Origin of the sequence: Streptomyces sp. NPDC053750, assembly GCF_044544295.1 — a bacterium.
GTDB lineage: Bacteria > Actinomycetota > Actinomycetes > Streptomycetales > Streptomycetaceae > Streptomyces.
Map to the genome: position 1 here is coordinate 171,767 of NZ_JBITXB010000011.1, position 54,771 is coordinate 226,537.

The following is a 54,771-nucleotide window of genomic DNA, read 5'->3' on the forward strand; positions in this document are numbered from 1 at the left end:
AGTCGGGCAGCGTGTAGGCGCCGGAGCGGCGCAGCGGGGCGGCGACGAAGAGCAGTAGGACCAGGTAGCCGGCGGTGTAGCCGACCGGGTACCAGAGCATGTCGGGGCCCTGGACGAGGACCAGGCCGGCGATGCCCAGGAAGGAAGCGGCGGAGAGGTACTCGCCGCTGATGGCGGCGGCGTTGAGGCGTGGGCCGACGGTGCGGGAGGCCACGTAGAAGTCGGAGGTGGTGCGGGAGATGCGCAGGCCGAAGGCGCCGACGAGGACGGTCGCCACGACGACCAGGGCGACGGCGGGTATGGCGTAGCTGGAGTTCATGGTGCCCTCACGGCCTCGTCCGGCAGGGTCATCGGTCCTCGACGAGGCGCACGAAGTCGCGTTCGTTGCGCTCGGCGCGGCGCACGTACCAGCGGGCGAGCAGGACGAGCGGGGCGTACAGGCCGAAGCCGAGGACGGCCCATTCCAGGCGGCGGGCGTCGGGCATCGCCGCGAACAGCAGCGGCAGCGGCGCGACGAGGAGCCCGAGGACCGCGAAGGCGGCGAGCCCGGCGCGCAGCTGGCTGCGCATCAGGGAGCGGACGTAGGTGTGGCCGAGGGTGGTCTGCTCGTCGATCTCGGTGCGCGGGCGGTAGTAGCCCGAGGCCCGTTTGGTGCGCCTGGGCGGGCCGGTGACGGTGACGCGGCGTTCGGTGGGGTCCTGGGGCACTTCTCACGGCCTCCGCATGAGCAGGTCCCGCAGCTCGCGGGCGTGGCGCCGGCTGACCTGGAGTTCCTCGGTGCCGACCAGGACGCTGACGGTGCCCGCGTCCAGGCGGAGTTCGCCGATGTGGCGCAGGGCGACGAGGTGGCGGCGGTGGATGCGGACGAAGCCGCGGGCGCGCCAGCGTTCCTCCAGGGTGGACAGGGGGATGCGGACGAGGTGGCTGCCCTTGTCGGTGTGCAGGCGGGCGTAGTCGCCCTGGGCCTCGACGTGGGTGATGTCGTCGACGGGGACGAAGCGGGTGACGCCGCCGAGTTCGACGGTGATGTGGTCGGGGTCGGGTTCGTGCACGGGGATGCGCGGCGAAGGGAGCGTCGCGGCGCGCTGTTCGACGGCGCGGCGGACCGCTTCGGCGAGGCGTTCCCTGCGGACGGGTTTGAGGACGTAGTCGACGGCGTCGAGGTCGAAGGCCTGGACGGCGAAGTCCTCGTGCGCGGTGACGAAGACGACCAGCGGCGGGCGGGCGAACCCGGTCAGCAGCCGGGCGAGGTCCAGTCCGTCGAGGCCGGGCATCTGGATGTCGAGGAAGACGACGTCGATGGCGTCCGGCCCGTCGGGGCCCGACTCCAGGGCGCGGTTGATGCGGCGCAGGGCCTCGGTCGCGTCGTTCGCGCCCTCCGCCGTGCCGATCCGGGGATCGGCGTTCAGGAGGTACACGAGTTCCTCGAGCGTGGGGCGTTCGTCGTCGACAGCCAGGGCGCGCAGCATGAGGCTGGAGTGTAGGAGCAATCCGTACCCCTGCACACGTGCCCGACGTGGACGTATCCGCTGGATACAGTGCCCGCATGAACAGCAGGCCCGCCTCTTTCGACGAACTCGACCGGAAGATCGTCACCGCGCTGATGGCGAACGCCAGGGCGTCCTTCGCCGAGATCGGCGCGGCGGTCGGGTTGTCGTCCACGGCGGTCAAGCGCCGGGTGGACCGGCTGCGCGAGACCGGCGTGATCACCGGCTTCACGGCGACCGTGCGGCCCTCCGCGCTGGGCTGGCGGACCGAGGCGTACGTGGAGGTGTACTGCGAGGGGGCGGCCCCGCCGAGGCGGCTCGCGGAGGCCGTGCGTGCCTATCCGGAGATCACGGCGGCGATGACGGTGACCGGCGGGGCGGATGCGCTGCTGCATGTGCGGGCGCGGGACGTGGAGCACTTCGAGGAGGTGCTGGAGCGGATCCGTGCCGAGCCGTTCATCCGGAAGACGATCAGTGTGATGGTGCTGTCCCATCTGATCCCGGACAGTCCGGAGGCAGGAACCGGCCTGCTCGCTCCGGAGGGCGCAGCGGACCTGCGCTGAGTCGGCGCACAACGCAGCGATCCTGCGGGAACACGCAGCTTTCGTTGCTTGTCGGGCTCGGCCGTCGCTTCCTACCGTGGTGTCAACCCTCAGTGACACACCGTGAAAAGCGGAGGTAGCCCTCTGTGTCCCAGTCCCGTGCGCCGCGTCGGCGGCGCTTCCTGGTGTGCGAGCCCAGACACTTCTCAGTGCAGTACGCGATCAACCCGTGGATGAGCACCGGCCGGCCCGTCGACGTCATCCGCGCCCTCGACCAGTGGCAGGCACTGGTCGCCGCCTACCGGGCCCACGGCCACACCGTCGACTCCGTCGCGCCGGTCCCGGGCCTGCCCGACATGGTCTTCGCCGCGAACTGCGCGGTCGTGGTCGAGGGCCGGGTCTTCGGTTCCCTCTTCCACGCGCCGGAGCGCCGGGGCGAGTCCGTGGCCTACGAGGCGTGGTTCAAGACGGAGGGCTTCGAGGTCCAGCATCCCGAGGCGGTCTGCGAGGGCGAGGGCGACCTGGTCCCGGCCGGCCGCTGGATCCTGGCGGGCACGGGGTTCCGCACGACCCCCGAGGCGCACCGCGAGGCGCAGGAGTTCTTCGGCGTGCCGGTGATCTCGCTGACGCTGGTGGACCCGTACTTCTACCACCTGGACACGGCGCTGTTCGTGCTCGACGACGGGACCGACGGCACCGGCGGGAACATCGCCTACTACCCCGGGGCCTTCTCGCCCGGCAGCCGTGAGGTGCTGGAGCGGCTCTACCCGGACGCGGTGATCGCCACCCGCGAGGACGCCATGGCGTTCGGGCTGAACTCCGTCTGCGACGGACGCAACGTGTTCATCTCGCCCGGCGCCGGGGAACTCGCCGACCGGCTCAGCGGCCGCGGCTACGTCCCCGTCCCCGTCGACCTGTCCGAGTTCCACAAGGCCGGTGGCGGCATCAAGTGCTGCACCCAGGAGATCCGGGAGACCCGCTCATGACCGCAACCGCACCCGTACCCGCCCGCACCCGCGGCTCCGAGGAGCTCATCCGCGCGGAGGAGCCCGTCCTCGCGCACAACTACCACCCGCTGCCGGTGGTCGTGGCCCGCGCGGAGGGCGCCTGGGTCGAGGACGTGGAGGGCCGCCGCTACCTGGACATGCTGGCCGGCTACTCGGCGCTCAACTTCGGGCACCGCCACCCGGCGCTGATCGAGGCCGCCCACCGCCAGCTGGACCGGCTCACCCTCACCTCGCGCGCCTTCCACAACGACCGGCTCGCGGGCTTCGCCGAGCGGCTGGCCGCGCTGACCGGCACGGACATGGTGCTGCCCATGAACACCGGTGCCGAGGCGGTGGAGAGCGGCATCAAGGTGGCCCGCAAGTGGGCCTACGACGTCAAGGGCGTCCCGGCCGACCGGGCGACGATCGTGGTCGCCGCCGACAACTTCCACGGCCGTACGACGACGATCGTGAGCTTCTCGACGGACGAGACGGCCCGCTCGGGTTTCGGCCCCTTCACGCCCGGCTTCCGGATCGTGCCGTACAACGACCTGGCGGCCATGGAGGCGGCGGTCGACGAGACGACGGCGGCGGTGCTGATCGAGCCGATCCAGGGAGAGGCGGGCGTGCTGATCCCCGACGACGGCTATCTGGCCGGCGTGCGGGAGCTGACCCGCCGGGCCGGATGCCTCTTCATCGCGGACGAGATCCAGTCGGGTCTCGGCCGCACGGGGCACACCCTCGCCGTCGAGCACGAGTCGGTCGTCCCGGACGTGGTGCTGCTCGGCAAGGCGCTGGGCGGCGGCATCGTGCCGGTGTCGGCGGTGGTCGGCAGCCGGGAGGTGCTCGGGGTGCTGCACCCGGGCGAGCACGGTTCGACGTTCGGCGGCAATCCGCTGGCCGCCGCGGTCGGCACGGCGGTGGTGGAGCTGCTGGAGACGGGCGCGTACCAGCGCCGGGCGGCGGAGCTGGGCGCGGTGCTGCGCAAGGGTCTGACCGCCCTGGTCGGCAAGGGCGTCGTCGGCTTCCGCGCGCGGGGGCTGTGGGCGGGCGTCGACGTCGATCCGGCGCTGGGCACCGGCCGCGAGGTCAGCGAGCGTCTGATGCGCGAGGGCATCCTCGTCAAGGACACGCACGGCTCCACGATCCGGCTGGCACCGCCGCTGACGGTCACGGGGGCGGAGCTGGAGGGCGCGCTCGGGACGCTGGAGAAGGTCCTGTCCGCCTGAGGGCGCGCGTGCTCGAGGCCTACCGGGCCTCAGGGAGCGGCTCGGCCCCGGTCGAGCCGCTCCACGTACGTCACATTGCCCCGGTCCTCGGCGTCCTCGCTGGGCCCGCCCGCGAACCAGGCGTCGAGGATCTCCCGCAGCAGCGGCTCCGACGTCAGCCGCAGGCCGAGGGCGAGCACATTGGCGTCGTTCCAGCGGCGGGCCCCGTCCGCGGTGTACGCGTCGGTGCACAGGGCCGCCCGTACGCCCGGCACCTTGTTCGCGGCGATCGACGCGCCCGTGCCGGTCCAGCAGCACACCACCGCCTGGTCGGCCGTGCCGTCGGCGACCTCGCGGGCGGCCCGCTCCGAGCACACCGCCCACTGCGGGTCCGCGCCCGGGCTCAGGGCGCCGTGCACCCGTACCTCGTGCCCCCGGGTGCGCAGCTCCTCGACGAGGAGGCGGGCCACGGGTTCGTCCATGTCGGAGGAGACGGCGATCCGCATGTGCGAAGCGTACTCACCCCGCCCGTTCGCCCCGCCACTCACCTCATCGGCGCAACCGCATGACCGACGTCACGGCCATACCCAGCATGATCGGGGGAACGGTACGACCCGAGAATCGTACGACCGAGCAGCACTCCCCCCCGGAGCGTCTGCGCGTGGAAAGGGAGGCCGCCACGTCCCCCACCGAGAACGGCCAGGAACCCGACACTGCGGCGATCCGCCGCCACCCGGCTCTGTTCCGGGCCATCAGACGTCGGCAGAACCCCCGGCTCCGCCGGTCGGACATCACCGTCACGGACGAGGCCGCGGTCAAGCGTGCCGTGAAGGCGGCCTCGCTCGGCAACGCCATGGAGTGGTTCGACTTCGGCATCTACGCCTATCTGGCGGGCACCATCGGCCGGGTGTTCTTCCCCTCCGGGAGCGACACCGCGCAGTTGCTCTCCTCGTTCGCCACGTTCGCCGTGGCGTTCCTGGTGCGCCCGCTCGGCGGCATGGTCTTCGGCCCGATGGGTGACAAGATCGGCCGCAAGAAGGTGCTGGCGCTGACGATGATCCTCATGGCGATCGGCACCGCCGCCATCGGGCTCATCCCCAGCTACGACTCGATCGGCTTCTGGGCCCCCGTCCTGCTGATCCTGTTCCGCCTGCTCCAGGGCTTCTCGACCGGCGGCGAGTACGGAGGTGCCTCCACCTTCATCGCCGAGTACGCGCCGGACAAGCGGCGCGGCTTCTTCGGCAGCTTCCTGGAGCTGGGGACGCTGGCCGGTTACACGGGCGCCGCCGGTCTCGTCACCGCCCTCACCGCGGTGCTCGGCAGCGACACCATGGACGCGTGGGGCTGGCGCATCCCCTTCCTGCTCGCGGCGCCGCTCGGCATCATCGGCATCTACCTGCGGATGAAGCTGGACGACACGCCCGCGTTCCTGAAGCTGGAGGACTCCAACGTCCACATCGCCGACGCGGCGACCGCGGTGGAGACCACCGCCCGGGGCGACCTGGCCAAGATCTTCCGTACGCACTGGCGGTCGCTGGTGCTGTGCATCGCGCTGGTCGGCGCGTACAACATCACGGACTACATGCTGCTGTCGTACATGCCCACGTATCTGTCGGACGAGCTCCACTACAGCGAGAGCCACGGGCTGCTGATCCTGGTGGCCACGATGGTGCTGCTGATGCTGATCATCAACCAGGTCGGCCGGCTCTCCGACCACTTCGGGCGCAAGCCCCTCCTGATGACCGGCATGATCGGCTTCTTCGTCCTGTCCGCCCCCGCCTTCGTGCTGGTGCAGAACGGCAGCCTGCTCGCCGTCTCGGCCGGCATGCTGATGCTCGGCCTGTCCCTGGTCTGTCTGCTCGGCACGATGTCGGCGGCGCTCCCGGCGATGTTCCCCACCAACGTCCGGTACGGGTCCCTCTCGGTCGGCTACAACCTGTCGACGTCCCTGTTCGGCGGCACCACGCCGCTGGTCATCACCGCCCTGATCAGCGTGACCGGCTCCGACATGATGCCCGCCTACTACTCGATGATCGCGGCCCTGGTCGGTGTCGTGGCCGTGGCCTGCATGAAGGAGACGGCCCAGCAGCCGCTCGCGGGTTCCCCGCCCTCGGTGCAGACCGAGGAGGAGGCGGCGGAGATGGTGGAGGCCCAGGCCCCGACGCCGAAGTTCTGACGGCGACGCGGCCTCGGGGCCGGGCCCGGCCGGTTCCGGACGGGCCCGGCCCGCACCTACACTGGCACCCCGGCTGACGCCGGTTGACCAGTGAGAACACGGCGAACGAGCCGTCCCGCCGGGGTGAGGAGCGACGCCTTGTTCTACTACGTCCTCAAGTACGTGCTGCTGGGCCCGCTGCTCAGGCTGGCGTTCCGCCCGCGGATCGAGGGCCTCGACCACGTGCCGGCGTCGGGTGCGGCCATCGTCGCGGGCAACCACCTCTCCTTCTCGGACCACTTCCTGATGCCCGCGGTGCTCCGACGCCGCATCACCTTCCTCGCCAAGGCCGAGTACTTCACCGGCCCGGGCCTCAAGGGCAGGCTGACCGCGTTCTTCTTCCGCAGTGCCGGCCAGATCCCGGTCGACCGCTCCGGCAAGGAGGCGGGGCAGGCCGCGATCCGCGAGGGACTGGGGGTGCTGGGCAAGGACGAGTTGCTCGGCATCTATCCGGAGGGCACGCGCTCGCACGACGGCCGGCTCTACAAGGGCAAGGTCGGGGTGGCGGTGATGGCGCTCAGGGCCGGGGTGCCGGTCGTGCCCTGCGCGATGATCGGCACCTTCGAGGCCCAGCCGCCGGGCCGGAAGATCCCGAAGCTGCACCCCGTGGTGATCCGCTTCGGCGAGCCCCTGGACTTCTCCCGCTACGCCGGCATGGAGGGCGAGAAGGCGGTGCTGCGCGCCGTCACCGACGAGATCATGTACGCGATCCTCACGCTGTCCGGGCAGGAGTACGTGGACCGGTACGCGGCCGACGTGAAGGCCGAGGAGGCTCAGAGGGCGGCGAAGGGGCGCAAGTTCCCCCGACTGCCGCACCGGTAGACCCTGTCCCGCCATCTGCCCTCGGCAGAAGGGTGTGTCGTGCGGGCGCCGCGGCGCCTACGGTCGCCGTATGACGCGTGCTGTGGTGGTCGGAGCGACGGGACAGATCGGACGGGTGGCCGTGGGGGCGCTGGCCCGGGACGGCTGGGAGGTGACGGCCGTCTCGCGGGGCGGCGAACGGGACGGGGGCTGGCCCGGGGACGTGCGCGTGGTGCGGGCCGACCGGGAGGACGACGCGGCCCTGTCGGCGGCCGTGGGCGACGGCTGTGACGTCCTGGTGGACATGGTGGCCTATGGCGCCGGGCACGCACGGCAGTTGGTCTCGCTCGCCGGACGGGTCGGCTCGGCGGTGGTGGTCTCCAGTGTGTCGGTGTACGAGGACGACAAGGGCCGCAACTTCGACACGCAGGCCGAACCCGGTGGCTTCCCCGAGTACCCGGTGCCGCTCACCGAGGAGCAGCGCACGGTCCAGCCGGGCGACACCTCGTACTCCACCCGCAAGGTGGCGCTGGAGCGCGAACTGCTCGCCGCGGGCGACCGGCTGCCCGTCACGCTGCTGCGCGCGGGCGCGGTCCACGGACCGCACTGCCGGACCCCGCGCGAGCTGTACTTCGTCAAGCGCAACCTCGACAGCAGGCGCCGGCGCGCCCTCGCGTACGGCGGGGCGAGCCGTTTCCATCCGGCGAGTGTGCACACCATCGCCGAGCTGATCCGGCTGGCCGCCCCGCGGCCGGGCACGCGGGTCCTGAACGCCGTCGATCCCGACGCGCCGACGGTGGCGGAGATCGCGAAGGCGATCGACGCGGTGATGGGGGTGGAGGTCGAGGACGTCCTGGTGGACGGTCCGCCGCCCGCGCCCACCGTCGGCGACACCCCGTGGTCGGTTCCCGCGCCCGTGGTGTGCGACATGACCGCCGCCGAACGGCAGTTGGGCTACCGCCCGGTGGTGCGGTACGCCGAGACCCTGCCGGACACGGTCGCCTGGATCGAGGAGCGGCTGGCCGGGCGGGACTGGCGGGAGGCCTTCCCGAAGATGTTCCGGGCGTACGGCGACCTCTTCGACTACGCGGCGGAGGACGCGTGGCAGGCGGGGGCCGGGAAGGCCTGAGGACAAGGAAGGGGGCGGCAGGTCGACCCGGCCGCCCCCTCCCGTTCTCCCTGGGCTGCTACGGCTTGGGGGTGGCGTGCGGGGCGCAGGTCACGTCCCTGGCGTCCACCTTGCCGGTGAGGAGATAGGTGTCCACCCGGTCGTTGATGCACGGGTTGACCAGACCGGTGACCCCGTGCGAACCGGCGTCCCGCTCGGTGATCAGACGCGATCCCTTGAACCGCTGGTGCAGTTCGACGGCGCCGCCGTAGGGGGTGGCCGCGTCCCGCTCGGACTGGACGATCAGCACCGGCGGGAGCCCCTTGCCGGACTTCACGTCCACCGGGGTCTGCTGCTTGACCGGCCAGGTGGCGCACGGCAGGTTCATCCAGGCGTTGGCCCAGGTCATGAACGGGTGGTCGCGGTGCAGCCGGGTGTTGTCCCGGTCCCAGGTGCGCCAGTTCGTGGGCCACTTGGCGTCGGCGCACTCGACGGCGGTGTAGACGGCGTTGCCGTTCTCCGAGGAGGCGTTGCCCGCGGTGTCGGACAGGTCGGGGGCGGCGGCGTCGACGAGCGCCCGGGTGTCACCGGCGACGTACTTGCTGAAGGTCGTGGCGACCGGCACCCACGCGGAGTCGTAGTACGGGGCGCTCTGGAAGAAGGAGATCAGCTCGGCCGGGCCGACGACCCCGCCGAGGGGCTCCTTCGCCGCAGTGGCGCGCAGCTTGAGCCACTGGTCCTGGACCTCGGCGCGGGTGTCGCCGAGGTGGAAGGTGGCGTCGTTCTTCGCGACCCAGTCCTGCCAGTCCTTCCAGCGCTTCTCGAAGGCGACGTCCTGGTCCAGGTTGGCCTGGTACCAGATCTTGTCGCGGGACGGGTTGACGACGCTGTCGACGACCATCCGGCGCACGTGGTCCGGGAAGAGGGTGCCGTAGACGGCGCCGAGGTAGGTGCCGTAGGAGACGCCGAGGTAGTTGAGCTTCTTCTCGCCGAGCGCGGCGCGGACGACGTCGAGGTCGCGCGCGGTGTTCGGCGTGGTCATGTGCGGCAGCATCTCGCCGCTGCGCTCGTAGCAGCCCTCGGCGTACTCGCGGGCGAGCTTGCGCTGGGCGAGCTTGTCGGCCTCGGAGCCGGGCACGGGGTCCATCTTGGGCGCCTTGACGAACTCCTGCGGGTCGACGCAGGAGATGGGCGCGGACTTGCCGACGCCGCGCGGGTCGAAGCCCACGAAGTCGTACGCCTTGGCCGCGCTCGCCCACACCGCGCTCTTGCTCGTGACGCGGGCGGGGAAGCGCAGGCCGGAGCCGCCCGGGCCGCCGGGGTTGTAGATGAGGGCGCCCTGGCGCTCGGACTTGGTGCCGGTGTTGCCGATGCGGTCGACGGCGATCTTGATCTGCTTGCCGTACGGCTTGGCGTAGTCGAGCGGCACGGTGACGTAGCCGCACTGGATGGGCTTCGGCAGATTCCAGTCGGCGGGGCAGTCCTGCCAGTCGACGCCGGCCTTCGCGGCGCGGGCCGCAGCGACGGCGGCCCCGCGGGCCTCGCGGTCCCCGCCGTGCCCGGACCCGTGGCCGGTGGCCGGAGTGGCGCTCGCTGCGGGCGCCGCGACGGCGCCGGCCATCAGCGTGGCGGTGACCAGCGCTCCGGCCGAGCCGAACGCCGCCGTCCTGCGCCCCAGTCTGCTCTTCCTCAAGTGGCCCTCCCCGTACAAGGTTGCGACAAGTACGGGGATCCTCGCGGCTGTGCGTCACCTGAGAACAGAGGCAGTGCTACTTCTTTGCCAATCCGATAAACGGATAAACACGTTCGGTCCCCGGAACCTCAGTCCAGCGAGGCCAGCGCCTCGTCCAGCAGCCGCCGCAGTCGCAGCGCGTCCGGCGCCACGGCCGTCAGCAGCACGGCGGGCCCGGCGAGCGGCATCACCGCCGCGCCCTGCGCGACCGGGCGGGGCGCCGGCGGGGCGGCCGCGAACTCCGGGCGTACGACGACGAGCTGACCGACGGCACGGTGTCCCGCGAGGCCGGCGGGGCCGTCCCAGCCGCCCGGGGCGCCCGGGCCGCAGGCCAGCTCCTGGTCGAGCACGCACCGGCCGGCGATCCGTACGGCAAGACGGCTGGTGAGGCGCCCCGGTTCCTCGCCGGTCCGCCCGAGCACCTGCTCCTCGCGCAGCAGCAGCCGGCCCGTGGCGGCGACGTCGACGCGCGTGGTGACGTACAGGTCGCTGCTGCGCGCGGAGATCAACTGCTCGGGCAGCCACCGCAGTTCGGCATCCTCGCCGACGGTGAGCCGGACGTCGTAGCGGGCCCCGGCCTTGTCCTGCCCCGGCAGCGCGAGGGTGGCTGCGGCCGAGCCGACCCGCAGCCGGGCGCCCTGCGCCGCCTCCGCCTCGACCGTGAAGTGGTCGCCGCCGAGCGGCCCGCTCATCGCGCCGATCAGCATCACCCGGGCCTCGGCACCGCTCCCCCGGGTCCGCCGCACCGCGAGCGGACCCTCACCCTCCAGCACGGGCAGCGCGGTGCCGCCCCGTCCGTCGCCGCGGGCGAGGACACGGGCCCGCGCCCGCACGCCGCCCGCAGTGGTCACGCGGTCCACGCGGCGATCCGCGTCCGCACCCAGTCGGCGACGTCCCGGACACCGTCCTCGCTGCGCAGCGACTGGAGGACGACGGGCAGTTCACCGCGCTGCGCCTTGGCGTCGGCGGCCATCCGCGCCAGGTCGGATCCGACGTACGGGGCGAGGTCGGTCTTGTTGACGATCAGCAGGTCGGCGGTGGTGACGCCGGGCCCGCCCTTGCGCGGGATGTCGTCGCCGCCCGCCACGTCGATCACGAAGATCTGGGCGTCGACGAGCCCCTTGGAGAAGGTGGCGGTGAGGTTGTCCCCGCCGGACTCCACCAGGACCAGGTCGAGCGGCCCGACCTCGTCCTCCAGGTCCTCGACGGCCTCCAGGTTGGCGGAGATGTCGTCCCGGATCGCGGTGTGCGGACAGGCGCCGGTCTCCACGGCACTGATCCGCTCCGGCGGCAGCACCGCCTCCCGGAGCAGGAACTCGGCGTCCTCACGGGTGTAGATGTCGTTGGTCACGACGGCGAGGGACAACTCCTCCCGCAGCGCCCGGCAGAGCGCGGCAACGGTCGCGGTCTTCCCGGACCCGACGGGCCCACCGAGCCCGATCCGCAGGGCCCGCCTGCTGCCGTCGGGCCGCCGGGCATCGGCACTGACGGCCGAGGGTCCATGGTGAGAGTGGTCGAGGTGCATGACTGACTCCTGAAAGCTGGGCCGGCATTCCCAGCCCGTCCTGGGGGTCCCCCCTCTGGGGGAGTTTGAGGACGAGGCCGTTCAGGCCGAAAAAGAGGGGGGCCCGGGGGCAAAGCCCCCCGGCGGGGTCGAAGGGGCAGAGCCCCTGGGGTCGGGAACGGGAAGGGGCGGCGGGGGCGAGAAACCCCTACGAGGCGAACAACCGCACAGCCCAAGCGGCATGCGCCTCCGCCCCGATCTCCAACAACGGCGCGGACCGCGCAGGCAGCACATCCACCCCACCGGTCACGGCCTCCCGCCCGGCGTCCACGGCGTCCTGGGCCACCCGGTCCACCTCGGCCGCGAGCCGCGCGAGCACCCCCGTCGCATCGAACGGATCGAGTGCGAGCAACCGCACGACGGCCGTCGCCGGCCCGCTCACCCCCTCGTAGGCGGAGCAGTACGCCGCGTCCAGCGGCCCGAGCCCGGCCGCGCGGGCGGCGAGCCCGAGCACGACCGGCTGGTGGGCACCCTTGGGGAACCGCGCGGCCAGCGCGTCGAGTTCGGGATGCGGCCAGGTGGCCCGGGCGGCCCGCATCAGCTGCCGCCCGAGCCTGCGCGCCGCCACCCGCAGGGCGGGCGAGGGCGTACGGGCGTCCGCGGCCGGGTCGAGCTCCCCGGGGTCGACGCCGAGGGCCGCGGCTGCCGCGAGGGAGGCCGCGACGACCCCGCTCGTGTGCAGCCGTCCCCGGCAGAACTCCTCCAGGCTCGCGGCGTCGGTGATGCGTCCCGCCCGGACGGCGGCCTCCGCCCCGCCGGAGTGGGCGTGCCCTCCGGCGGGGAAGCGGCCGTCCGCGAGGACGAGCAGTGCTGCGCGGCTCATGTCGGCGCTCAGAACAGGAAGTACCGCTGGGCGAGCGGCAGTTCGGCGACGGGTGCGGGTTCGACGAGCTCGCCGTCGATGGTCACGGCGAAGGAGTCAGCAGCGACCTCGACGCGCGGCAGGGCGTCGTTCTGCCGCATGTCGGCCTTGGTCCGGCCACGGGTCGACCGGATGGGCACCAATTCCCGGCCGAGTCCGAGCCGTTCCGGCAACCCGTCCTCGATGGCCGCCTCGGCCACGAAGCCGACCGAGTTGCCGGCGGGCGCCGTGCCGAGCGCGCCGAACATCGGGCGCGGCAGGACCGGCTGCGGGGTGGGGATGGAGGCGTTGGCGTCGCCCATCTGCGCGTATGCGATCTGTCCGCCCTTGAGGACGACCTGGGGCTTCACGCCGAAGAACCGAGGGTCCCAGAGCACCAGGTCGGCGAGCTTGCCGGTCTCGACGGAGCCGACCTCGTGCTCGATGCCCTGGGCGACGGCGGGGTTGATGGTGTACTTGGCGACATAGCGACGGGCGCGCAGGTTGTCGGCCCGGGTGTCGCCGGGCAGGAAGCCGCGGCGCCGCTTCATCACGTGCGCGGTCTGCCAGGTGCGCATGATCACCTCGCCGATGCGGCCCATGGCCTGGGCGTCCGACGCCATGATGGAGATCGCCCCCATGTCGTGCAGGATGTCCTCGGCCGCGATGGTGCTGGGCCGGATGCGGGACTCGGCGAAGGCCAGGTCCTCGGGGACGGCGGGGTTGAGGTGGTGGCAGACCATCAGCATGTCGAGGTGTTCCTCGACGGTGTTGACGGTGTGCGGCCGGGTCGGGTTGGTGGACGCCGGCAGCATGTTGGGCAGCGAGACCGCCGTGATCATGTCGGGCGCGTGACCGCCGCCGGCGCCCTCGACGTGGAAGGCGTGCAGGGTGCGGCCGGCCACGGCGTCGAAGGTGTCGCCGACGAAGCCGGCCTCGTTCAGCGTGTCGGTGTGGACGGCGAGCTGGACGCCTGACTCCTCGCACACGTCCAGGCAGGCGGAGATCACCGCCGGGGTCGCTCCCCAGTCCTCGTGGATCTTGAAGCCGAGGATGCCGGCCCGCAGCTGGTCGCGCATGGACTCCTTGGACATGGTGCTGCCCTTGCCCAGGAACCCGATGTTGACGGGGCTCGACTCCAGCGCCGCGAACATCCGCGCGAGGTGCCAGGAGCCCGGGGTGACGGTGGTCGCCTTGCTGCCCTCGGCGGGGCCCGTGCCGCCGCCGATGAGGGTGGTGATGCCGGACGCCAGCGCTTCGTCGACGGCGCCCGGTGCGATGAAGTGCACGTGGGTGTCGATGCCGCCCGCGGTGACGATCCTGCCGTTGCCGGCGATGACCTCGGTCTCGGGGCCGATGACGAGGTCGGGGTGGACGCCGTCCATGGTGTCCGGGTTGCCGGACTTGCCGATGCCGGTGATGCGCCCGTCGCGGATGCCGATGTCGGCCTTGACGACACCCCAGTGGTCGATGATCACGGCGCCGGTGACGACGGTGTCGGGCGCGCCCTCGGCGCGGGTGGCGCGGGACTGGCCCATGGACTCGCGCAGCACCTTGCCGCCGCCGAAGACGGCCTCGTCGCCGGAGCGGCCGGGGCCGCCGCAGCGGTCCTCCTCGATCTCGACGAGCAGGTCGGTGTCGGCGAGGCGGATGCGGTCACCGGTGGTCGGGCCGAACAGGTCGGCGTAGGCGGCGCGGGACAGTTCAGGCATCGAGGGCACCTCCGGTCGCACCGCGCAGACCCACGACGACACGGGCACCCGCGAGGGGGACGAGCTCCACGTCGACCGGGATGCCGGGCTCGAAGCGGACGGCGGTGCCTGCGGCGATGTTCAGCCGCCTGCCGCGAGCCGCGGCGCGGTCGAAGTCGAGCCCCGGGTTGGCCTCGGCGAAGTGGTAGTGGGAGCCGACCTGGACGGGCCGGTCGGCGGTGTTGAGCACGGTCAGGCGGACGCTCGGGCGTCCTTCGTTGAAGGCGACCGGCTCGGCGGCGAAGAGGATCTCTCCGGGAATCATGGCTGCCGTCCCCGTCAGATGATCGGATCGTGGACGGTGACCAGCTTGGTGCCGTCGGGGAAGGTGGCCTCGACCTGCACGTCGTGGATCATCTCGGGGATGCCCTCCATGACCTCGTCGCGCTGGAGCAGCTTGCGACCGGAGGCCATGAGTTCACTGACCGTACGACCGTCGCGGGCGCCTTCGAGGATGTGCGCGGTGATCAGCGCGACGGCCTCGGGATGGTTGAGCTTCACACCCCGTGCGCGGCGCTTCTCCGCCACGTCCGCGGCCACATGAATGAGCAGTCTCTCCTGCTCGTGCGGGGTCAGCTGCACTTACCACCTCACAGGACATCACGCCGGGACCGGGCGGTCCGGCTGCCGCGGCCACCGCGACGGCTATAGATGTAACACACATGAATGCGCCGGAAATGCACGCGCCGGTGCTCGAAAACCGCAGGTGGACGGGTGGAGAGTAGGGCCGAAGTGTTTCGGGCACGTCACCTGGATTTGACCGACTGATTACCGATCCGTGGGGCGCCGCGGCCGACGACCGGACTTACGACGGGTCCGGCCCCCGGTGCTCGGCCGCGATGCCGAAGCGGCGGTGCTCGCGGGGCGCGGAGGCGGCGGTGTCGCGCACACGCGAGACCGCGGTGGCCACCTGGTCCCCCGACGGCTCCTGGAGGTCCTCCAGGCGCTCGAGGTCGGCTGCGGAGACGAGGGCGACGAGAGGCTTGCCGTGCCGCGTCACGACGACGCGTTCACCGCCGTACACCACCCGGTTGATCAGGTCGGCGAGCTCAGCCCTGGCTTGCGTCACCGGAATCTCGTAGGCCATGACCTCAAGCTTACGGTTCGCGGGCGACCCCTTCCGCTGCCGGCGAACGCTCGACACCCGGCCCGACTCATCGTACGTCCTGTACATTTTGTACGGAGGGAGCGTGCACTCCACGACGGTTCCGCCACGAGGAGGGTTCACCATGATCCGACCGTCCGCCCGTCATGTCCTGCCCGAGTTCACCGAGCGCACGAGTGCCGGGTCCCGGACGACGGACCCGTACGCGAAGCTGCTGGAGGAGCGGATCGTCTTCCTCGGGACACCGGTCGACGAGACCTCCGCGAACGACGTGATGGCGCAGTTCATCCACCTGGAGCACCAGGCGCCGGACCGCGACATCGCGCTCTACATCAACTCGCCGGGCGGCTCCTTCACCGCCATGACGGCGATCTACGACACGATGCGCCACGTCGCCTGCGACGTGGAGACGACCTGCCTGGGACAGGCCGGTTCGCCCGCCGCGGTCCTGCTGGCCGCGGGCACCCCCGGCAAGCGAGCCGTACTGCCGGGCGCACGGGTGACGCTCCATCAGCCGGTGCTCACCGAACCGGTGCAGGGACAGGCGAGCGATCTGACCGTTCGGGCCGACGAGTTGACCCGCGTCCGCGCCCGCCTGGAGGAGATCCTCGTACGGCACACGGGGCGCACCCCCGAGCAGGTGAGGGCCGACGTCGAGCGGGACACGATCCTGGACGCGCAACAGGCGCTCGAGTACGGCCTGGTGGACCGGATCGTGCCCGGCCGGAGGGCCTCCCTCCCGCCCTCCGGGGCGAGGTGAGCCGCCGATGCTGCCACCGGAACTCCCACCGCTGCCCGCCCTCACCCGTGCGGAGGCCGACCTGATCGACTGCTACCTGGACGTCGTGGACCTGCTCGGGCGCATCAACCCCGCGCTGGACGGCGACACCTACCGCGGGCTGCGCGCCGCCCAGACACTGGTCGGCAAAGCTACCGCGCTGCGCGACGCACTGACGGTGATGCACCGGCGCGGCGAGACGGAGCTGCACGCCGCCACCCTGGCCCGCGCCCTGCGGGTGCTGGACGGTGAGCGACGGACGGCGCGGGTCGGTCTTCCGCCGTGTTCCGGCAGTTGAGGCGCCGGGGATCCGAAACGCACCAAACGGCGTACCCCCTTTCGGCGTAGGAACACCTCCGATTTCCGACCGGCCGAACTTGCGCAAGGCGCCTGCCCAAACGGCGGAACGAGCTGTTCCGCCGCTGGTCCGGGGGTCGTCGACGCGCTCGACGGAGGCTCGAACGCAGGGGCGTCCACCCGAACGGATGAGTGGTGAGTAACAACACAAAGGGCACGTTCCGTTGGGCTTTTCCCACCGGGCGAGACAAGATCCGTGACTGACGACAAGCCCCCGCCGCAGCGGCGGGGCGGTCCGGGCGGACGCCGAGTCCTGCCGCCGCCCGGACGACCGGTCGACAGGAGTGGATCGGCAGGAGTGGAGGACCCGAGCACTACGGGTCGCCGGAACGGTTCGCCTCCCGCGAGGAGGACGCCGGACCGAGCAGCCCTTGGGGTGAAGCCGCACTCGTGCGGCCGGGCAACTTCGCCAGCCCGAATCCGACAGGTCATCCTTCACAGGCGGCTGACGAAGGGTTGCGCATGTCTGCGCTCAATCGTGTCCCGTCCCTGATGGCCCGTGCCGGTACGGCCTCCGCCCTCACCCTCGCCGCCGTGGGCGGCTCCGTAGTGGTCCCCGGCGCCGCATCCGAAGCGGCGGCGGCCGCCTCCGCGACCAAGGCTCTCAAGATCGCGGCCTCCAAGAGGGGCGCTCCGTACCAGTGGGGCGCCACCGGTCCGTACAGGTTCGACTGCTCGGGGCTGACGCTCTACTCGTTCAAGAAGGCCGGCAAGAAGCTGCCGCGCACCGCGGCCCAGCAGTACAACAACACCCGGCACATCTCCGCCAAGAGCCGCAGGGCCGGGGACCTGGTGTTCTTCCACTCGGGCCGCAGCGTCTACCACGTCGGCATCTACGCCGGGAAGGGCAGGATCTGGCACGCCCCGAAGACCGGGGACGTGGTGCGCCTGCAGAAGATCTGGACCGGCAACGTCTGGTACGGCCGGGTCAGGTAGCAGGCCAGGGCGGGTGACGGCGCCCCGACCGCGCCGTCACCGGCCCGGGTGCCGTTGCGTGCGCCTCACCGCGGGGGCTCCTGGCCTGCCACGACCGGCCCCACGGCGGTGACCGGCTCGGGCGTCGCCGGCGCGACCGGGGGCGTCCAGGGCAGTTCGATGGAGACGGTCTTGCCGCCCTCGCGCGTGGGCCTGACCCTCAGCCTGCCGCCGCACTCCGCCGTCAGCCAGCGGATGATCACCATGCCCCGGCCGTTGTCCTGCTGCACGGCGGCGGGCAGGCGCTTGGGGAAGCGGGGATGGCTGTCGGTGACCCCGATGCGCAGCCGTTCGTCGCGGTCGAGCGCGAGGTCCACCGTGAAGGTGGGGGACTGTCCGAACGTGTGCTGGACCGCGTTGGTCGCCAGTTCGGAGACGATGAGCCGGACGGTGTCGGACACGTCGGCGTCCGCCGGCAGGCCCCACTCCGCCAGGGTGCCGACCACATAGGTACGCGCGGCGGCCACCGAGGCGGGATCGCTCGGCAGAGTGACGGATGCTTCCAGATGGTCTGCCATGGCGACGTCGTCCCTTTCCCACGGGACCGCGGTCCGACACGGAGCGGATGGTTCGAGTACGGTCCCGGACTGGTGCTTCGCCGCCAGACTGCCACCACCGGAGCCGTGAAGGGCGGCGATCCACCAAGATATGCATATATCTGTCGCTCGAAGCGGTGAACTCTGCGACGGCAGAGCGTATTTGGGTGGCTCATAGGGAGTAAGGGAGTGGGCGCATGCAGCACGGTCCCGTGGTGCGCCGCCGGAAGCTGGGCGCCGAACTGCGCGCCCTGCGCACGGCGGCGGGGATCACCAGCGGCGAGGCGGCCCGGCTGGTGGGCTGGCACCAGTCGAAGGTCAGCCGCATCGAGACCGGGACGAGCGGGGCGAAACCGGCCGACGTGCGGTTACTGCTGGATGCCTACGGTGTGGACGACGTCCAACTGCGCGAGCTGCTGGAGACGCTCGCGGGCTCCGACGACGCGGGCGGCCGCAACCACTGGTGGCACGCCTACCGGGGGGTGCTGCCGCCGACCTACCGGGACTTCATCAGCCTGGAGTCCCAGGCGAGCGCGATGCGCACGCTGGAGACCACGGTGGTCCCCGGGCTGCTCCAGACGCCCGAGTACGCCCGCGCGGTGACGCGTGCCGCGGTGGACGGGCTGCCCGAGGAGCGGCTGGACACGCTGGTGGAGGTGCGGCTGGCCCGGCAGGACGTGCTGCGGACGCAGCCCCCGCTGGAGCTGAGCGCGGTCCTGGACGAGGCGGTGCTGCGCCGGGAGGTGGGGGGACCGGGGGTCATGGCCCGTCAGCTGGCCCGGCTGGTGGAGGCGGCACGGCTGCCCCATGTCCGGCTCCGGGTACTGCCGTTCGCCGCCGGGGCGCACATCGGTGTCACCGGCCCTTTCGTAATCTTCTCCTTTTCGAGCACTTCTGATCTCGACGTGGTTGTTCTCGACCACTTGACGAGTAGCCTGCATCTCGAACGGAAAGAAGACCTAGAGGCCTACACCGAGGCCTTCAACGCCCTTGTGAACCATGCCCTTTCGCCCGAGGACTCGTTGGACTTCATCGCCGCGACAGCGGCAGGCGCGTAAGGAGGCACCATGTCAGGCACCATTCCCCCCACCATCACCGCCGGTACCGATCTTCTCGGGGTGCGCTGGCTGCGCAGCAGCTACAGCACCGGAGCGAACAACTGTGTGGAGACCGCCCGTCCGGCGGCCGGCCGCTGGGCCGGACTGCTCGCCGTGCGCGACTCCAAGAACCCGGCCGGACCCGCGCTGCTCTTCTCCCCCGAGAGCTGGGCGTCGTTCACGGCCGGCATCCGCCGCCGCTGACACCGGGCGGCACCGGGCGGCGCACGGCCGTGTCACGCCGACTCATGGTCGCGCATCGCCTCGGTTTCGCGTTGCGCCCCATGGTCGCGCATCGCCTCAGGGTCGCGTTGCGCCGATCACCCGTACGGCGCGTTCGATCTGATCCCCGGAGAGGTCCGCACGCGCGGTCAGCCTGAGCCGTGAGATGCCGTCGGGCACGGAAGGAGGACGGAAGCAGCCCACGGACAGGCCGGCCGCCCGGCAGTCGGCCGCCCACCGCAGGGCCTTCTCCGGGGAGGGCGCGCGCACGGAGACGACCGCGGCGTCGGGACGTACCGCCTCCAGCCCCAGGTCGGTGAGGCGGGCGTGCAGTTCGGCCGCCACCTGGCGGGCCCGCGCCGCGCGCTCCGGCTCGCGGCGCAGCAGGGTGAGCGCCGCCAGGGCCGAGCCCGCCGCCGCCGGGGCGAGACCTGTGTCGAAGATGAACGTCCGGGCCGCGTTGACCAGGTGGTCGATCACCCGGGCGGGGCCCAGCACGGCGCCGCCCTGACTGCCGAGCGACTTGGACAGGGTGACCGTCACGACGACGTCCCCGGCGCCCGCGAGCCCCGCGGCGTGCGGGGCGCCCCGGCCGCCCTCGCCGAGCACGCCCAGGCCGTGGGCGTCGTCGACGACCAGCCCGGCGCCGTGCTCCCGGCAGGCGGCGGCGAGCGCAGCCAGGGGGGCGGCGTCGCCGTCGACGGAGAAGACCGTGTCGGAGACGGCGACGGCGGGACCGTCGTGCGTCGCCAGGGCCTTGCGGACGGCCTCCGGATCGGCGTGCGCCGCGACCTGGGTCGTGCCGCGGGCCAGCCGGCAGCCGTCGATCAGCGAGGCGTGGTTGCCCGCGTCGGAGACGACGAGGGTGCCGTGCGGCGCGAGCGCGGTGACCGCGGCGAGGTTGGCCGCGTAGCCGGAGGAGAAGACCAGTGCCGCCTCGAAGCCGCAGAAGGCGGCCAGTTCGCGTTCGAGCGCGGCGTGCAGCCCGGTGGTGCCGGTCACCAGCCGGGAGCCCGTCGCTCCGGCCCCCCAGGTCCGGGCCGCCCGGACGGCGCCCTCGGTGACCTCCGGGTGCCGGGCCAGTCCGAGGTAGTCGTTGCTCGCCAGGTCCAGCAGCGGCGAGTCGGCCGGACGGGGGCGCAGCGTCCGCACGAGTCCGGCCCGGCGGCGCAGTTCCGCCTGCTCGTCGATCCAGCCGAACGCCATGGGCGGTCCTCTCGTTTTGTAGGCAGTGGACAGACACTAGCGGCACCGTCGGCCGCCCGAGGTGTGGCAATACCCACACGGTGAACTGCCAGGGTTGTGCGAAGTCTCCTTGGCCCGGGACGGCCCCTTAGGACAGGATCAGCTCTCATGGACCTGCTGAACACGCTGGTGGACAAGGGGCTTCGGCGCGAGTCGCCGACCCGCGAGGAGGCGCTTGCCGTCCTCGCCACTTCCGACGACGACGTGCTCGATGTGGTGGCCGCGGCAGGCAAGGTGCGCCGCCACTGGTTCGGCCGACGGGTGAAGCTCAACTATCTCGTCAACCTGAAGTCGGGCCTGTGTCCCGAGGACTGCTCCTACTGCTCGCAGCGGCTCGGCTCCAAGGCCGAGATCCTCAAGTACACCTGGCTCAAGCCCGACCAGGCCTCCGAGGCCGCCGCCGCGGGTGTGTCCGGGGGCGCCAAGCGGGTGTGCCTGGTGGCCAGTGGCCGCGGTCCGACCGACCGGGACGTGGACCGGGTCTCGGACACCATCAGGGCCATCAAGGAGCAGAACGAGAGCGTCGAGGTGTGCGCCTGTCTGGGGCTGCTCTCCGACGGCCAGGCGGAGCGGCTGCGCGAGGCGGGCGCCGACGCCTACAACCACAACCTCAACACGTCCGAGTCGACGTACGGCGACATCACGACCACCCACACGTACGCCGACCGGGTGGACACGGTGAACAAGGCGCACGCGGCGGGGCTGTCCGCCTGCTCGGGGCTGATCGCGGGCATGGGCGAGAGCGACGAGGACCTGGTCGACGTGGTCTTCTCGCTGCGCGAGCTGGACCCGGACTCGGTGCCGGTCAACTTCCTGATCCCGTTCGAGGGCACGCCGCTGGCGAAGGAGTGGAACCTCACCCCGCAGCGCTGCCTGCGCATCCTGGCGATGACGCGGTTCGTCTGCCCGGACGTCGAGGTGCGGATCGCCGGGGGCCGCGAGGTGCACCTGCGCTCGATGCAGCCGCTGGCCCTGCACCTGGCCAACTCGATCTTCCTCGGCGACTACCTCACCAGCGAGGGCCAGGCGGGCAAGGCCGACCTGGAGATGATCGCGGACGCCGGGTTCGAGGTGGAGGGCACCGACCAGGTGACCCTGCCGGAGCACCGGTCGACGGCCCAGGGCGGCGGTTGCGGATCGCACGAAGGGGGCGGTTGCGGATCGCACGAGGGCGGCGGGGTCTGCGGGCCCGCTCCGGCCGCGGGGGCCTGCGGTTCGAAGCCGGCCGCGGAGCCGGTGGCGGCCGGTGAACCCCGTACCGACCTGGTCGCCGTACGCCGCCGCGGTGCCGGAACGGACCTCGCACCCAATGCCTGAGCCCGCGGGGACGGCGGCCGGGCCGGGAGTGGACGAGCTGACGGTGGAGGAGCTGCTGGCACTCGACCGGCGGCACGTCTGGCATCCGTACGGCCCGATGCCCGGGCGGCAGGACCCGCTCGTCGTGGAGTCGGCGAGCGGGGTGCGGCTGCGACCGGCCGACGGCTCGGGGGAACTCGTCGACGGGATGTCGTCCTGGTGGTCGGCGATCCACGGCTACAACCACCCGGTGCTGAACGAGGCCGCCCGCGAACAGCTGGGGCGGATGAGCCACGTGATGTTCGGCGGGCTCACCCACGAACCCGCCGTACGGCTGGCGAAGCTCCTTGTCGACATCTCGCCGGAGGGCCTGGAGCACGTGTTCCTCGCCGACTCCGGGTCGGTGTCGGTGGAGGTCGCCGTCAAGATGTGCCTGCAGTACTGGCGCTCGCTGGGCCGTCCCGGCAAGCGGCGCCTGCTGACCTGGCGCGGCGGCTACCACGGTGACACCTGGCAGCCCATGTCGGTGTGCGACCCCGAGGGCGGGATGCACGAACTGTGGAGCGGGGTGCTGCCCCGCCAGCTGTTCGCCGACGCGCCGCCGACGGAGTACGAGGAGACGTACGCCGATCACCTGCGCGCGCTGATCGAACGTCACGCGGACGAACTGGCCGCGGTGATCGTCGAGCCGGTCGTGCAGGGCGCGGGCGGGATGCGCTTCCACTCCCCCGCGTATCTGCGGGTGCTGCGGGAGGCGTGCGACGCGCACGACGTGCTGCTGGTGTTCGACGAGATCGCGACCGGCTTCGGGCGTACGGGTGCGCTGTTCGCGGCGGAGCACGCGGCGGTGACGCCGGACGTGATGTGCGTGGGCAAGGCGCTGACCGGCGGCTATCTGACGATGGCGGCCACGCTGTGCACGTCGCGGGTGGCCGACGGCATCTCGCGGGGCGAGGTGCCGGTGCTCGCGCACGGGCCGACGTTCATGGGCAATCCGCTGGCCGCGGCCGTGGCGTGCGCCTCGATCGGGCTGTTGCTCGGCCAGGACTGGCTCGCGGAGGTCAAGCGGATCGAGGCGGGCCTGCGGGACGGGCTCGCGCCCGCCGCCGAACTGCCGGGCGTGCGCGACGTACGGGTGCTGGGCGCGATCGGCGTGGTGCAGCTCGACCACGCCGTCGACATGCGGGCCGCGACGGAGGCGGCGGTGCGCGAGGGCGTGTGGCTGCGGCCGTTCCGCGACCTGGTCTACACCATGCCGCCGTACGTCACGGACGACGTGGACGTGGCGAGGATCGCCCGCGCGGTGTGCGCGGCGGCACGGGAGGGATGACATGCCGGTACTGGTGATCACGGGCACGGGCACGGAGGTCGGCAAGACGGTCGCGACCGCCGCCGTCGCCGCGACGGCACTGGCGGCCGGCCGGTCGGTGGCCGTCCTGAAGGCCGCGCAGACGGGCGTACGGGCGGACGAGGCCGGGGACGCCCAGGAGGTCGCGCGTCTCGCGGGCGCCGTGACGGCGACGGAAGTGGCCCGCTATCCGGAACCGTTGGCGCCGGGTACGGCCGCACGGCGGGCAGGGCGGACTCCGGTGCACCCGGAGGAGGTGGCGGAGGCCGCGGACAAGCTGGCCACCGAGCACGACCTGGTGCTCGTCGAGGGCGCGGGCGGACTGCTCGTACGCTTCGACGCGGCCGGCGGGACACTGGCGGACGTCGCCGGGCTGCTGGGCGCTCCGGTGCTGCTGGTGGCGTCGGCGGGGCTGGGCACGCTGAACACGACGGAGCTGACGGCGCGTGAGCTGCGGTCCCGGGGGCTGGAGCTGCCCGGCGTGGTGATCGGCAGCTGGCCCGAGGACCCGGACCTCGCCTCCCGCTGCAACCTCGCGGACCTCCCCGAGGTCGCCGGGGCGCCCCTGCTCGGCGCCCTGCCAGCCGGGGCCGGGTCCCTCACGCCGGCCACCTTCCGTTCAAGGGCGCCGCACTGGCTGGCCCCGCGGCTGGACGGCACCTGGGACGCGGACGCGTTCCGCGCACGGCAGGCCCCCTGACCGGGAGGAACGGCACCCCGAGCGCCTGATCCGGGCGGGGCGCGGAGCACCGCCCGGATCACGTCCGCGGCAGGACCTGCGCCGGATCCACCGTGCCCGCCGCCTTCCGCCTTCCGGCTTCCGGCATGGCGCGTGGCTCGAAGGGGGGCGGTCGGGGCGTGCGCGGGGGCGGTACGGGGGACAATCGCGGTAAGGCACCACCTCGTGAGGGAGGTCCCATGCCGTTGCGATCGGCCCGTACCCGCGCGGTGCCGCGGGACGCCGTGCACCATCCGCTGTTCGCCCGTTACTACGCCCGGTTCAGTGTGAGCGCCGAGACCCGGATGGGCATGGGGCGCGTGCGTGAGCGGCTGCTCGCCGGGCTGTCCGGGCGGGTGATCGAGATCGGCGCCGGCAACGGCCTGAACTTCGCCCACTACCCCGGCACCGTCTCGGAGGTCGTGGCCATCGAACCGGAGCGCGGGCTGCGGCAGTTGGCCGTGGAGGCGGCCGTGCGCGCCGAGGTGCCGGTCGACGTGGCGCCGGGCGCGGCGGAGGCGCTGCCGGTCAAGAGCGAGGCCTTCGACGCGGCCGTGGTCTCGCTGGTGCTGTGCAGCGTGCGTGATGTGCCGCGGGCGCTCGGGGAGCTGAGGCGGGTGCTGCGGCCCGGCGGCGAGGTTCGGTTCTTCGAGCACGGCCGGGGCGGCGGCCGCATGATGCACTTCACCCAGCGCGCACTGGACCGGACACTGTGGCCGCCGTTGAGCGGCGGCTGCCATGTCTCCCGGGAGCCGGTCGCCGCGCTGCGGGAGGCCGGATTCACGCTGGGGCCCTACCGGCGGGTGATGATGCCGGAGAACGGGCCTGTGCTCCCGATGTCGTACTGCGTACTCGGCACGGCCTGGCGAGAGCCCGGGACCGCGGCGCAGACGTAGGCGACCGCCGAGGCGAACCGCGCGTGGGAACGCTCCGGCGCCGGGACGTGGATCAGGAGAGTACTGGCGGGCGTCGCGCACGAGTGGTTGACTCCACGAGGGCCGGAAGTCACCTGCGTGCGAGGAGAGTTCATGTCGCGTCCGTTCCGCTTCGGCGTCAACCTGATGACCTCTGCCCCGGCCGACGAGTGGAGTGCGAAGTGCCGGCGCGCGGAGGAGCTCGGCTACGACGTGATCCTGGTCCCGGACCACCTCGGCATGCCGGCGCCGTTCCCGGCGCTGGTCGCGGCGGCCCGGGTCACCGAGCGGCCCCGGCTGGGCACCTTCGTGCTCAACGCGGGCTTCTGGAACCCGGCCCTGCTGGCCCGGGAGGTGGCGACCACGGACGCCCTGACGGGCGGGCGACTGGAGCTCGGCCTCGGCACCGGTTACGTAAGGGCCGAGCACGACGCGGCGGGGCTGCCGTTCGGCACGCCGGGCGAGCGGGTCGACCGTCTGCGACGCACCGTGGAGGAGCTGGAACGGCTCCTCGGTGACGAGGAGCACCGGCCGCGGCCCGTGCAGCGGCCCGGGGTGCCGCTGCTGATCGGGGCCAACGGCGACCGGATGCTGGAACTGACGGCCCGGCACGCCGACATCGCCGCGTTCACGGGCGGACGTACGGTGCGGGGCAGTACGACGGGGCAGTTGGCGCCCGTCACCGCCGAGGAGCTCGACGAGCGCGTGGCCCGGTACCGGGAGTCGGCCGCGGACCGCAAGGAGCCGGCGGAGCTGAACCTGCTCATCCAGATGGTCGTCGTCACCGAGGACCGTGAGGCCGCCGTCCGCCCCTTCCTGGAGTACGTGCCGCACCTGACCGCCGACCAGGTGCTGGAGCTGCCCATCTTCCTGGCCGGGACCCTGGAGGAGATCACCGCGCAGGTCCGGGCGCAGCGCGAGCGGTACGGGTTCACCTATCTGGTCGTGCTGGAGCCGTACATGGAGGCCTTCGCGCCGGTGATGCGGGCGTTGCGCGCCGGCTGACGGTCCGCATGCCGGAATTCCCGTCCGGGCGTCCGGGGCGCGTGGTGGGATCGCGACATGAGTGATCTGCGGATACGGGCCGCGGGGCCCGAGGACCTGGACGCCGTGCTGGCCTTCTGGAAGGTGGCCGCCGAGGGGACGAGCATCAGCGACGACCGGGAGGGCGTGGAGCGGCTGGTCGCCCGTGATCCCGAGGCGCTGGTCCTGGCCGAGCGTGGCGGGGAGCTGGTGGGCACGGTGATCGCGGGCTTCGACGGCTGGCGGTGTCATCTGTACCGGCTGGCGGTCCACCCGGACCGGCGTCGTCAGGGGGTCGGCTCGGCTCTGCTCCGCGCCGCCGAGGAGCGTTTCGTACGGCTCGGCGGGCGACGCGGGGACGCGATGGTGCTGGTGCGCAACGAGCGGGCGCAGCATGCGTGGCGGGCCGCCGGGTACGCGCCCGAGGAGCAGTGGCGGCGCTGGGTCAAGCCCCTCGCGGACTGAAGGTCACCACCGACTGAAGGTCACCACGACGGCGCGCGAAGCTGCGGTTCCTGGCCGATCATGGATCCGAGGTGACCCGATGACCGAAGTGCTCCTGCTGCTGGTGGCGGTCCTGCTCTCGCTCATGTGCGGTGCCTTCGTAGCCGCCGAGTTCTCCCTGACCACCGTCGAGCGCGGCGAGCTGGAGCGGGCCGCCGCGCGGGGTGAGCGGGGTGCGTCGAGTGCCCTGAAAGCCGTACGGAACCTGACGTTCCAGCTCTCCGGTGCGCAGCTCGGCATCACGGTCACGAACCTGGTGGTCGGCATGCTCGCGGAGCCGTCGGTCGCCTCGCTGATCGCGGGCCCGCTGGAGGCCGTGGGGATCTCGGGCTCGGCGGCCTCGTCGCTGGCGCTGGTGCTGGGCACGGCTCTGTCGACGGTCTTCCTGATGATCGTCGGCGAGCTGGTGCCGAAGAACTGGGCGATCTCCTCGCCGCTGGCCGTCGCCAAACGGGTGGGCGGTCCGCAGCGCTGGTTCAGCGCGGCCTTCCGGCCCTTCATCACCCACCTGAACAACACGGCCAACCGCATCGTGCGCCGCCTCGGCGTGGAGCCCGCCGAGGAGCTGGCGTCCGCGCGGGGGCCGCAGGAGCTGGCGGCGCTCGCCCGGCACTCGGCCAAGGAGGGCGCCCTGGAGGCCGACACCGCCGAGTTGTTCGTGCGGACGCTGAACCTGGCCGACCTGACGGCCGGGCACGTGATGACCCCGCGCGTCCAGGTCGTCGCCCTGGACTCCCGGGCGACCTGCGAGGACGTGGCCAACGCGACGCGGGCGACCGGGCTGTCGCGGTTCCCCGTCTACCAGGACACGCTCGACGCCGTGGTGGGGACGGCGCACGTCAAGGACGTGCTGACGGTGCCCGCCGAACGGCGGACCGGGATCGCGGTCGCCGAACTGATGCGCGAGCCGCTGCTCGTGCCGCAGACGCTGACCGTCGACCGGCTCCTGGACCAGCTCTCCGGGCCGCGCACGATGGCCGTCGTGATCGACGAGTACGGCGGCACGGCGGGCGTGGCCACGCTGGAGGACATCGTCGAGGAGGTCGTGGGCGAGGTGCGGGACGAGCACGATCCGCACGAGACGCCCGAACTGGACCCGGCCGGCACCGACCCACAGGGCCACGCCCTGTACTGGGCCGACGGCGCCGCCCGGGTGGACCGGCTCGTGCGTCTGGGGCTCCGGGTGCCGGAGGGGCCGTACGAGACGGTCGCCGGGCTGGTCGCGACGGAGCTGGGGCGCATCCCCTCGGTCGGCGACCGTGTCGAGGTCGCCGGCTGGCGGCTGGACGTCGTGGACGCCGCGGGGCGCCGGGCGGCCCGGGTGCTTCTGCACGCGCCGCTCGACGACGCGCAGGCCGGCGACGACAGGGGGGAGGCCGGACGGTGACCGCCGTACAGCTGCTGATCGGTCTGGCGACGCTCGTCGTGAACGCGTTCTTCGTGGGCGCGGAGTTCGCGCTGATCTCCGTACGCCGCAGCCAGGTGGAGCACTACGCCGAAACCGCGGCCGGGGCGGCAGGTGGCGAGGGCAGCCGGCGCGCGAAGAGTGTGCTGTGGGGCCTGGAGCACGTGTCGGCCCTGATGGCGGCGGCCCAGCTCGGCATCACGCTGTGCACGCTGGTCCTCGGCGTGGTCGCGGAACCGGCGATCGCGCACCTGCTGGAGCCGGTGTTCCACGTGGTGGGCGTGCCGACCGGCGCGGGGCACGCGGTGTCGTTCGTGATCGCCCTCGCCCTGGCGACGTATCTGCACATGCTGCTCGGCGAGATGGTGCCGAAGAACATCGCGCTGGCCGAGCCGGTGCGCAGCGCACTGCTGCTCGGTCCGCCGCTGGTGGCGCTGTCCCGGGCGCTGCGGCCGGTGATCTTCACGGTCAACGCCTTCGCGAACGCGCTGCTGAAGCTGCTCCGGGTCGAGGCGAAGGACGAGGTGTCGGCGACCTTCACGGACACCGAACTCGCCGAGATCGTCAAGGACGCCGGTGAGGCCGGGCTGATCGACGACCGCGCCCTGGAGCGGCTGCACGACGCCCTCGAGCTGGGCCGGCGCCCGGTGCGGGACGTGGTGCTGCCGCTGGAGCGCGTGGTTTACGCGCGCGTGGGCATCACTCCGGAGCAGCTGGAGCGCCTGTCGGCGGAGTCCGGGTTCTCCCGCTTCCCGGTGGTGGACGACGGGCGGCGGATCGTCGGCTACCTGCACGTGAAGGACGCCCTGGACGCCTCGCCGCGCGACCTGCCGTTCCGGCTGCGCGACATGCGGCCCATCGCGCGGGTCCGGGAGAGCACCCCGCTGGACGACGTCCTCACCGCGATGCGCCGCAGCCGCACCCATCTGGCGGCCGTGCTGGGCCCCGACGGGCGGCTGGCGGGGCTGGTGACCATGGAGGACGTGCTGCGGGAGCTGTTCGGGCAGCGGACCTGAAACGGAGGGCGACCGACCGCCGGGTATGTGCGTGGGGCTACCATTTCTGTCGCCATGCAGACGAACCCCACCCACACCAGTCTTGTCGCCGTCGGCGACTCCTTCACCGAGGGCATGTCGGACCGGCTGCCCGACGGCTCCTACCGGGGCTGGGCCGACCTCCTCGCCGCGCGGATGGCGGCCCACTCCCCCGGCTTCCGGTACGCGAACCTCGCCGTGCGCGGGAAGCTGATCGGGCAGATCGTCGACGAGCAGGTGGACGTGGCGGCGGCCATGGGGGCCGACGTGATCACGCTGGTCGGCGGGCTCAACGACACGCTGCGCCCCAAGTGCGACATGGCCCGGGTCCGGGATCTGCTCACACAGGCCGTGGAGCGGCTGGCCCCGCACTGCAAGCAGCTGGTGCTGATGCGCAGCCCCGGCCGCCAGGGCCCGGTGCTGGAACGGTTCCGGCCCCGCATGGAGGCGCTGTTCGCGATCATCGACGACCTGTCCGCGCAGCACGGCGCCGTGGTCGTCGACCTGTACGGGGCCGACTCGCTGGCCGACCCGCGCCTGTGGGACGTGGACCGGCTGCACCTGACCGCCGATGGGCACCGCCGCGTCGCCGAGGCCGTGTGGCAGACGCTCGGCTACGAGCCCGAGGACCCGCACTGGCACGCGCCGATCCCGGCGACGCCGCCCCCTGGCTGGCTCCTGCGCCGTACCGCGGACGTGCGGTTCGCCCGGCAGCACCTGCTGCCCTGGATAGGCCGCAGGCTGACCGGCCGCTCGTCCGGGGACGGCCTGCCGCCCAAGCGTCCGGAGCTGCTGCCGTACGGGGATCTCGCGCCGTGATCCCCGGGGCCACCGGCCCCTCGTAGGTTCCGACGAACAACCCCGTGGCGCTGGCCTGCACGAATCGCCAGTAGAATCCGTTTACGTGACTTCCGCTCCCGCCAAGCCCCGCATCCCGAACGTCCTCGCCGGACGCTACGCCTCCGCCGAGCTCGCCACGCTCTGGTCGCCCGAGCAGAAGGTGAAGCTGGAGCGGCAGCTCTGGCTCGCCGTGCTGCGGGCCCAGAAGGACCTGGGCATCGAGGTGCCCGACGCCGCGCTCGCCGACTACGAGCGCGTCCTCGACCAGGTCGACCTGGCCTCGATCGCCGAGCGCGAGAAGGTCACCCGGCACGACGTGAAGGCGCGGATCGAGGAGTTCAACGACCTCGCCGGGCACGAGCACGTGCACAAGGGCATGACCTCCCGCGACCTGACGGAGAACGTCGAGCAGCTGCAGATCCGGCTCTCGCTCGAACTGATCCGCGACCGCTCGGTGGCCGTCCTGGCCCGCCTGGGCAAGCTGGCCGGCGAGTACGGCGAACTGGTCATGGCCGGCCGCTCGCACAACGTGGCCGCGCAGGCCACCACGCTGGGCAAGCGGTTCGCCACCGCCGCGGACGAGCTGCTGGTGGCCTACGTCCGGGTGGAGGAGCTGCTGGGCCGCTACCCGCTGCGCGGCATCAAGGGCCCCGTCGGCACCGCCCAGGACATGCTGGACCTGCTCGGCGGGGACGCGGGCAGGCTCGCGGAGCTGGAGCAGCGGATCGCCGGGCACCTGGGCTTCTCGCAGGCCTTCACCTCGGTCGGCCAGGTCTACCCGCGCTCGCTGGACTACGAGGTCGTCACCGCGCTGGTGCAGCTCGCGGCGGCGCCGTCGTCGCTGGCCAAGACCATCCGGCTGATGGCCGGGCACGAGCTGGTCACCGAGGGCTTCAAGCCCGGCCAGGTCGGCTCCTCCGCGATGCCGCACAAGATGAACACCCGCTCCTGCGAGCGCGTCAACGGCCTGATGGTGATCCTGCGCGGCTACGCGTCGATGACAGGCGAGCTGGCGGGCGACCAGTGGAACGAGGGCGACGTGTCCTGCTCCGTGGTGCGCCGGGTGGCCCTCCCCGACGCGTTCTTCGCCCTGGACGGGCTGCTGGAGACGTTCCTGACGGTGCTCGACGAGTTCGGCGCGTTCCCGGCCGTCGTGGCCCGGGAGCTGGACCGCTACCTGCCGTTCCTCGCCACCACCAAGGTGCTGATGGGCGCGGTGCGGGCCGGCGTCGGCCGCGAGGTCGCGCACGAGGCGATCAAGGAGAACGCCGTCGCCTCCGCGCTGGCGATGCGCGAGCGGGGCGCCGAGCGCAACGAGCTCCTCGACAAGCTCGCCGCCGACGAGCGCATCCCGCTCGACCGCGCCGGGCTGGACGCGCTGATGGCCGACAAGCTGTCCTTCACGGGCGCCGCGGCCGGCCAGGTGGGCGTCGTCGTCGGCCGCATCGAGGAGATCGTCAAGCAGCACCCGGCAGCCGCGGGCTACACCCCCGGAGCCATCCTCTGACCCGCTTCACCCGGGCCGAGCTGGAGGCCGCCCGCGACCGTCTCGTACCGGACGTCGTCGCGGACGGTCTCCGCGTGCTGTTCTGCGGCATCAACCCCGGCCTGATGACGGCGGCGACGGGTCACCACTTCGCCCGTCCCGGCAACCGCTTCTGGCCGGTGCTCCATCTGTCCGGGTTCACGCCCAGGCTGCTGAAGCCGTCGGAACAGGACGAGCTGTCGTCGTACGGGCTCGGCATCACCAACGTCGTCGCGCGGGCCAGTGCGCGGGCGGACGAGCTGAGCGCCGAGGAGTACCGGGAGGGCGGCCGGCTGCTGGCCCTGAAGGTGGCGCGGCTGCGGCCCCGTTGGCTGGCCGTGGTCGGCGTCACCGCGTACCGGGCGGCGTTCGACGACCCCAAGGCCCGGGTGGGCCCGCAGGCCCGGACGATCGGGGACACGCGCGTGTGGGTGCTGCCCAACCCGAGCGGGCTCAACGCGCACTGGACGGCGCAGACGATGGCGGAGGAGTTCGCCCGGCTGCGGGTCGCGGCGGAGGCCCAGCAGGGCTGAGCGGTGGTGGCGGTCAGGGCGGTGCGGTCCACGTGACGACGGCCAGCAACTGCACCTCGTCCGCCTCGTCCCGGTCGGCGACCGCCACCGCGACCCAGCGGCCGGTGCCCTCCGCCTCCCACAGGTACGCCACGCGCGCGCGGGCGCTCAGGCCGGCCCACGGCTCGGGTATCTCCTCCCGCTCGGTGCGCAGCAGGACCGTCTGCAGGTTCCAGGGGTCCGTCGCCCCCCAGCGCGGTGCGAGGAGCTCGTGGAGGGCGTCCCGGCCCTTCTCGTACTGCTCCACCGTCACCGCCCGCTCGCCCTGGCCGCCGCCGCGCAGGCCGTGGCTGGTCTCCAGCACGGCGACGAAGTGGCCGGGTCCACCTGCGCCCCCGTCCGACGGGCCGTGCTCCGCCGGGAAGGGGCGGAAGCACAGCTCGTCGATCACGGCGATGTGCTGCGCGATGTTCATGCCGTCCAGTAAACCGGCCACCACTGACAATTGGCGGGGCGTCAGCCCGCCGACCACGTCGGCCCGCCGACCACGTCGGCCCGCCCACCGCGCCGGCCCGCCCACCGCGCCGGCCCGCCCACCGCGTCAGGCGTCCCGGCTGCGCAGCCGCCAGGCTCCCGCGAGGATCGCGGCCGTCGCCCACAGCGCGGTCACCGCGAGCCCCGTCCAGGGCCCCAGGGTCCCGTCGTGCGTCTGGTGCAGGACGATCTGACCGGCCTGGTCCGGCAGGAAGCCGGCGGCGTCGCCCGCCGCGTCCCCGATCACGAAGGAGACGATGAGGATGAACGGGATCAGGGTCGACAGGGTGGCCACGCCGCTGCGGAACAGGGCGGTGAGCCCGGCCGCGAACAGGGCGATCAGCATGAAGTAGATCCCGCAGCCCACGACGCCGCGCACCTGCTGGCCGGTGGTCAGACCGTCCGCCGCCGAGCCGAGGACGGCCCGGGCCGTGAGCACGCAGGCGAGCGCGGTCACCAGGCCCACGACGAGGGCCGGTACGGCGACGACCGTCAGCTTCGCCGCGAACCACCGGCCGCGCTGCGGAACGGCGGCCAGGGAGAGCCGGATTCCGTTGCCGTGGTACTCGGACGACACCGCCAGGGCCCCGAAGGCGATCGCGGCGATCTGACCGGGCCAGACGCCGGACAGCGCCGTGAACAACGGGTCGAAGTCCGGGTCGGAGGTGTCGGCGCCGCCGGCCAGCGCGGCGAACGCCGTGGTGACCGCGAACACGGCCAGCAGCGTGCCGCACAGCGAGCGCAGGGTGCGGACCTTGAGCGCCTCCGCGCGGAGTACGGGCGTGAACTGCATGGTCAGGCCTCCTGGTGGGATGCGGTGAACTCGGTCTCGGCGGCCGTCAGGTCGAGATAGGCCTGTTCCAACGTGCCCTCGTCCGCAGCGAGTTCGAGTACGGGTACGCCGGCGTCGGACAGGACACGGCCGATGTCGTCCACGCGCGCGTGGTGCACGGTCCAGTGCCCGTCGTCGTGTTCCACGGCGTCGTGGCCCTGCCGGGCCAGGGCGTTCTTCAGGGCGGCGGCGTCCGAGGTCCGGACGCGGACCCGGGGGTGCACGCGCGCGTCGATGAACTCCCGCATCGGTGTGTCGGCGAGCAGACGCCCCCGGCCGAGGACGACCAGGTGGTCGGCGAAGGACGCGGTCTCGTTCATCAGATGGCTGGAGACGAGCACCGTACGCCCCTCGGCCGCGAGCCGGCGCAGCAGTTCGCGGATCCAGATGATGCCCTCGGGGTCCAGTCCGTTGGAGGGCTCGTCCAGCATCACGACCTCCGGATCGCCCAGCAGCGCGGCGGCGATGCCCAGACGCTGGCGCATGCCCAGGGAGTACGTCTTCACCCGGCGGCGGGCCACCGAGGCGATGCCCGTCTCCTCCAGCACCTCGTCCACCCGGCGCACCGGGATGCGGTTGCTCGCCGCGAGCACGCGCAGGTGGTCCCGCGCGGTGCGCGAGCCGTGCGCGGAGTCCGCGTCGAGCAGGGCCCCGACGTGCCGCAACGGCTCGGCGAGGCCGGCGTAGGGGCGTCCGCCGAGGGTGACGGTCCCGGAGGTCGGCCGGTCCAGGCCGAGCACGAGCCGCATGGTCGTGGACTTCCCGGCGCCGTTGGGGCCGAGGAAGCCGGTGACACGGCCGGGGCACACGGTGAAGGTGAGGTCGTCGACGGCTCGTCGGGTGCCGTACTCCTTGGTGAGGTTCTGGACGTCGATGCTGGTCATGGCAGCAGCCTGGCCGAACGTGCCGCCCCGTGGCCTCCCCCGCCGGTGGACGGTCCCTCCCCCGTGCGGGGGAGCCGCGCTGTCGGTGCCGGATGACACGATGACGGGATGATTCGCCTGCTGCGCCCGCTGGTACGCGGAGCGACCTACACCCGGTTTCTGCACCTGTGGGTGCCGATGGCGGCGCTCAGCGTCTGGTTGTGGGTCGCACCGGGGCTGCCCTGGGTGCCGCTGGTCGCCCTGGTCCCGGTGGGCCTGATCCCGGCGGTGCGCGTGGGCGAGGGGGTGCAGGCACGGCTGCTGCTGACGCCGCGTGAGGCGGAGCCGGACTTCTCCGTGCGACCGGCCACGGCCTGGCGGGACCGGTGGCGGACCGTGCTGTGGCTGGAAGCGCGGATGCTGCTGGGCTGGGTGACCGCGTATGCGACCGTCTGGCTGCCGATCCTCTCGTACGCCCTGGCGTCGCAGGCGGTGGGGCACGTGACGGAGGACCTGCCCGTCCTGGCGGACGCGGCACCGCACTGGGCGTACGCCCTGCTCGTGCCCGTCCCGCTGATCGCGCTGTACGCGCTGGTGGTCGGCGTCGGCGAGTTGACGACCGTCCTCGCGCGGCGGCTGCTCGGCCCGTCGGCCGCCGAGCGGCTCACGGCGCTGGAGGAGCGCACCGAACAGCTCCTGGAGCGCACCCGCATCGCCCGCGAGCTGCACGACTCGATCGGTCACGCGCTGACCGTCGCCGTCGTACAGGCGGGGGCCGCCCGCGCGGCGAACAGCCCAGAGTTCACCGACCGGGCCCTTGGCGCGATCGAGGAGACCGGCAGGGCGGCCCTGGAGGATCTGGAGCGGGTGCTCGGCGTCCTGCGGGAGTCGGAGCGGCCCGTGAGCGCCCGACCGACCCTCACGGACGCCGACCGTCTGCTGGAGTCCGCCCGCGCCTCGGGGGCCAAGGTCGACGCCGAGGTCACGGGCCCGGTGGAGACTTTGCCGGGCCCGGTCTCCCGCGAGGGCTACCGGATTCTCCAGGAGGCCCTCACCAATGTGCTGCGGCACGCGGGCGCGGTGCCGACGCGGGTCAGCGTGCGGGTGGTGGACGGTGCGCTCGCCCTGGAGGTGCGCAATCCGCTGCCGGACGCGAGAGCCGACCCCGGCCGTGGCAGCGGGCTGCGCGGCATCCGCGAGCGGGCCGCGCTGCTGGGCGGGCGGGCGCTCACGGGCCCCGACGCCGGTGACTGGCAGGTGCGCGTGGAGCTGCCGGCGGGCTGATCTACGCTGGGCGGATGCCGGTCAGAGTGCTTCTCGTCGACGACGAACCCCTCGTACGAGCGGGTCTGCGGGCCGTGTTGGAGGCGCAGCCGGACATCGAGGTGGTCGGGGAGGCAGCGGACGGGGCGGCGGTCGTCCCGCTGGTGCGGCAGACCCGTCCGGACGTCGTCGCCATGGATGTGCGGATGCCGCTGCTGGACGGCATCGAGGCCACGCGCGCGCTGCTGCGGACGGTGGCCGACCCGCCGAAGATCCTCGTGGTGACGACCTTCGAGAACGACGAGTACGTGTACGAGGCGCTGCGCGCCGGTGCCGACGGGTTCCTGCTGAAGCGGGCCCGGCCGGCCGAGATCGTGCACGCGGTGCGGCTGATCGCCGAGGGCGAGTCCCTGCTGTTCCCCGCCTCGGTGCGGCAGCTCGCCGCCGAGTACGGCGACGGCGCGGGCGGCGGGAACCGTGCGGCCCGCGCCCGGTTGGAGCGGGCGCGGCTGACCGACCGGGAGGGCGAGGTGCTGCGGCTGATGACGCGCGGGCTGTCCAACGCGGAGATCGCCGGCCGGCTGGTCGTCGGCACGGAGACGGTGAAGTCGCATGTGAGCGCGGTACTGGCGAAGCTGGGAGCCCGGGACCGCACGCAGGCGGTGATCACGGCATACGAGTCGGGATTCGTCGCGCCCGGGTGAGGCACCCGCGCGGTCCGGGATCGGGCGGACCGGCACTCGCCGGGGTGGAGCGGGCCGAGTACGATCCGGCCAACACGCGCACGAGCTGGGAGGACGGACGTTGGGAGGGCTGACCGGCGGGGATCCGTCGCTGCTGCGGAGGATCAACTCCGCGGTGGTGCTGCACGCGTTGCGTGCCACGGACTGCGCGACGCTGACCGAGATCACCCGGGTGACGGGGCTGTCCCGGCCGACCGTCGAGGGGGTCGTGGAGGGGCTGATCGAGGCCGGCCTTGTCGTCGAGACGGCCGCCGAGGAGGGCGCCACCCGGCGGCAGGGGCGGCCCGCGCGGCGGTTCCGGTTCCGGGCGGAGGCCGGGCATCTGCTGGGGCTGGAGATCGGGCCGCACCGCGTCGCCGCGCTCCTGTCCGACCTGGACGGCCGGGTGATCGGCGCCCAGGCCAAGGACGTCGACGAGACCGCCCCGGCCGACGAGCGGCTGGAGCGGCTGCGCACGGCGGTCGCCGAGCTGCTGCGGCGGGCCGGTGTCGCGCGGGGCTCGCTGCGGGCCGTGGGGGCCGCGACGCCCGGCATCGTCGAGGCGGACGGCACGGTCCGGCTGAGCACCGCGCTGCCTCAGTGGACGGGGCTGCGGCTGGGCGAGCGGCTGAGCCGGTCCTTCAAGTGCCCGGTGCTGGTCGAGAACGACGCGAACGCGGCGGCGGTCGCCGAGCACTGGAAGGGCGCCGCGACCGAGTCCGACGACATCGTGTTCGTGCTGGCCGGGCTGAGCCCCGGAGCCGGGGCGCTGATCGGCGGACGGCTGCACCGTGGGTACGGCGGCGCGGCCGGTGAGATCGGTGCGCTGCATCTGCTGGGCCGGGACGTGACGCCGGAGACGCTGCTGTCCACCACGGACCAGCCCCTGCACCCGCTGGACGAGCAGGCGGTGGCGAAGGTCTTCGCCGAGGCCCGCGAGGGCGACCAGCGGGCCCGCGCGGCCGTCGAGCGTTTCATCCAGCGGCTGGTGCACGACGTGGCGGCGCTGGTGCTGGCCCTGGACCCGGAGCTGGTCGTCATCGGCGGCTGGGCGGCCGGGCTGGACGGTGTACTGGAGCCGTTGCGGCGGGAGCTGGCCCGCTACTGTCTGCGGCCGCCGAGGGTGACCCTGTCACTGCTCGGCGAGGCCGCCGTGGCGACGGGCTCGCTGCGACTCGCCCTCGACCACGTGGAGGAGCAGTTGTTCGCGGTGGAGGGCGCGACCGCCCGCCGCTGACCCGGCACCGACGACCGGTCCGGGCGGCGCTCCGTCGGCACCCGGGTCAGGAGGCCCGGGTCTGCGGGCCGTGGTGGATCTCCACGTCCCCGGCGTCCCCGAAGGTCAGCCGGCAGGTGTCCGCGCGGTAGGTGGCGACGGAGAGCGCGGCGGTGCGTCCCTCGGCGAGGTAACGGGTGGTGACCACGAGGACGGGCGCTCCCGGGAGGCGGTCCAGCTCCTTCGCGTCCTCGGCGCCGGCCGATCCCAGCTCCACGGCGCTCTCCTGCCGCGCCGGCTCGCCGCGCTGCAGTTCGCGCAGTACGGCACGCGCGCGTGCGGCGCCGGAGGGCGCGTCGATGGCGGTGAGGTCGGGCACCGAGGCCGACGGGATGTACAGCAGCTCGGCCGCGACCGGCTGGCCGTGCGTCACGCGGGAGCGGCGGACGGTGTGCACGGGCTCGTCCCGGCCGGTCTCCAGGGCGTCGGCGACGGCCGCGGGCGGAGCCGCGAGGACGCAGTCGGCCGGCTGCCAGGTGTCGTCGGCCGTCCCGGGCCAAGTGTGCTGCCGGGTACCGACGGCCACACCCACGCGCGGTGGGGCGACGGTCGTACCGACGCCGCGGCGGCGCTGGAGCCTGCCCTCCAGCTCGAGCTGTTCCAGGGCCTGCCGGAGCGTGGCGCGGGCGACGCCGAACCGGGCGGCGAGGTCGCGCTCGTTGGGCAGGATCTCGCCCACCGAGAACTCCGAGTCCAGGGCTTCGCTGAGCACGGTCCTGAGGTGCCAGTACTTCGGTTCCGGCACCGGTTCCAACTGCGTGGTCCCCACCCTGTCCTCCGCAAGCGCCGTGGTCCGGCGGCGTTTTGACGCCCTTGTTTATTAAAGGTTGTTGCAGTTCTCTGCGACCATAAAACGGCCCACCCCCTTGGTCAATACCAATCCTCGGGGGCGGAGCGGAACCGTGGGCGGTCAGGCAGTGGACAGGGACTGAAGTTTGTCCGGGTTGCGGATGATGTACAGCGACTGGATGCGCCCGTCGGCGACGTCCAGCTGGAGGACGGAGTCCGGCTTGCCCGCGGACATGAACAGGAGCGCCGGACCGCCGTTGATCTCCAGGAAGCGGAAGGAGAGGTCCGGGGCGCTCTTGCGGGCGGCACCGAGCAGGAAGCCCCCCACCTTCGCGGAGCTCTCCAGCACGCGCAGCGGCGCCCTGGACTTGCCGCCGCTGTCACCCACCAGCCGGACGTCGGGCGCGAGGATCGCCATCAGACCCTCGAGGTCACCGTCGGCCGCGGCGGCGAGGAACCGTTCGGTGAGGTCCCGGCGCTGCACCGGGTCGACGTCGTAGCGGGGCCGTCGCTCGTCGACGTGGCTCCGGGCCCGCCCGGCGAGCTGGCGCACGGCGGCCTCCCCGCGCTCCAGCATGGCGGCGATCTCGGCGTACGGGTAGCCGAACGCCTCCCGGAGGACGAACACCGCCCGCTCCAGGGGCGACAGCGACTCCAGGACGACGAGGACGGCGAAGGAGACGGAGTCGGCCAGCACGGCCCGCTCGGCCGTGTCCGGCACGGTGTCCCCGAAGTCGGTGACGTAGGGCTCGGGCAGCCACGGGCCGACGTACGTCTCGCCCCGCGCCTTGATCTGGCGCAGCCGGTCGACGGCGAGGCGGGTGGTGACGCGCACCAGGTAGCCGCGGGGGTCGCGGACGCCGGACCGGTCGGCCCCGGACCAGCGCAGCCAGGCCTCCTGGACCACGTCCTCCGCGTCGGCCAGGCGGCCCAGCATGCGGTAGGCGACTCCCTGGAGGACGGGACGGTGCTCTTCGAAGACGTCGGTCGCGGTGTCGGTGGTCACCGCTCCATCCCAGCGGACGGATCGGGGCCGTGTCCAGGCGGAACCACCCGCCCGGGACGAACGGCGACCGGGGGGCTACCCGTCGGTAGCTCTTACTGACAAGCTGTCTGGGCAACGCCCGTCGTCGTCATCCGCCGTCAACCGCGTGTTCCCGACAAGGAGTTCCATGTCCACCACGCTCTCCTTCACGGCCCCCACCGAGCACGGTCCGCAGGACATCACCCTCACCTACGCGCGCGTGGGCACCGGCGAGCCGCTGCTCCTGCTGCACGGGATCGGTCACCACTGGCAGGCCTGGGCTCCGGTGATCGACATCCTCGCGACCGAGCGCGAGGTGATCGCCGTGGATCTGCCGGGCTTCGGACAGTCGTCCGCGCTGCCCGACGGACTGCCGCACGACCTGCCGACGACGACCGCGGTGCTGAGCGCCTTCTGCGCGGCGCTGGGAATCGACCGACCGCACGTGGCCGGCAATTCGCTGGGCGGCCTGCTGGCCCTGGAACTGGGCCGGGAGAACCTCGTGCGGTCGGTCACCGCCCTGTCTCCGGCCGGCTTCTGGACGCAGGCCGAGCGGCGTTTCGCCTTCGGCGTCCTGCGTGGCATGCACCGGACCGCGCGCGGCCTGCCCCTCCCCCTGGTCGAACGGCTCTCCCGCACCGCGGCCGGCCGGACCGCCCTGACCAGCACGATCTACGCCCGCCCAGGCCGCCGCTCGCCCGAGGCCGTGGTCGCCGAGACCCTCGCCCTGGCCCATGCCGAGGGGTTCTTCGAGACGCTGCGGGCGGGACGGAGCGTGCTGTTCACCGACGATGTCCCCGGCATCCCCGTCACCGTGGCGTGGGGCACCCGGGACCGGCTGCTCCTGCCCCGCCAGGGGATTCGCGCCAAGCGCAGCATTCCGCGGGCCCGGCTGGTGCGGCTGCCCGGCTGCGGCCACGTCCCGATGAACGACGACCCGGCGCTGGTCGCCCGCGTCCTCCTGGACGGCAGCCGCGCTCAGGAGGCGAGCGCTCCGAGGACCTCCTTCACCACGGTCGGGTCGTAGGGCACGCCCTGTTCGAGGAGCGCGACCGAACGCCCCGCGATTCCAGCCCCTCGTAGGGTGAGGTCGCTCGACCGGACGCGACATCTGGGGGGACAGCTTTCATGACAAGCGCGCCAAGCGCTGCGGGCGGCCCGCCAGGTGCCGGCGACCGCAGCGCCGCGTGGGAGTTGCTGCTGCCCGCCGCCTCGGCACCGGCACGCGCGCGTGGCCGCGCCCTGCAGGAGGCGCTGCGGGACGCCGTCCGCTCGGGCCGGCTGGCGCCGGGCACGCGCCTGCCGTCGAGCCGGGACCTCGCCGCCGACCTCGGCGTGTCGCGGGGACTGGTGACGGAGGCGTACGAGCAGCTGACCGCCGAGGGCTACCTGCGCAGCGGGCGGGGTGCGGGCACCTGGGTGGGCGACGCGGTACGGGCAGCCCGCCCCCGCGCGCGTGACCTCGCCCCGCGTTCCCCCGGCACCCGGGCCGACTTCGTGCCGGGGACACCGGATCTGTCGCTCTTCCCGCGTTCGGCGTGGGCGGCGGCGCAGCGGGGCGTGCTGACCGAGCTGCCGCACGAGGGTCTCGGCTATCCCGATCCGCGCGGGCTGCCCCGGCTGCGGACCGCCCTGGCCGAACTGCTCGTGCGGCGCCGGGGTGTGGTGGCGGACCCGGAGCGGATCGTGGTGGTCTCCGGGGTGGCGCAGGCGACGGCGCTGCTCGGAAGCGTCCTCCACGCGCGCGGGATGCGCAGTGTCGGCGTCGAGGACCCCGGCAGCCCGCAGCACAGCGCCCTGTACGCGTCGGCGGGCGTCAGCACCGTGCCCCTGCCCCTGGACGCCGAGGGACTCGCCCTCGGCCCGCTGCGCGCCTCGGGGGTACGGACCGTCGTGACCACGCCTGCGCACCAGTTCCCCACGGGGATCGCCTACTCAGCGCGGCGGCGCGCCGCACTCCTGGACTGGGCGCGGTCCGTGGACGGCCTCGTCCTGGAGGACGACTACGACGGCGACTTCCGCTACGACCGCGCCCCGGTGGGCGCGCTCCAGGGGCTCGATCCGGAACGCGTCGCCTATACGGGCTCGGTCAGCAAGTCCCTCGCCCCGGGGCTGCGGCTGGGCTGGCTGCTGGTCCCGGAGTGGCTGGTCGACGACGTCGTCGAGCGCAAACGCACCACGGACCTCGGACATCCGATCCTCGACCAGGCCCTCTTCGCCCGCTTCGTGGAGTGCGGCGACTACGACCGGCAGCTCCGCGTCTGTCAGCGCGCCTACCGTGAACGACGGGACACGCTGGTCGCCGCGCTCGAGGAGCGCTTTCCCGGATCGGAGGTCACCGGCATCGCCGCCGGCCTCCACGCCATCGCCGCGCTCCCCGAACGGTACGGCCCCCAGGAGCGCTTCCTCGCGCGCGTGGCGGAGTCCGGGATCGCGGTGCGTTCGCTGGCTGCGTACGGGCACGGGACGGGCGGCGAGGAGGCGGTGAAGGAGGTGCGGCTGGTGCTCGGGTACGCGCACCTGACACCGGGTCGGATCCGGTCGGGGGTGGAGCTGATGGCGCGGTCCGTGTGACACGGGGCGGTGGGGTTCCGCGGCCAGGGGCGTGGGGATGTTCACCTGTTCACCGGGAGTTTCCGCGGCCGCCGCGCCGCACCAGTAGGTCTGGCTCTGCACACCGGCCGCCACACTGGCCGAATCCCGTCCCTGGAGGCGCATCCATGTCACCTCGTCCGTTGCCCGGTCGCCGCAGCGTGCTGCGCGGCTCCCTCGCCGCGTCGGCGGCCCTGACCCTGCCCACCGCACTCGGGGCGGCTCCGGCGTTCGCCCGTTCCGGCCGGCCGGCGGCGGGCTGGGGCGTGCAGACGGGAGACGTGACCTCCCACTCCGGCCTGGTGTGGGTGCGCTCCGACCGCCCGGCCCGGATGATCGTCGAGACGTCGGCGACCGAGTCGTTCCGCAACCCGCGCCGCTGGCACGGCCCGCTGCTCGGCCGGGACACGGACTTCACCGGCACCACCCGGCTGCGCGGCCTGCCGCCCGGCGAGCAGATCCACTACCGGGTGCTCCTCGCCGATCCGGACGACCCGCGCCGCACCGGCGAGCCGGTCCCCGGCACCTTCCGCACGGTGCCGGTCCGACGGCGCGAGGGGGTGCGTTTCGTGTGGTCCGGCGACCTGGCCGGCCAGGGCTGGGGCATCAACCCCGACCTCGGCGGCTACCGGATCTACCACGCGATGGGCGCCCTGGACCCGGACTTCTTCCTGTGCAGCGGCGACAGCGTCTACGCCGACGGTCCGATCGCGTCGACGGCCACCCTGCCCGACGGCAGCACCTGGCGGAACATCACCACCGAGGAGAAGTCCAAGGTCGCCGAGACACTGGCCGAGTTCCGCGGCAACTTCCGCTACAACCTGCTCGACGAGAACCTGCGGCGCTTCAACGCGCAGGTCCCGTCGGTCGTCCAGTGGGACGACCACGAGGTGCGCAACAACTGGTACCCGGGCCAGGTGATCGCGGACACCGACAGCCGCTACACCGAGAAGAGCGTGGACGTACTGGCCGCCCGGGCCCGCCGCGCGTTCGCCGAGTACGCCCCGATCTCCACGCTGCGCCCCGGCGCGCGCGAGGGACGCGTGCACCGGGTGTTGCACCAGGGTCCGCTGCTCGACGTGTTCGTGCTGGACATGCGCACCTACCGCAACGCCAACTCCCCCGGCGGGCAGACCGTGGACCCGCAGGGCATCCTGGGCCGCGAGCAGCTGGAATGGCTGAAGCGCGAACTGTCCCGCTCGCGTGCGGTCTGGAAGGTGATCGCCGCCGACATGCCGATCGGGCTGGTCGTGCCCGACACCACCGAGGGCAGCGCCAACATCGAGGCGGTGGCGCAGGGCGACCCCGGCGCGCCGCTCGGGCGTGAGCTGCAGATCGCCGAGCTGCTGCGCTTCGTCAAGCACCGGCGGATCACCGGCACGGTGTGGCTGACGGCCGATGTGCACCACACCTCGGCCCAGCACTACCAGCCCTCGCGGGCCGCGTTCACCGACTTCGAACCGTTCTGGGAGTTCGTCTCCGGGCCGCTCAACGCGGGTGCCTTCCCGGCCAGTTCCCTCGACGGCACCTTCGGTCCGGAGCGGGTGTTCGTGAAGGCGCCGACCGCCTCGAACGTCTCGCCCGCCGGCGGCTACCAGTTCTTCGGCGAGGTCGACATCGACGGCGACAGCGCCGAGATGACGGTGCGGCTGCGCGAGCAGGACGGCACGGTCCTGTTCACGAAAGTGCTCCAGCCGGGCCGGGTCGGCCAGTAGTTCCCGTAGCCTGTCGGGTGTGCCGCGCACCGGCGTCATCCCCCGGTGCGCGGCCCGACACCCGACGTCGGCGCTCGAACCCGTCGCCCGCCAACTTGTCCCCCCTCGGCACAGTTTGCCCCAGAAGCATGCTTTACCCATCGGTCACAGAGCGTTCGTGATCACGCAACACCCTTCCTTCACAGTGGCTGCATGAGTCGAGACATGTCTGATGTGACGGGCGCCGTGGCGCACCTCGTGGAGCACGGCCCCGCCGTACCCGCCATGCTGCTGGCCTCGGTGGCCGCCCTGGTCGCCACGGCGGGCTTCCACACCTGGTGGTCACGCCGCCACGGGCACGCCCCGCCGGCCGAGGATACGGGCGCCCGGGCGGAAGCCGGGGCGGAAGCCGGGGCGGAGGCCGGTACGGAGGCCGAGGACAGTGCGCTGTGGCGGATGCGGACGACGGTGCGGGACGCGCCGGGGTCGCTGGCCGTGCTGTGCGCGGCCCTCGCGGACCGGCGGGTCGACATCCTGAGCCTGCAGACGCACCCGCTGGCCGAGGGCACGGTGGACGAGTTCCTGCTCCGCGCCCCGGGCGAGCTGACCGGGTCCGAGCTGGCCGGCGTGGTGGGGGCGGCGGGCGGTGTCCACACCTGGACCGAGCGGGCGGACGCCCACGATCTGGTGGACGCACCGACCCGGGTACTGGGCCTGGCGACCCGTACGGCCCTCGATGCGGCGGAACTCCCGCTGGCGCTGAGGCAGTTGCTGGGCCGCTGCACCATCCGGTCGCTGCCCGCCGCCGTCGGGGGCCGTACGGCGGACGACGTGCCGCAGGAGGGTGCGCTGGAGGACACGGTGCTGCGGCTGCGCACTCCGGAGGGCGGGGTGATCAGCGTGGAGCGGCCGTATCTGCCGTTCACCCCGGCCGAGTTCGCCCGGGCCCGGGCCCTGGTCGAGCTGGACGCCCGACTCGGTCCGCGCATCCCGCGCAGCCGCGACGTGCTGACGCTGCCCGAGGGGAGCGACATCACGGTCCGCCGGGCCGACACCCGTGATGTTCCGGCGGCGAAGGCGATGCACGAGCGGTGCTCGGCGCGGACGCTCGGCCTGCGGTACCACGGTCCGGTCGGGGACGCCGACCGGTATCTGAACCACCTGCTCAGCCCGCGCTTCGGCCGCACCCTCGCCGTGCAGACCGCGTCGGGGCGGATCGTCGGGCTCGGCCATCTGCTGTGGGACGGGGACGAGACGGAGGTCGCGCTGCTCGTCGAGGACGCGTGGCAGCGCCGGGGCATCGGTGGCGAACTCCTCGGCCGGCTCATGGCGATGGCGGCCGAGACGGGCTGCGAGAGCGTGTACGCGGTGACGCAGGCGTCCAACACCGGCATGGTCGCCGCGATGCGCGGCCTGGGACTCCCCCTCGACTACCAGATCGAGGAGGGGACCCTGGTCATCACGGCCCGCCTGGACCCGGCGGCCCGGACCGCGGCGCGGCTGCCGCAGGCGGAGCGGATCGGCAAGGAGTGAGCCGACGGCCGGTGCAGCGCGGTCGGCCCAGCACCCCACCGACGGCCGGTGCAGCGCGGTCGGCCGACCCGCCCACCGCCGGCCACCCGCTCACCGTCGGCCGGCCCACCGACCCGCTGACCCGCTGACCGTCAGTCGGCCCGCGACAGCGCCTCCCGCCGCCCGATCGCCTCGGTCACCCGCTCCCCCAAGGCCTGGTCCAGGTCGGCCCACAGGTCGTCGACGTCCTCCAGGCCGACCGACAGCCGCAGCAGCCGGTCCCCGACGCCGGCGCCCCGGCGGTCGTCGGCGTCCACGATGCGGTGGCTGATGGACGCCGGGTGCTGGATGAGCGTGTCGACGCTGCCGAGGCTCACCGCCGGGGTGATCAGACGGACGCGGCCGATCACCTCGTGCGGGTCGCCGTGGACCTCGAACGAGACCATCGCACCGCCGATGCGCGGATAGTGGACGCGAGCCACGCGCGGGTCGGCGGCGAGCCGCTCGACGAGCACGGCGGCGTTCGCGGAGGCGGCCCGCACCCGCACGGGCAGGGTCGACAGCCCGCGCAGCAGGAGATAGCCGGCCAGCGGATGCAGCACGCCGCCCGTGGCGAACCGGACCTGCCGCAGCCGTCCCGCGAACTCCTCGTCGCAGGCCACCACACCGGCCAGCACGTCCCCGTGTCCGCCCAGGTACTTGGTGGCGCTGTGCAGCACCAGCCGGGCCCCCTGCTCGGCGGGGCGCTGGAGGACGGGAGTGGCGAAGGTGTTGTCCACCAGCAGCGGCACCGATCCGCAGGCGTGGGCGACGGCCCGCAGGTCGACCTCGGCCAGCGTGGGATTGGCCGGCGACTCCACCAGCACCAGGCCGGTGTCCGGGCGCAGCGCGTCGGCGATCCCCGCCGGGTCGGTCCAGGTGACCTCCGAACCGAGCAGCCCGGCGGTCAGCAGATGGTCGCTGCAGCCGTACAGGGGCCGTACGGCGACCACGTGCCGCAGCCCCATCGAGCCGCGGACCAGCAGAACGGCGCTCAGCGCGGCCATCCCGCTGGCGAAGGCGACCGCGGCCTCGGTGCCCTCCAGCCGGGCCAGCGCGGTCTCGAAGCGGGCGACGGTGGGGTTGCCGAGGCGGCCGTAGACCGGCGGGCCGTCCGGGTCGGCGCCGGTGGTGGCGAACGCGTCGATGCGGGCGGCCTCGCCGCGGCTGTCGTACGACGGGTAGGTCGTGGACAGGTCGATGGGCGGGGCGTGCAGTCCCTGACCGGCGAGGTCGTCGCGGCCGGCGTGCACGGCCTCGGTGGCCAGTGCCCTGCCCGTGGGTGCGGTGGTGCGTACGTCGGCGGACGGTGACGTGTGCGTGCGCGCAGAGTCCATGGCCCGAAGAGTGAACACCGACCGGGCCGCCAGGGCCGCAGACCGTGCTACGTTCGGCGCATGGCCGAATCCGTCGTACTGGACCCGGTGGATCTCCATCTGCTGCGGCTGCTGCAGAACGACGCCCGGACCACCTACCGCGATCTCGCCGCCCAGGTCGGGGTCGCCCCCTCGACCTGCCTGGACCGGGTGGCCCGACTGCGGCGTGCCGGGGTGATCCTCGGTCATCGCCTCGAACTGGACCCGGCGAAGCTGGGGCGCGGCCTCCAGGCGCTGCTCCTGGTCCAGGTGCGCCCGCACCGGCGGGAGCTGGTCGGCCCGTTCGTGGAGCGGATCCGGGCGCTGCCCGAGTCGCGCACCGTCTTCCATCTCACCGGGCCGGACGACTACCTGGTCCATGTCGCGGTCGCGGACATGCCGGACCTGCAGCGACTGGTCCTGGACGAGTTCACCTCCCGGCGGGAGGTGGCCCGCGTCGAGACGCGGCTGATCTTCCAGCAGTGGGACTGCGGCCCCCTGCTGCCGCCCGCGGCGCCCCCGGCCACGCCCTGAGCGAAATCCGGCCGCCCACGGCAGCGGCCCGTCCAACCGGGCTGACGCGGCACCGCTATCCGTATGAGGATGTCCGCATGTCAGAGACCAAGAGCCCGCTGCCCCGCGAGGTCGCCGACGCCTACGTCGACGAGCTCATCGCCCTCGACCCGGTCACCGGTACGTATCTCGGTGTGGCCGAGAGTTCCAGCCGCCTGCCCGACTTCTCGCCCGCGGGGCAGGAGGCCCTCGCGGCGCTGGCGCGGACCACGCTCGCCCGGCTCGACGAGGCGGAGCGCCGGCCCGGCGGGGACAGCGACGTGGAGCGGCGCTGCGCCCGGCTGCTGCGCGAGCGGCTCACCGCCGAACTCGCGGTGCACGAGGCGGAGGAGGGCCTGCGCTCGGTCGGCAACATGGGCACCGCCGCGCACTCGGTGCGCGAGGTCTTCACGGTGACGCCGACGCAGACGGACGAGGACTGGTCCCGGATCGCCGAGCGGCTGCGCGCGGTACCGGCCGCGTTCGCGGGCTACCGCGCGTCCCTCCAGCAGGGCCTGGAACGCAAGCTGTACGCCGCTCCCCGGCCGACCGCCACCTTCGTCGAGCAGCTCGGCGAGTGGGCGGACACCGGTGAGGGCCGCGGCTGGTTCGAGGACTTCGCGTCCGCCGGCCCCGAAGCGCTGCGCGCTGAGCTGGACGAGGCGGCCCGCTCGGCGACCGCGGCCGTGGTCGAGCTGCGGAACTGGATGCGCGACGTGTACGCGCCGGCGATCGAGGGCGCCCCGAACACCGTGGGCCGCGAGCGCTACGCCCGCTGGTCGCGCTACTACAACGGCACGGACCTGGACCTGGACGAGGCGTACGCGTACGGCTGGGCCGAGTACCACCGGCTGCTCGACGAGATGAAGCAGGAGGCCGAGAAGATCCTGCCGGGCGCCGAGACGCCGTGGGTGGCGCTGGCGCACCTGGACGAGCACGGCAAGCACATCGAGGGCGTCGACGAGGTCCGCGAGTGGCTGCAGGGCCTGATGGACCAGGCGATCGAGTCGCTGGACGGCACGCACTTCGAACTCGCGGAGCGGGTGCGGAAGGTGGAGTCGCGCATCGCCCCGCCCGGCAGCGCGGCGGCCCCGTACTACACGCCTCCGTCGGAGGACTTCTCCCGCCCCGGCCGCACCTGGCTGCCGACGATGGGGCTCACCCGCTTCCCGGTCTACGACCTGGTCTCCACCTGGTACCACGAAGGCGTCCCGGGTCATCACCTCCAGCTCGCCCAGTGGGCGCACGTCGCCGAGGACCTCTCCCGCTACCAGGCCTCGGTCGGCATGGTCAGCGCCAACGCCGAGGGCTGGGCGCTGTACGCGGAGCGGCTGATGGACGAGCTGGGCTTCCTCACGGACGCGGAGCAGCGGCTCGGTTACCTGGACGCGCAGATGATGCGGGCCGCACGGGTCATCGTGGACATCGGCATGCACCTGGAGCTGGAGATCCCGGCGGACTCGCCGTTCCACCCGGGTGAGCGCTGGACGCCGGAGCTGGCGCAGGAGTTCTTCGGCGCGCACAGCAGCCGTCCGGCGGATTTCGTGGAGAGCGAGCTGACCCGGTATCTGACGATCCCGGGCCAGGCGATCGGCTACAAGCTCGGTGAGCGGGCCTGGCTGCTGGGCCGGGAGAACGCCCGCAAGCGCCACGGTGACGCCTTCGACCCGAAGGCCTGGCACATGGCGGCGCTCTCCCAGGGCTCGCTGGGCCTGGACGACCTGGTGGACGAGCTGTCGCGGCTCTGAGCCGGGCCGGTCACCGCCGGAAGCCGCCCTCCGAGTCGACGACCTGACCGGTGACCCACTCCGCCTCGTCCGTGGCGAGCCACGCGATGAGGCGGGCCGGGTCGTCGGGCATGCCCCACCGCCCGGCGGGGAAGAGCGCGGCGATGGCGTCGTAGTCCTCGCCGGTCATGTAGTCGGTGTCCACGGGGCCGGGGTTGACCGCGTTCACGGTGACGGCGTGCTCGGCGAGGGTCGTCGACAGGGAGCGGGTGATGGAGGCGAGCGCGCCCTTCTGGAGGGCGTAGGCGATCTCGCCGGGCATGCCGCCCGCGATGTCCTGGCCGGAGGTCATCATGACGACGCGTCCGCCGGGGGTGCGGGGCGGCAGTGCCGCGCGGTGCCGGGCGTACGCCTGGACGAGCAGCAGCACCGAGCGGGTGTCGACCTGCCAGTGCGCGTCGAGCATGGCGGCGTCGATCGTGTCGAGGGTGCCGTCGGAGCCGCTGAGGGCGTGGTTGGCGACGAGGACGTCCAGGCGTCCGCCGAGCGCTTCGGCGGCGGTGGCGAGGAGTTCGCCGGGGGCGGCGGGGTCGGCGAGGTCGCCGGGGCCGGCCAGCACGGTGGCGTCGGGGTCGCCGAGTGCCGCGCGTACGGAGGCGACGACCTCCTCGGTGCGGTCGGCGCCCCAGGGCATGGCGGCGTCGTGGGGTACGTGATGGTGCAGATAGACGCTCGCCCCGTACGCGGCGAGCCGCCGGGCCACGGCGTGGCCGATGCCGCCGCGCCGGCTGGCTCCGGTGACGAGGGCGGTCCGGCCGCGCAGGGGCAGGGGGTCGCGGCGCAGTTCTTCGGGGGTGGGGTGCGGAAAGCGTGGCATGACCCACCATGATGATCGGCCCGCGGCCCCGCCGCACCCGGTTAACGCATCGCGCCCCGCGTCAGAGCCTGCGCGCGCCTCAGCACCCGCAGTCGGCCGCGTCCAGTGGGGCGGTCAGGGGGTCGGTGGCGCGGCGCTCGCTCCCCTGCCAGGTCTCGTACGCGAAGCCCTCGCGCACCCAGTACTCGAATCCGCCGAGCATCTCCTTGACGTGGTGGCCGAGTTCGGCGAGGGCGAGGGCGGCGCGGGTCGCGCCGTTGCAGCCGGGGCCCCAGCAGTACGTGACGACCGGCACCGCCGGGTCGAGGAGACGGCCGGCCTCTTCGGCGATGAGCGCGGTGGGCAGGTGGACGGCGCCGGGGATGTGGCCCTGGTCCCAGGCCTCGGTGGAGCGGGTGTCGACGAGGACGAACCCGGGGTCGCCGTCGGCCGCGAGCGCGGCGGCGACGTCGGAGACGTCCGCGTGGAAGGCGAGGCTCGCCCGGAAGTACGCGGCGGCCTCGGCCGGGGGCGCGGGGGCGACGCGCAGAACGGGGTTGGTGGTGGTGACACTCATGGTCCGGCCTCTCCTCGGTGGATCTCCTGGCCAGAAACCTACGGTCCGTGAGCACCCCTCCTGAAGGGAGATTCACCGGCACACTTCTTGTTCCGGCGGGGATTCCCTGCTATCCATCCCGGATGAGCACGTATTCCCCGGACGCCACCGACTGGCTCCTCCTCGACGCCCTCCAGCGGGACGGGCGGGCCAGCTTCGCCGAACTCGCCCGTGCCGTCTCGATGTCCGCGAGCGCGGTGACCGAACGGGTGCGCCGGCTCGAGGAGGCGGGGGTCATCCAGGGGTACGCCGCGGTCGTCGACCCCGACCGGCTGGGGCTGCCGATCCTGGCCTTCGTACGGCTGCGCTACCCGACGGGCAACTACAAGCCGTTCCACGACCTGGTCGCCGTCACGCCCGAGATTTTGGAGGCGCACCATGTCACGGGGGACGACTGCTTCGTCATCAAGGTCGCGGCGCGTTCGATGCGGCACCTGGAGGAGGTGGCGGGGCGGATCGGCGCCCTGGGCTCGGTCACCACGAGCGTCGTCTACTCCTCGCCGCTCCCGCGCCGGCCACTGGGCCGCTGAGGGCCCCTCAGCCGGCGCCGCGCAGACGCAGTACCGAGCCCGTCCGTCCCTTCACGACCTCGAGTTGGGCGTGGATGCGCCGGCGCAGGTCGGCGACGTGGCTGACGATGCCGACGCTGCGGTCCCGTTCGCGCAGTGAGTCGAGGACGTCGAGGACCTCGTCGAGGGTCTGGTCGTCGAGGCTGCCGAAGCCCTCGTCGATGAAGAGGGTGTCGAGGCGGACGCCTCCGGCCTCGTCCGTGACGACGTCGGCGAGGCCGAGCGCGAGGGCGAGCGAGGCGAAGAACGTCTCGCCGCCGGAGAGCGTCGCCGTGTCGCGCTCGCGGCCGGTCCAGGCGTCGACGACGTGCAGCCCGAGGCCGCTGCGTCCGCGCCCGGTGCGGTCGTCGGAGTGGACGAGGGTGTAGCGGCCCAAGGACATGCGCTGGAGCCGCGCGGTCGCGGCGGCGGCGACCTGTTCGAGGCGGGCCGCGAGCACGTACGACTCCAGGCGCATCCTGCGTTCGTTGTCCGCCGAGGTGCCCGCGGTGAGGGAGGCGAGGCGGGCGACGCGGTCGTGCTCCGCGCGCAGCGGGGCGAGCCGGCGTACGGCGGTGGTGGCCTGCGCGGACAGCCGGTCGAGTTCGGCGCAGCGCCGGGCGGCGGCGTCGTGTGCCGAGGAGGCGTCGCGCAGTCGGCGGCCCGCGTCGGCGGCGGTGCGTTCCGCGGCGGCGAGGTCGGCGGGGGGCCGCTCGGCCGCGGCGGCGGTGTCGGCCTCGGCGAGGACCGCGCGGACGGCGGCCTCCTCCAGCTCCCAGGCGTCGAGCCGGCGTTGCAGCTCGCGGTGGGCGGCGTCGTCGAGCAGCGCGGCGGCGGCGTCCCGGGGCGTGTCGAAGCCGGCGCGGAAGGCGGCGTCGGCGAGGCGGGCGTCCGCGTCCTTGAGCCGCTGGGCCGTGTCCTCGGCGGCGCGGGCGGCGTCGGCCGCCTCCGTCAGCAGCGCGGCCCGGCGCTCCAGCTGGGCGGCCCGTGCCGCCACGCTGTCGGCGGCGCCGCGGGCCCGCGTCAACTCCTCCTCCAAGGCGGCCCGTTCGCGCTCCAGCCGCTCCCGGTTGCCGACCCGGGAGGCGGCCCGGAGTGCCGCCTGCTGCTGGGCGGCGATCCGCTGCTCGCGCTCCTGCTCCGCCCGGCGCAGCTCCTCCTGCGCGGCGTGCAGAGCGGAGGCGCCGGCGCGGGCGCGGGTGTACAGCCGCTCCAGTTCCTCGGCCTCCTCGGCGAGCCGGGCGGTGGGCGCGTCGCCCGCCTCCGCCGTGGCGGCGGCGAGTGCCTCCCGTACGGTGCCGAGGCGCCGCTCGGCGTCGGCGCGCCGCGCCTCGGCCTCCTGGTGGGCGGCGAGGGCGCGCTCCTCCGCCTCGCGGTCGACGTGCCCGGCGATCCTGCGGGCGGGGGCGGGGTGCTCGGTGGCGCCGCACACGGCGCACGGCGCGCCGTCGGTGAGGTTCGCGGCGAGTTCGGCGGCGATGCCGTTCAGCCGCTGTTCCTTGAGGTCGAGCCAGTGAGCGCGGGCGTCGACGGCGCGTTCGGCCAGCGCGAGGGCGTGCCGCTGTGCCTCCTGGGTGTCCTCGGCGTACCGGTCCCGTTGCCGGGCCGCGGTCAGCCGTCGCTGCGCCGGGTCGCGCTGGACGGCGAGTTGTTCGGCGCGGGTCGCGGCCTCCTGTGCGGAGTCGACGCGGGCCTGCAGTGCGGTGCGGGTGGCCGTCCAGTCGGCGAGCCAGGTCTCCGCCTCGTGCAGGACGTCCGCGTCGGCGCGTTCCTGGCGGTCCAGTCCGGCCCGCTCCTCGGCCAGCTCGGCGAGGCGCCGTTCGGCCCGCCGGGCCGATGCCAGTGAGCCCAGTTCCTCGGCGGCCCGGCGCGCGGCTGCCGCCAGCCCGGCGGCACCGGCGTCCGCGAGGGCGTCGGGCAACAGGGCACGCGCGTGTGCCTCCGAGGTCGCCGCCCGCCGGTGTTCGGCGTCGGCGGCGTCCCGCAACTCCAGTGCGGGCGCCACCGCTTCGGCCTTGCGGGCCCGCTCCATGCGCTGCTGCGCGGCGCGGTGGGCGTCGGCCCGCTCCGCCAGCCGCGCGGCCCGCTCCCGCGCCTCGGCGAACCGCCGCTGCAGCCGCTCCCGTTCCCGTGCGTCGGCCAGGTCGCGTTCGGCGGCGGCCTGGGCGGCCTCCGTGGCCGTGAGCCGGCACTCGGCGACGGTCAGCAGCTCGCGGGCGGTGCTGCGGGCGACTGCGGCGGCGTCGAGGACGGCCGCGGCCAGCCCCGGCTCGCCCGGCGCGAGCTCCGGCAGCACCATGGCGTCGCCGGCGGCCTGGTGCATCCGGTGCGCGTCGGCCAGCAGCGCGGCGTCGCCCTCGCGCACCCGGGCCTCGGTGGTGCGGCGCCGCTCGGCGAGGCGTTTCTCGGCCTCGGCGAAGCGCCGGGTGTCGAAGAGCCGGCCGAGCAGCTTGCCGCGGGCCTCGGCGTCGGCGCGCAGGAAGCGCGCGAAGTCGCCCTGGGGCAGCAGGACGACCTGGCAGAACTGCTCGCGGCTCATGCCGAGCAGCTGGGTGATCTCCTCGCCGATCTCCTGGTGGGAGCGGCTGAGGTCCTTCCAGGCGCCGGCCGTCGCGTCGTACTCGCGCAGCCAGGTCTGGGCCTTGTCGACGGTCGTGCCCCTGCCGCGCAGCTTCGGGCGCTCCCAGGGCGGCTGCCGGGTGATCTCCAGCCGCCGCCCCGCCACGGTGAGTTCGAGGCGCACCTCGGTGCGGGTGCCGACGGCCGCGTGGTCGCTGCGCAGCGTCATGCCCTGGCCGCTGCTCTGCCGGGCGCCCGGGACCGAGCCGTACAGCGCGTAGCACACGGCGTCGAGGACGGAGGTCTTGCCGGCGCCGGTCGGTCCGTGCAGGAGGAAGAGCCCGGCCGCCGAGAGGGCGTCGAAGTCGACGCTCTGCGCGCCGCCGAAGGGGCCGAAGGCGGTGATGTCCAGCCGGTGCAGCCTCACCGGGCCGCCTCTCTCGGGGTCTCGTCGGCGCGCACCGCGTCGAAGGCGTCGCGCAGCACGGTCCGTTCGTGGTCGTCGGGGCCGGCGCCGCGTACGTGCGTCACGAAGTCCTCCGCGATCTGCTGGTCGCTGCGGCCCGCGAGGCGCCGGGCGTAGGAGACGGCCGGGTCGTCCGGGGCACGCTCGGGGTCGAAGACGAGGCTGAGCGTGTGCGGGAAGCGGTCGGTGAGCCGGGCCATGGGGTCGGCCGGGCGGGCCGGGTCGGTGAGGGTCGCCTCGACCCACGCCTCCTCGTGCCGGCTCAGCTCCGGGTCGGCGAGCAGCTCGTCCAGGGTGCCGCGCAGGCGGGCCAGCGGACGCGGCACCGGGCAGTCGACGCGCTCGGCGGCGACCGAGCCGTCGGCGTCCAGGTCGAGGAGCCACATGCTCTTGCGGTGCGCGGCCTCCGAGAAGGAGTACGGCAGCGGGGAGCCGGAGTAGCGGACGCGCTCGGTGAGGGTCTGGCAGCCGTGCAGGTGCCCGAGCGCCACGTAGTCGACGCCGTCGAAGACACCGCAGGGCACGGCGGCGACCCCGCCGACGGTGATGTCCCGCTCGCTGTCGCTCTGCTCGCCGCCGGTGACGAAGGCGTGCGCGAGGACGACGGAGCGGGTGCCGGGCGCGCGGGTGGCGAGGTCGGCGCGGACCCGGTCCATCGCGGCGGCGAGCACGGCCTCGTGCCCCGCCTTCTCCACGGCGAACTCGGTCTTCACCAGGGCGGGTTCGAGATAGGGCAGCCCGTAGAAGGCCACGTCTCCGTGTGCGTCCTCCAGCACCACCGGGGTCCCGCAGCCGGCCGGGTCGGTGCGCAGATGGATACCGGCGCGGTCGATGAGCCCGGCGCCGACGCCGAGGCGGCGGGCCGAGTCGTGGTTGCCGGAGATCATCACCGTCGGCACACCGAGGCCGGCGAGGCGGTGCAGGGCGTCGTCGAACAGCTCGACCGCGGCGAGCGGGGGCACCGCCCGGTCGTACACGTCTCCCGACACGACCACGGCGTCGACTCCGCGCTCGCGCACGGTCTCGACGAGGTGGCCGACGAAAGCGGCCTGGGCGCCGAGCATGTTCACCCGGTGGAAGGTTCGGCCGAGATGCCAGTCGGACGTGTGCAGAATTCTCATGACATCGCCCTGATCCGCACGTCTACCCCTACTGCACCTCTGGAACCAGCACGAACCAGCACGGGGCTCGCCGACAACGCTCGCCACGCTAACGCATGGCGCGGGTGCCCGGACGGAAGGGAACGCCTTCACCTGTACGGCGCAGGTCCTGTGGTGCCCCAC

General features: G+C 73.2%; 56 protein-coding genes and 1 riboswitch (1 of these 57 running past the window's edge). Of the genes, 32 read left to right on the plus strand and 24 right to left on the minus strand.

Going from position 1 to position 54,771, the window contains the following annotated elements; genetic code table 11:
- The 3 genes in view from ACIGO6_RS28210 to ACIGO6_RS28220 are tightly spaced (at most 28 nt apart) and all read right to left on the minus strand, a layout consistent with a single transcriptional unit that may run on beyond the window.
- Window positions 1–319 carry the start of a cation acetate symporter gene (locus tag ACIGO6_RS28210; protein WP_399881110.1) on the minus strand. 1,427 nt of this gene lie to the left of the window's left edge, so the window shows 319 of its 1,746 coding nt (coding positions 1–319); the start codon lies at window positions 317–319; its stop codon lies beyond the left edge, outside the window.
- Window positions 320–347: 28 nt separating this feature from the next.
- Window positions 348–707: a hypothetical protein gene (locus ACIGO6_RS28215; RefSeq protein WP_399881112.1), complete on the minus strand. Its 360-nt coding sequence runs from the start codon at window positions 705–707 to the stop codon at window positions 348–350.
- 3 nt (window positions 708–710) lie between these two features.
- Window positions 711–1,469, minus strand: coding sequence for a LytR/AlgR family response regulator transcription factor (locus tag ACIGO6_RS28220; RefSeq protein WP_399881114.1), 759 nt, complete (start codon window positions 1,467–1,469; stop codon window positions 711–713).
- 77 nt (window positions 1,470–1,546) lie between these two features.
- Here ACIGO6_RS28220 and ACIGO6_RS28225 point away from each other — a divergent pair, with 77 nt between their 5' ends.
- The 3 genes from ACIGO6_RS28225 (at window position 1,547) to rocD (ending at window position 4,244) form a co-directional block, all read left to right on the plus strand.
- A complete protein-coding gene (locus ACIGO6_RS28225; RefSeq protein ID WP_399881116.1) occupies window positions 1,547–2,050 on the plus strand; it encodes an Lrp/AsnC family transcriptional regulator in 504 nt (167 codons plus the stop codon).
- Window positions 2,051–2,175: 125 nt separating this feature from the next.
- Window positions 2,176–3,015 carry a dimethylargininase gene (gene ddaH / locus ACIGO6_RS28230; RefSeq protein ID WP_399881118.1) on the plus strand — a complete coding sequence of 280 codons (840 nt, stop codon included), beginning with the start codon at window positions 2,176–2,178 and terminating at the stop codon, window positions 3,013–3,015.
- Window positions 3,012–4,244 carry an ornithine--oxo-acid transaminase gene (gene rocD / locus ACIGO6_RS28235; RefSeq protein WP_399881120.1) on the plus strand — a complete coding sequence of 411 codons (1,233 nt, stop codon included), beginning with the start codon at window positions 3,012–3,014 and terminating at the stop codon, window positions 4,242–4,244. The genes ddaH and rocD overlap by 4 nt, the downstream gene beginning before the upstream one ends.
- A gap of 29 nt (window positions 4,245–4,273) precedes the next feature.
- Here the strand turns inward: rocD and ACIGO6_RS28240 are convergent, their stop codons facing one another.
- Window positions 4,274–4,729: an RpiB/LacA/LacB family sugar-phosphate isomerase gene (locus tag ACIGO6_RS28240; protein ID WP_399881122.1), complete on the minus strand. Its 456-nt coding sequence runs from the start codon at window positions 4,727–4,729 to the stop codon at window positions 4,274–4,276.
- Between the two features lie 155 nt (window positions 4,730–4,884).
- On the opposite strand from ACIGO6_RS28240, the gene proP reads away from it, so the two are divergent.
- The 3 genes from proP to ACIGO6_RS28255 all read left to right on the plus strand — a co-directional run bounded on the left by proP (window position 4,885) and on the right by ACIGO6_RS28255 (window position 8,368).
- Window positions 4,885–6,399, plus strand: a complete 1,515-nt coding sequence (proP, locus tag ACIGO6_RS28245) for a glycine betaine/L-proline transporter ProP (protein ID WP_399881124.1) — start codon at window positions 4,885–4,887, stop codon at window positions 6,397–6,399.
- A gap of 138 nt (window positions 6,400–6,537) precedes the next feature.
- Window positions 6,538–7,260, plus strand: coding sequence for a lysophospholipid acyltransferase family protein (locus tag ACIGO6_RS28250; RefSeq protein WP_399881126.1), 723 nt, complete (start codon window positions 6,538–6,540; stop codon window positions 7,258–7,260).
- Between the two features lie 70 nt (window positions 7,261–7,330).
- Window positions 7,331–8,368: an NAD-dependent epimerase/dehydratase family protein gene (locus ACIGO6_RS28255; RefSeq protein ID WP_399881128.1), complete on the plus strand. Its 1,038-nt coding sequence runs from the start codon at window positions 7,331–7,333 to the stop codon at window positions 8,366–8,368.
- A 58-nt stretch (window positions 8,369–8,426) separates the two neighbouring features.
- On the opposite strand, the gene ACIGO6_RS28260 is transcribed toward ACIGO6_RS28255, so the two are convergent.
- The 8 genes from ACIGO6_RS28260 to ACIGO6_RS28295 all read right to left on the minus strand — a co-directional run bounded on the left by ACIGO6_RS28260 (window position 8,427) and on the right by ACIGO6_RS28295 (window position 15,322).
- Complete coding sequence (locus tag ACIGO6_RS28260) at window positions 8,427–10,040, minus strand: alpha/beta hydrolase (RefSeq protein WP_399881130.1); 1,614 nt, start codon at window positions 10,038–10,040, stop codon at window positions 8,427–8,429.
- Between the two features lie 128 nt (window positions 10,041–10,168).
- Entirely contained in the window at window positions 10,169–10,939 is a 771-nt protein-coding gene (locus ACIGO6_RS28265; RefSeq protein WP_399881132.1) for an urease accessory protein UreD, read from the minus strand.
- The gene (ureG, locus tag ACIGO6_RS28270) at window positions 10,927–11,604 is read right to left on the minus strand and encodes an urease accessory protein UreG (protein ID WP_399881134.1); all 678 of its coding nucleotides are present in this window, start codon (window positions 11,602–11,604) and stop codon (window positions 10,927–10,929) included. The genes ACIGO6_RS28265 and ureG overlap by 13 nt, the downstream gene beginning before the upstream one ends.
- A 187-nt stretch (window positions 11,605–11,791) precedes the next feature.
- Complete coding sequence (locus ACIGO6_RS28275; protein ID WP_399881136.1) at window positions 11,792–12,466, minus strand: urease accessory protein UreF; 675 nt, start codon at window positions 12,464–12,466, stop codon at window positions 11,792–11,794.
- Between the two features lie 8 nt (window positions 12,467–12,474).
- Entirely contained in the window at window positions 12,475–14,196 is a 1,722-nt protein-coding gene (locus ACIGO6_RS28280; RefSeq protein ID WP_399881138.1) for an urease subunit alpha, read from the minus strand.
- Window positions 14,189–14,500: an urease subunit beta gene (locus tag ACIGO6_RS28285; RefSeq protein WP_399881140.1), complete on the minus strand. Its 312-nt coding sequence runs from the start codon at window positions 14,498–14,500 to the stop codon at window positions 14,189–14,191. Before ACIGO6_RS28285 ends, ACIGO6_RS28280 begins: the two co-directional genes overlap by 8 nt.
- A gap of 14 nt (window positions 14,501–14,514) precedes the next feature.
- Window positions 14,515–14,817, minus strand: a complete 303-nt coding sequence (locus tag ACIGO6_RS28290) for an urease subunit gamma (protein ID WP_399881142.1) — start codon at window positions 14,815–14,817, stop codon at window positions 14,515–14,517.
- A 223-nt stretch (window positions 14,818–15,040) separates the two neighbouring features.
- Window positions 15,041–15,322, minus strand: a complete 282-nt coding sequence (locus ACIGO6_RS28295; protein ID WP_399881144.1) for a type II toxin-antitoxin system Phd/YefM family antitoxin — start codon at window positions 15,320–15,322, stop codon at window positions 15,041–15,043.
- A gap of 142 nt (window positions 15,323–15,464) precedes the next feature.
- On the opposite strand from ACIGO6_RS28295, the gene ACIGO6_RS28300 reads away from it, so the two are divergent.
- The 3 genes from ACIGO6_RS28300 to ACIGO6_RS28310 all read left to right on the plus strand — a co-directional run bounded on the left by ACIGO6_RS28300 (window position 15,465) and on the right by ACIGO6_RS28310 (window position 17,411).
- On the plus strand, window positions 15,465–16,100 hold the full coding sequence (locus ACIGO6_RS28300) for an ATP-dependent Clp protease proteolytic subunit (protein ID WP_399881146.1): 636 nt from the start codon (window positions 15,465–15,467) through the stop codon (window positions 16,098–16,100).
- A gap of 7 nt (window positions 16,101–16,107) precedes the next feature.
- Window positions 16,108–16,416, plus strand: coding sequence for a hypothetical protein (locus tag ACIGO6_RS28305; RefSeq protein WP_399881148.1), 309 nt, complete (start codon window positions 16,108–16,110; stop codon window positions 16,414–16,416).
- Between the two features lie 371 nt (window positions 16,417–16,787).
- Window positions 16,788–16,934: riboswitch (cyclic di-AMP (ydaO/yuaA leader) on the plus strand.
- A gap of 3 nt (window positions 16,935–16,937) precedes the next feature.
- Window positions 16,938–17,411 (plus strand): C40 family peptidase, encoded by a 474-nt coding sequence (locus ACIGO6_RS28310; protein ID WP_399881150.1) that lies wholly within the window; start codon window positions 16,938–16,940, stop codon window positions 17,409–17,411.
- A gap of 65 nt (window positions 17,412–17,476) precedes the next feature.
- Here ACIGO6_RS28310 and ACIGO6_RS28315 read toward each other — a convergent pair whose 3' ends face one another.
- Window positions 17,477–17,968 (minus strand): ATP-binding protein, encoded by a 492-nt coding sequence (locus ACIGO6_RS28315; RefSeq protein WP_399881152.1) that lies wholly within the window; start codon window positions 17,966–17,968, stop codon window positions 17,477–17,479.
- A gap of 215 nt (window positions 17,969–18,183) precedes the next feature.
- Here ACIGO6_RS28315 and ACIGO6_RS28320 point away from each other — a divergent pair, with 215 nt between their 5' ends.
- Window positions 18,184–19,044, plus strand: a complete 861-nt coding sequence (locus tag ACIGO6_RS28320) for a helix-turn-helix domain-containing protein (RefSeq protein WP_399881154.1) — start codon at window positions 18,184–18,186, stop codon at window positions 19,042–19,044.
- Between the two features lie 9 nt (window positions 19,045–19,053).
- Entirely contained in the window at window positions 19,054–19,287 is a 234-nt protein-coding gene (locus tag ACIGO6_RS28325) for a DUF397 domain-containing protein (RefSeq protein WP_399881156.1), read from the plus strand.
- Window positions 19,288–19,383: 96 nt separating this feature from the next.
- Here the strand turns inward: ACIGO6_RS28325 and ACIGO6_RS28330 are convergent, their stop codons facing one another.
- Window positions 19,384–20,511, minus strand: a complete 1,128-nt coding sequence (locus tag ACIGO6_RS28330) for an 8-amino-7-oxononanoate synthase (protein ID WP_399881158.1) — start codon at window positions 20,509–20,511, stop codon at window positions 19,384–19,386.
- Window positions 20,512–20,658: 147 nt separating this feature from the next.
- Between ACIGO6_RS28330 and bioB the strand changes: the two genes are divergently transcribed.
- From bioB to mug, 11 genes are all read left to right on the plus strand, one after another.
- Window positions 20,659–21,867: a biotin synthase BioB gene (gene bioB, locus ACIGO6_RS28335; RefSeq protein WP_399881160.1), complete on the plus strand. Its 1,209-nt coding sequence runs from the start codon at window positions 20,659–20,661 to the stop codon at window positions 21,865–21,867.
- Window positions 21,860–23,176, plus strand: a complete 1,317-nt coding sequence (locus ACIGO6_RS28340; protein ID WP_399881162.1) for an adenosylmethionine--8-amino-7-oxononanoate transaminase — start codon at window positions 21,860–21,862, stop codon at window positions 23,174–23,176. Before bioB ends, ACIGO6_RS28340 begins: the two co-directional genes overlap by 8 nt.
- Window position 23,177: 1 nt before the next feature.
- Window positions 23,178–23,894, plus strand: coding sequence for a dethiobiotin synthase (bioD, locus tag ACIGO6_RS28345; protein WP_399881164.1), 717 nt, complete (start codon window positions 23,178–23,180; stop codon window positions 23,892–23,894).
- Between the two features lie 218 nt (window positions 23,895–24,112).
- Window positions 24,113–24,808 carry a class I SAM-dependent methyltransferase gene (locus ACIGO6_RS28350; protein WP_399881166.1) on the plus strand — a complete coding sequence of 232 codons (696 nt, stop codon included), beginning with the start codon at window positions 24,113–24,115 and terminating at the stop codon, window positions 24,806–24,808.
- A gap of 132 nt (window positions 24,809–24,940) precedes the next feature.
- Complete coding sequence (locus ACIGO6_RS28355) at window positions 24,941–25,831, plus strand: LLM class F420-dependent oxidoreductase (protein WP_399881168.1); 891 nt, start codon at window positions 24,941–24,943, stop codon at window positions 25,829–25,831.
- Between the two features lie 57 nt (window positions 25,832–25,888).
- Entirely contained in the window at window positions 25,889–26,314 is a 426-nt protein-coding gene (locus tag ACIGO6_RS28360) for a GNAT family N-acetyltransferase (protein WP_399881170.1), read from the plus strand.
- A gap of 79 nt (window positions 26,315–26,393) precedes the next feature.
- Entirely contained in the window at window positions 26,394–27,740 is a 1,347-nt protein-coding gene (locus tag ACIGO6_RS28365) for a hemolysin family protein (protein ID WP_399881172.1), read from the plus strand.
- Window positions 27,737–28,774 (plus strand): hemolysin family protein, encoded by a 1,038-nt coding sequence (locus ACIGO6_RS28370; protein WP_399881174.1) that lies wholly within the window; start codon window positions 27,737–27,739, stop codon window positions 28,772–28,774. The genes ACIGO6_RS28365 and ACIGO6_RS28370 overlap by 4 nt, the downstream gene beginning before the upstream one ends.
- Before the next feature lie 54 nt (window positions 28,775–28,828).
- Window positions 28,829–29,611: an SGNH/GDSL hydrolase family protein gene (locus ACIGO6_RS28375; protein ID WP_399881176.1), complete on the plus strand. Its 783-nt coding sequence runs from the start codon at window positions 28,829–28,831 to the stop codon at window positions 29,609–29,611.
- Between the two features lie 85 nt (window positions 29,612–29,696).
- Window positions 29,697–31,139, plus strand: a complete 1,443-nt coding sequence (gene purB / locus ACIGO6_RS28380) for an adenylosuccinate lyase (protein ID WP_399881178.1) — start codon at window positions 29,697–29,699, stop codon at window positions 31,137–31,139.
- Complete coding sequence (gene mug, locus ACIGO6_RS28385; RefSeq protein WP_399881374.1) at window positions 31,136–31,690, plus strand: G/U mismatch-specific DNA glycosylase; 555 nt, start codon at window positions 31,136–31,138, stop codon at window positions 31,688–31,690. The genes purB and mug overlap by 4 nt, the downstream gene beginning before the upstream one ends.
- 13 nt (window positions 31,691–31,703) lie before the next feature.
- Here mug and ACIGO6_RS28390 read toward each other — a convergent pair whose 3' ends face one another.
- The 3 genes from ACIGO6_RS28390 to ACIGO6_RS28400 form a co-directional block, all read right to left on the minus strand.
- Window positions 31,704–32,144, minus strand: coding sequence for a hypothetical protein (locus ACIGO6_RS28390; RefSeq protein WP_399881180.1), 441 nt, complete (start codon window positions 32,142–32,144; stop codon window positions 31,704–31,706).
- A 126-nt stretch (window positions 32,145–32,270) separates the two neighbouring features.
- Entirely contained in the window at window positions 32,271–32,996 is a 726-nt protein-coding gene (locus ACIGO6_RS28395) for an ABC transporter permease (RefSeq protein ID WP_399881182.1), read from the minus strand.
- Window positions 32,997–32,998: 2 nt separating this feature from the next.
- Window positions 32,999–33,919, minus strand: coding sequence for an ABC transporter ATP-binding protein (locus ACIGO6_RS28400; RefSeq protein WP_399881184.1), 921 nt, complete (start codon window positions 33,917–33,919; stop codon window positions 32,999–33,001).
- Window positions 33,920–34,027: 108 nt separating this feature from the next.
- Here ACIGO6_RS28400 and ACIGO6_RS28405 point away from each other — a divergent pair, with 108 nt between their 5' ends.
- From ACIGO6_RS28405 to ACIGO6_RS28415, 3 genes are all read left to right on the plus strand, one after another.
- A complete protein-coding gene (locus tag ACIGO6_RS28405) occupies window positions 34,028–35,182 on the plus strand; it encodes a histidine kinase (RefSeq protein ID WP_399881186.1) in 1,155 nt (384 codons plus the stop codon).
- 14 nt (window positions 35,183–35,196) lie between these two features.
- Complete coding sequence (locus tag ACIGO6_RS28410; protein ID WP_399881188.1) at window positions 35,197–35,865, plus strand: response regulator; 669 nt, start codon at window positions 35,197–35,199, stop codon at window positions 35,863–35,865.
- Window positions 35,866–35,965: 100 nt separating this feature from the next.
- Window positions 35,966–37,120, plus strand: a complete 1,155-nt coding sequence (locus ACIGO6_RS28415; RefSeq protein WP_399881190.1) for an ROK family transcriptional regulator — start codon at window positions 35,966–35,968, stop codon at window positions 37,118–37,120.
- A gap of 46 nt (window positions 37,121–37,166) precedes the next feature.
- On the opposite strand, the gene ACIGO6_RS28420 is transcribed toward ACIGO6_RS28415, so the two are convergent.
- Complete coding sequence (locus ACIGO6_RS28420; RefSeq protein ID WP_399881192.1) at window positions 37,167–37,928, minus strand: GntR family transcriptional regulator; 762 nt, start codon at window positions 37,926–37,928, stop codon at window positions 37,167–37,169.
- A 141-nt stretch (window positions 37,929–38,069) separates the two neighbouring features.
- Entirely contained in the window at window positions 38,070–38,954 is an 885-nt protein-coding gene (locus ACIGO6_RS28425) for an RNA polymerase sigma-70 factor (protein WP_399881194.1), read from the minus strand.
- A gap of 166 nt (window positions 38,955–39,120) precedes the next feature.
- Between ACIGO6_RS28425 and ACIGO6_RS28430 the strand changes: the two genes are divergently transcribed.
- From ACIGO6_RS28430 to ACIGO6_RS28445, 4 genes are all read left to right on the plus strand, one after another.
- A complete protein-coding gene (locus tag ACIGO6_RS28430; protein ID WP_399881196.1) occupies window positions 39,121–39,999 on the plus strand; it encodes an alpha/beta fold hydrolase in 879 nt (292 codons plus the stop codon).
- Between the two features lie 101 nt (window positions 40,000–40,100).
- Window positions 40,101–41,546, plus strand: coding sequence for a PLP-dependent aminotransferase family protein (locus ACIGO6_RS28435; protein ID WP_399881198.1), 1,446 nt, complete (start codon window positions 40,101–40,103; stop codon window positions 41,544–41,546).
- Between the two features lie 146 nt (window positions 41,547–41,692).
- Complete coding sequence (locus tag ACIGO6_RS28440) at window positions 41,693–43,279, plus strand: alkaline phosphatase D family protein (RefSeq protein WP_399881200.1); 1,587 nt, start codon at window positions 41,693–41,695, stop codon at window positions 43,277–43,279.
- 204 nt (window positions 43,280–43,483) lie between these two features.
- The gene (locus tag ACIGO6_RS28445; RefSeq protein ID WP_399881202.1) at window positions 43,484–44,791 is read left to right on the plus strand and encodes a GNAT family N-acetyltransferase; all 1,308 of its coding nucleotides are present in this window, start codon (window positions 43,484–43,486) and stop codon (window positions 44,789–44,791) included.
- A 131-nt stretch (window positions 44,792–44,922) separates the two neighbouring features.
- Here the strand turns inward: ACIGO6_RS28445 and ACIGO6_RS28450 are convergent, their stop codons facing one another.
- Window positions 44,923–46,146 (minus strand): trans-sulfuration enzyme family protein, encoded by a 1,224-nt coding sequence (locus tag ACIGO6_RS28450; protein WP_399881204.1) that lies wholly within the window; start codon window positions 46,144–46,146, stop codon window positions 44,923–44,925.
- 60 nt (window positions 46,147–46,206) lie between these two features.
- Between ACIGO6_RS28450 and ACIGO6_RS28455 the strand changes: the two genes are divergently transcribed.
- Together ACIGO6_RS28455 and ACIGO6_RS28460 are read left to right on the plus strand one after the other, a co-directional pair.
- Window positions 46,207–46,698: an Lrp/AsnC family transcriptional regulator gene (locus tag ACIGO6_RS28455; protein ID WP_399881206.1), complete on the plus strand. Its 492-nt coding sequence runs from the start codon at window positions 46,207–46,209 to the stop codon at window positions 46,696–46,698.
- A gap of 77 nt (window positions 46,699–46,775) precedes the next feature.
- The gene (locus ACIGO6_RS28460; protein ID WP_399881208.1) at window positions 46,776–48,464 is read left to right on the plus strand and encodes a DUF885 domain-containing protein; all 1,689 of its coding nucleotides are present in this window, start codon (window positions 46,776–46,778) and stop codon (window positions 48,462–48,464) included.
- 10 nt (window positions 48,465–48,474) lie between these two features.
- Here the strand turns inward: ACIGO6_RS28460 and ACIGO6_RS28465 are convergent, their stop codons facing one another.
- Both ACIGO6_RS28465 and ACIGO6_RS28470 read right to left on the minus strand, forming a co-directional pair.
- Window positions 48,475–49,320 (minus strand): SDR family oxidoreductase, encoded by an 846-nt coding sequence (locus ACIGO6_RS28465; protein WP_399881210.1) that lies wholly within the window; start codon window positions 49,318–49,320, stop codon window positions 48,475–48,477.
- A 79-nt stretch (window positions 49,321–49,399) separates the two neighbouring features.
- Window positions 49,400–49,876, minus strand: a complete 477-nt coding sequence (locus ACIGO6_RS28470; RefSeq protein WP_399881212.1) for a rhodanese-like domain-containing protein — start codon at window positions 49,874–49,876, stop codon at window positions 49,400–49,402.
- 122 nt (window positions 49,877–49,998) lie between these two features.
- On the opposite strand from ACIGO6_RS28470, the gene ACIGO6_RS28475 reads away from it, so the two are divergent.
- Window positions 49,999–50,445: an Lrp/AsnC family transcriptional regulator gene (locus tag ACIGO6_RS28475; protein ID WP_399881214.1), complete on the plus strand. Its 447-nt coding sequence runs from the start codon at window positions 49,999–50,001 to the stop codon at window positions 50,443–50,445.
- Between the two features lie 7 nt (window positions 50,446–50,452).
- Here ACIGO6_RS28475 and ACIGO6_RS28480 read toward each other — a convergent pair whose 3' ends face one another.
- Together ACIGO6_RS28480 and ACIGO6_RS28485 are read right to left on the minus strand one after the other, a co-directional pair.
- Complete coding sequence (locus ACIGO6_RS28480) at window positions 50,453–53,449, minus strand: AAA family ATPase (RefSeq protein WP_399881216.1); 2,997 nt, start codon at window positions 53,447–53,449, stop codon at window positions 50,453–50,455.
- Window positions 53,446–54,609 (minus strand): exonuclease SbcCD subunit D, encoded by a 1,164-nt coding sequence (locus ACIGO6_RS28485; RefSeq protein ID WP_399881218.1) that lies wholly within the window; start codon window positions 54,607–54,609, stop codon window positions 53,446–53,448. The genes ACIGO6_RS28480 and ACIGO6_RS28485 overlap by 4 nt, the downstream gene beginning before the upstream one ends.
- Window positions 54,610–54,771: the final 162 nt, after the last annotated feature.

Excerpts from the sequence above, each read along its gene's own strand:
- ACIGO6_RS28220 (WP_399881114.1), bottom strand. The coding sequence starts at position 1,469 with ATGCTGCGCGCCCTGGCTGTCGACGACGAACGCCCCACGCTCGAGGAA.
- ACIGO6_RS28225 (WP_399881116.1), top strand. The coding sequence starts at position 1,547 with ATGAACAGCAGGCCCGCCTCTTTCGACGAACTCGACCGGAAGATCGTC.
- rocD (WP_399881120.1), top strand. The coding sequence starts at position 3,012 with ATGACCGCAACCGCACCCGTACCCGCCCGCACCCGCGGCTCCGAGGAG.
- ACIGO6_RS28240 (WP_399881122.1), bottom strand. The coding sequence starts at position 4,729 with ATGCGGATCGCCGTCTCCTCCGACATGGACGAACCCGTGGCCCGCCTC.
- ACIGO6_RS28255 (WP_399881128.1), top strand. The coding sequence starts at position 7,331 with ATGACGCGTGCTGTGGTGGTCGGAGCGACGGGACAGATCGGACGGGTG.
- ureG (WP_399881134.1), bottom strand. The coding sequence starts at position 11,604 with ATGCACCTCGACCACTCTCACCATGGACCCTCGGCCGTCAGTGCCGAT.
- ACIGO6_RS28275 (WP_399881136.1), bottom strand. The coding sequence starts at position 12,466 with ATGAGCCGCGCAGCACTGCTCGTCCTCGCGGACGGCCGCTTCCCCGCC.
- ACIGO6_RS28280 (WP_399881138.1), bottom strand. The coding sequence starts at position 14,196 with ATGCCTGAACTGTCCCGCGCCGCCTACGCCGACCTGTTCGGCCCGACC.
- ACIGO6_RS28285 (WP_399881140.1), bottom strand. The coding sequence starts at position 14,500 with ATGATTCCCGGAGAGATCCTCTTCGCCGCCGAGCCGGTCGCCTTCAAC.
- ACIGO6_RS28295 (WP_399881144.1), bottom strand. The coding sequence starts at position 15,322 with ATGGCCTACGAGATTCCGGTGACGCAAGCCAGGGCTGAGCTCGCCGAC.
- ACIGO6_RS28300 (WP_399881146.1), top strand. The coding sequence starts at position 15,465 with ATGATCCGACCGTCCGCCCGTCATGTCCTGCCCGAGTTCACCGAGCGC.
- ACIGO6_RS28305 (WP_399881148.1), top strand. The coding sequence starts at position 16,108 with ATGCTGCCACCGGAACTCCCACCGCTGCCCGCCCTCACCCGTGCGGAG.
- ACIGO6_RS28310 (WP_399881150.1), top strand. The coding sequence starts at position 16,938 with ATGTCTGCGCTCAATCGTGTCCCGTCCCTGATGGCCCGTGCCGGTACG.
- ACIGO6_RS28315 (WP_399881152.1), bottom strand. The coding sequence starts at position 17,968 with ATGGCAGACCATCTGGAAGCATCCGTCACTCTGCCGAGCGATCCCGCC.
- ACIGO6_RS28320 (WP_399881154.1), top strand. The coding sequence starts at position 18,184 with ATGCAGCACGGTCCCGTGGTGCGCCGCCGGAAGCTGGGCGCCGAACTG.
- ACIGO6_RS28325 (WP_399881156.1), top strand. The coding sequence starts at position 19,054 with ATGTCAGGCACCATTCCCCCCACCATCACCGCCGGTACCGATCTTCTC.
- ACIGO6_RS28330 (WP_399881158.1), bottom strand. The coding sequence starts at position 20,511 with ATGGCGTTCGGCTGGATCGACGAGCAGGCGGAACTGCGCCGCCGGGCC.
- bioB (WP_399881160.1), top strand. The coding sequence starts at position 20,659 with ATGGACCTGCTGAACACGCTGGTGGACAAGGGGCTTCGGCGCGAGTCG.
- ACIGO6_RS28340 (WP_399881162.1), top strand. The coding sequence starts at position 21,860 with ATGCCTGAGCCCGCGGGGACGGCGGCCGGGCCGGGAGTGGACGAGCTG.
- bioD (WP_399881164.1), top strand. The coding sequence starts at position 23,178 with ATGCCGGTACTGGTGATCACGGGCACGGGCACGGAGGTCGGCAAGACG.
- ACIGO6_RS28350 (WP_399881166.1), top strand. The coding sequence starts at position 24,113 with ATGCCGTTGCGATCGGCCCGTACCCGCGCGGTGCCGCGGGACGCCGTG.
- ACIGO6_RS28355 (WP_399881168.1), top strand. The coding sequence starts at position 24,941 with ATGTCGCGTCCGTTCCGCTTCGGCGTCAACCTGATGACCTCTGCCCCG.
- ACIGO6_RS28360 (WP_399881170.1), top strand. The coding sequence starts at position 25,889 with ATGAGTGATCTGCGGATACGGGCCGCGGGGCCCGAGGACCTGGACGCC.
- ACIGO6_RS28365 (WP_399881172.1), top strand. The coding sequence starts at position 26,394 with ATGACCGAAGTGCTCCTGCTGCTGGTGGCGGTCCTGCTCTCGCTCATG.
- ACIGO6_RS28375 (WP_399881176.1), top strand. The coding sequence starts at position 28,829 with ATGCAGACGAACCCCACCCACACCAGTCTTGTCGCCGTCGGCGACTCC.
- ACIGO6_RS28390 (WP_399881180.1), bottom strand. The coding sequence starts at position 32,144 with ATGAACATCGCGCAGCACATCGCCGTGATCGACGAGCTGTGCTTCCGC.
- ACIGO6_RS28395 (WP_399881182.1), bottom strand. The coding sequence starts at position 32,996 with ATGCAGTTCACGCCCGTACTCCGCGCGGAGGCGCTCAAGGTCCGCACC.
- ACIGO6_RS28400 (WP_399881184.1), bottom strand. The coding sequence starts at position 33,919 with ATGACCAGCATCGACGTCCAGAACCTCACCAAGGAGTACGGCACCCGA.
- ACIGO6_RS28405 (WP_399881186.1), top strand. The coding sequence starts at position 34,028 with ATGATTCGCCTGCTGCGCCCGCTGGTACGCGGAGCGACCTACACCCGG.
- ACIGO6_RS28410 (WP_399881188.1), top strand. The coding sequence starts at position 35,197 with ATGCCGGTCAGAGTGCTTCTCGTCGACGACGAACCCCTCGTACGAGCG.
- ACIGO6_RS28430 (WP_399881196.1), top strand. The coding sequence starts at position 39,121 with ATGTCCACCACGCTCTCCTTCACGGCCCCCACCGAGCACGGTCCGCAG.
- ACIGO6_RS28435 (WP_399881198.1), top strand. The coding sequence starts at position 40,101 with ATGACAAGCGCGCCAAGCGCTGCGGGCGGCCCGCCAGGTGCCGGCGAC.
- ACIGO6_RS28440 (WP_399881200.1), top strand. The coding sequence starts at position 41,693 with ATGTCACCTCGTCCGTTGCCCGGTCGCCGCAGCGTGCTGCGCGGCTCC.
- ACIGO6_RS28445 (WP_399881202.1), top strand. The coding sequence starts at position 43,484 with ATGTCTGATGTGACGGGCGCCGTGGCGCACCTCGTGGAGCACGGCCCC.
- ACIGO6_RS28450 (WP_399881204.1), bottom strand. The coding sequence starts at position 46,146 with ATGGACTCTGCGCGCACGCACACGTCACCGTCCGCCGACGTACGCACC.
- ACIGO6_RS28455 (WP_399881206.1), top strand. The coding sequence starts at position 46,207 with ATGGCCGAATCCGTCGTACTGGACCCGGTGGATCTCCATCTGCTGCGG.
- ACIGO6_RS28460 (WP_399881208.1), top strand. The coding sequence starts at position 46,776 with ATGTCAGAGACCAAGAGCCCGCTGCCCCGCGAGGTCGCCGACGCCTAC.
- ACIGO6_RS28465 (WP_399881210.1), bottom strand. The coding sequence starts at position 49,320 with ATGCCACGCTTTCCGCACCCCACCCCCGAAGAACTGCGCCGCGACCCC.
- ACIGO6_RS28470 (WP_399881212.1), bottom strand. The coding sequence starts at position 49,876 with ATGAGTGTCACCACCACCAACCCCGTTCTGCGCGTCGCCCCCGCGCCC.
- ACIGO6_RS28475 (WP_399881214.1), top strand. The coding sequence starts at position 49,999 with ATGAGCACGTATTCCCCGGACGCCACCGACTGGCTCCTCCTCGACGCC.
- ACIGO6_RS28485 (WP_399881218.1), bottom strand. The coding sequence starts at position 54,609 with ATGAGAATTCTGCACACGTCCGACTGGCATCTCGGCCGAACCTTCCAC.